Annotated in this window: 46 protein-coding genes (2 of these 46 running past the window's edge); 18 read left to right on the forward strand and 28 right to left on the reverse strand. The window is 55.6% G+C overall.

Features of this window, described 5'->3' with window-relative positions; genetic code table 11:
• A protein-coding gene (locus tag PYL13_RS19640; RefSeq protein ID WP_275643318.1) for a sensor histidine kinase crosses the window boundary here: on the forward strand, nt 1-1214 show its 3' portion. The gene continues 907 nt to the left of window position 1, outside the view; 1214 of the gene's 2121 nt are visible here — the last part of the coding sequence; the start codon falls outside the window, past its left edge; it ends in the stop codon at nt 1212-1214.
• 55 nt (nt 1215-1269) lie between these two features.
• On the opposite strand, the gene PYL13_RS19645 is transcribed toward PYL13_RS19640, so the two are convergent.
• The 7 genes from PYL13_RS19645 to PYL13_RS19675 form a co-directional block, all read right to left on the reverse strand.
• Nucleotides 1270-1995, reverse strand: coding sequence for an SDR family oxidoreductase (locus PYL13_RS19645; protein WP_275643319.1), 726 nt, complete (start codon nt 1993-1995; stop codon nt 1270-1272).
• Between the two features lie 32 nt (nt 1996-2027).
• The gene (locus PYL13_RS19650) at nt 2028-3662 is read right to left on the reverse strand and encodes an FGGY-family carbohydrate kinase (RefSeq protein WP_275643320.1); all 1635 of its coding nucleotides are present in this window, start codon (nt 3660-3662) and stop codon (nt 2028-2030) included.
• 78 nt (nt 3663-3740) lie between these two features.
• On the reverse strand, nt 3741-4472 hold the full coding sequence (locus PYL13_RS19655) for an SDR family oxidoreductase (protein ID WP_275643321.1): 732 nt from the start codon (nt 4470-4472) through the stop codon (nt 3741-3743).
• Nucleotides 4473-4511: 39 nt separating this feature from the next.
• Nucleotides 4512-5498, reverse strand: a complete 987-nt coding sequence (locus PYL13_RS19660; protein ID WP_192489866.1) for an ABC transporter permease — start codon at nt 5496-5498, stop codon at nt 4512-4514.
• Complete coding sequence (locus PYL13_RS19665; RefSeq protein ID WP_259148671.1) at nt 5488-6990, reverse strand: sugar ABC transporter ATP-binding protein; 1503 nt, start codon at nt 6988-6990, stop codon at nt 5488-5490. Before PYL13_RS19665 ends, PYL13_RS19660 begins: the two co-directional genes overlap by 11 nt.
• A gap of 67 nt (nt 6991-7057) precedes the next feature.
• The gene (locus PYL13_RS19670; protein WP_192489868.1) at nt 7058-7969 is read right to left on the reverse strand and encodes an ABC transporter substrate-binding protein; all 912 of its coding nucleotides are present in this window, start codon (nt 7967-7969) and stop codon (nt 7058-7060) included.
• 105 nt (nt 7970-8074) lie between these two features.
• Nucleotides 8075-8959, reverse strand: a complete 885-nt coding sequence (locus PYL13_RS19675; RefSeq protein ID WP_192489869.1) for an AraC family transcriptional regulator — start codon at nt 8957-8959, stop codon at nt 8075-8077.
• A 410-nt stretch (nt 8960-9369) separates the two neighbouring features.
• Here PYL13_RS19675 and PYL13_RS19680 point away from each other — a divergent pair, with 410 nt between their 5' ends.
• The gene (locus PYL13_RS19680; protein ID WP_275643322.1) at nt 9370-9666 is read left to right on the forward strand and encodes a PRC-barrel domain-containing protein; all 297 of its coding nucleotides are present in this window, start codon (nt 9370-9372) and stop codon (nt 9664-9666) included.
• A gap of 187 nt (nt 9667-9853) precedes the next feature.
• On the forward strand, nt 9854-10462 hold the full coding sequence (locus PYL13_RS19685) for a J domain-containing protein (RefSeq protein WP_275643323.1): 609 nt from the start codon (nt 9854-9856) through the stop codon (nt 10460-10462).
• Nucleotides 10463-10557: 95 nt separating this feature from the next.
• On the opposite strand, the gene PYL13_RS19690 is transcribed toward PYL13_RS19685, so the two are convergent.
• From PYL13_RS19690 to PYL13_RS19715, 6 genes are all read right to left on the reverse strand, one after another.
• The gene (locus tag PYL13_RS19690) at nt 10558-11412 is read right to left on the reverse strand and encodes an amidohydrolase family protein (RefSeq protein WP_275643324.1); all 855 of its coding nucleotides are present in this window, start codon (nt 11410-11412) and stop codon (nt 10558-10560) included.
• Nucleotides 11413-12405, reverse strand: coding sequence for an aldo/keto reductase (locus PYL13_RS19695; RefSeq protein ID WP_275643325.1), 993 nt, complete (start codon nt 12403-12405; stop codon nt 11413-11415). It abuts the gene before it with no gap.
• Entirely contained in the window at nt 12402-13601 is a 1200-nt protein-coding gene (gene uxuA, locus PYL13_RS19700; RefSeq protein WP_275643326.1) for a mannonate dehydratase, read from the reverse strand. Before uxuA ends, PYL13_RS19695 begins: the two co-directional genes overlap by 4 nt.
• A gap of 11 nt (nt 13602-13612) precedes the next feature.
• Complete coding sequence (locus PYL13_RS19705) at nt 13613-15079, reverse strand: mannitol dehydrogenase family protein (RefSeq protein ID WP_275643327.1); 1467 nt, start codon at nt 15077-15079, stop codon at nt 13613-13615.
• A gap of 78 nt (nt 15080-15157) precedes the next feature.
• Nucleotides 15158-15886 (reverse strand): SDR family NAD(P)-dependent oxidoreductase, encoded by a 729-nt coding sequence (locus tag PYL13_RS19710; protein WP_275643328.1) that lies wholly within the window; start codon nt 15884-15886, stop codon nt 15158-15160.
• Nucleotides 15887-15911: 25 nt separating this feature from the next.
• Entirely contained in the window at nt 15912-16673 is a 762-nt protein-coding gene (locus PYL13_RS19715; protein ID WP_275643329.1) for a GntR family transcriptional regulator, read from the reverse strand.
• Nucleotides 16674-16835: 162 nt separating this feature from the next.
• Between PYL13_RS19715 and PYL13_RS19720 the strand changes: the two genes are divergently transcribed.
• The 5 genes from PYL13_RS19720 to PYL13_RS19740 all read left to right on the forward strand — a co-directional run bounded on the left by PYL13_RS19720 (nt 16836) and on the right by PYL13_RS19740 (nt 23237).
• Complete coding sequence (locus PYL13_RS19720) at nt 16836-17879, forward strand: sugar ABC transporter substrate-binding protein (RefSeq protein ID WP_441296678.1); 1044 nt, start codon at nt 16836-16838, stop codon at nt 17877-17879.
• 132 nt (nt 17880-18011) lie between these two features.
• Nucleotides 18012-19052: an ABC transporter permease gene (locus tag PYL13_RS19725; RefSeq protein ID WP_275643331.1), complete on the forward strand. Its 1041-nt coding sequence runs from the start codon at nt 18012-18014 to the stop codon at nt 19050-19052.
• 10 nt (nt 19053-19062) lie between these two features.
• Nucleotides 19063-20031: an ABC transporter permease gene (locus tag PYL13_RS19730; protein WP_275643332.1), complete on the forward strand. Its 969-nt coding sequence runs from the start codon at nt 19063-19065 to the stop codon at nt 20029-20031.
• A 2-nt stretch (nt 20032-20033) separates the two neighbouring features.
• Nucleotides 20034-21572 (forward strand): sugar ABC transporter ATP-binding protein, encoded by a 1539-nt coding sequence (locus PYL13_RS19735; RefSeq protein WP_368077701.1) that lies wholly within the window; start codon nt 20034-20036, stop codon nt 21570-21572.
• A gap of 348 nt (nt 21573-21920) precedes the next feature.
• Nucleotides 21921-23237, forward strand: coding sequence for a solute carrier family 23 protein (locus PYL13_RS19740; protein ID WP_275643334.1), 1317 nt, complete (start codon nt 21921-21923; stop codon nt 23235-23237).
• Nucleotides 23238-23465: 228 nt separating this feature from the next.
• On the opposite strand, the gene PYL13_RS19745 is transcribed toward PYL13_RS19740, so the two are convergent.
• Nucleotides 23466-25088: an ABC-F family ATP-binding cassette domain-containing protein gene (locus PYL13_RS19745; protein WP_275643335.1), complete on the reverse strand. Its 1623-nt coding sequence runs from the start codon at nt 25086-25088 to the stop codon at nt 23466-23468.
• A gap of 253 nt (nt 25089-25341) precedes the next feature.
• On the opposite strand from PYL13_RS19745, the gene PYL13_RS19750 reads away from it, so the two are divergent.
• Nucleotides 25342-26388 carry an alpha/beta hydrolase family protein gene (locus tag PYL13_RS19750; RefSeq protein WP_275643336.1) on the forward strand — a complete coding sequence of 349 codons (1047 nt, stop codon included), beginning with the start codon at nt 25342-25344 and terminating at the stop codon, nt 26386-26388.
• A gap of 25 nt (nt 26389-26413) precedes the next feature.
• Here the strand turns inward: PYL13_RS19750 and PYL13_RS19755 are convergent, their stop codons facing one another.
• From PYL13_RS19755 to PYL13_RS19780, 6 genes are all read right to left on the reverse strand, one after another.
• Complete coding sequence (locus PYL13_RS19755) at nt 26414-29587, reverse strand: Mur ligase family protein (protein WP_275643337.1); 3174 nt, start codon at nt 29585-29587, stop codon at nt 26414-26416.
• The gene (locus tag PYL13_RS19760) at nt 29577-30779 is read right to left on the reverse strand and encodes an HlyD family efflux transporter periplasmic adaptor subunit (protein WP_275643338.1); all 1203 of its coding nucleotides are present in this window, start codon (nt 30777-30779) and stop codon (nt 29577-29579) included. Before PYL13_RS19760 ends, PYL13_RS19755 begins: the two co-directional genes overlap by 11 nt.
• On the reverse strand, nt 30780-33032 hold the full coding sequence (locus PYL13_RS19765; RefSeq protein ID WP_275643339.1) for a type I secretion system permease/ATPase: 2253 nt from the start codon (nt 33030-33032) through the stop codon (nt 30780-30782).
• A gap of 58 nt (nt 33033-33090) precedes the next feature.
• A complete protein-coding gene (locus PYL13_RS19770; protein ID WP_303299124.1) occupies nt 33091-36462 on the reverse strand; it encodes a BapA/Bap/LapF family large adhesin in 3372 nt (1123 codons plus the stop codon).
• 574 nt (nt 36463-37036) lie between these two features.
• Nucleotides 37037-38476 (reverse strand): TolC family outer membrane protein, encoded by a 1440-nt coding sequence (locus PYL13_RS19775; protein WP_275642061.1) that lies wholly within the window; start codon nt 38474-38476, stop codon nt 37037-37039.
• 241 nt (nt 38477-38717) lie between these two features.
• Nucleotides 38718-39749 carry a D-alanyl-D-alanine carboxypeptidase family protein gene (locus tag PYL13_RS19780; RefSeq protein WP_275642062.1) on the reverse strand — a complete coding sequence of 344 codons (1032 nt, stop codon included), beginning with the start codon at nt 39747-39749 and terminating at the stop codon, nt 38718-38720.
• 295 nt (nt 39750-40044) lie between these two features.
• Here PYL13_RS19780 and PYL13_RS19785 point away from each other — a divergent pair, with 295 nt between their 5' ends.
• From PYL13_RS19785 to PYL13_RS19800, 4 genes are all read left to right on the forward strand, one after another.
• Nucleotides 40045-42216 (forward strand): right-handed parallel beta-helix repeat-containing protein, encoded by a 2172-nt coding sequence (locus PYL13_RS19785; protein WP_275642063.1) that lies wholly within the window; start codon nt 40045-40047, stop codon nt 42214-42216.
• 275 nt (nt 42217-42491) lie between these two features.
• Nucleotides 42492-42689, forward strand: a complete 198-nt coding sequence (locus tag PYL13_RS19790; RefSeq protein ID WP_250985111.1) for a hypothetical protein — start codon at nt 42492-42494, stop codon at nt 42687-42689.
• A complete protein-coding gene (locus PYL13_RS19795) occupies nt 42686-44263 on the forward strand; it encodes a TerC family protein (protein ID WP_275642064.1) in 1578 nt (525 codons plus the stop codon). The genes PYL13_RS19790 and PYL13_RS19795 overlap by 4 nt, the downstream gene beginning before the upstream one ends.
• A gap of 112 nt (nt 44264-44375) precedes the next feature.
• Entirely contained in the window at nt 44376-45008 is a 633-nt protein-coding gene (locus PYL13_RS19800) for a hypothetical protein (protein WP_275642065.1), read from the forward strand.
• A 37-nt stretch (nt 45009-45045) separates the two neighbouring features.
• Here PYL13_RS19800 and purU read toward each other — a convergent pair whose 3' ends face one another.
• From purU to PYL13_RS19825, 5 genes are all read right to left on the reverse strand, one after another.
• Nucleotides 45046-45927 (reverse strand): formyltetrahydrofolate deformylase, encoded by an 882-nt coding sequence (purU, locus tag PYL13_RS19805; RefSeq protein ID WP_259147347.1) that lies wholly within the window; start codon nt 45925-45927, stop codon nt 45046-45048.
• 81 nt (nt 45928-46008) lie between these two features.
• On the reverse strand, nt 46009-46563 hold the full coding sequence (soxG, locus tag PYL13_RS19810) for a sarcosine oxidase subunit gamma family protein (RefSeq protein WP_275642066.1): 555 nt from the start codon (nt 46561-46563) through the stop codon (nt 46009-46011).
• Nucleotides 46564-46576: 13 nt separating this feature from the next.
• Nucleotides 46577-49567 carry a sarcosine oxidase subunit alpha gene (locus PYL13_RS19815; RefSeq protein WP_275642067.1) on the reverse strand — a complete coding sequence of 997 codons (2991 nt, stop codon included), beginning with the start codon at nt 49565-49567 and terminating at the stop codon, nt 46577-46579.
• Nucleotides 49564-49896, reverse strand: coding sequence for a sarcosine oxidase subunit delta (locus tag PYL13_RS19820; RefSeq protein ID WP_250985105.1), 333 nt, complete (start codon nt 49894-49896; stop codon nt 49564-49566). Before PYL13_RS19820 ends, PYL13_RS19815 begins: the two co-directional genes overlap by 4 nt.
• A 12-nt stretch (nt 49897-49908) precedes the next feature.
• Nucleotides 49909-51162 carry a sarcosine oxidase subunit beta family protein gene (locus tag PYL13_RS19825; protein ID WP_275642068.1) on the reverse strand — a complete coding sequence of 418 codons (1254 nt, stop codon included), beginning with the start codon at nt 51160-51162 and terminating at the stop codon, nt 49909-49911.
• Nucleotides 51163-51247: 85 nt separating this feature from the next.
• Between PYL13_RS19825 and PYL13_RS19830 the strand changes: the two genes are divergently transcribed.
• Nucleotides 51248-52294: a GlxA family transcriptional regulator gene (locus PYL13_RS19830; protein WP_275642069.1), complete on the forward strand. Its 1047-nt coding sequence runs from the start codon at nt 51248-51250 to the stop codon at nt 52292-52294.
• Between the two features lie 92 nt (nt 52295-52386).
• Here PYL13_RS19830 and PYL13_RS19835 read toward each other — a convergent pair whose 3' ends face one another.
• On the reverse strand, nt 52387-52614 hold the full coding sequence (locus PYL13_RS19835) for a hypothetical protein (RefSeq protein ID WP_250985102.1): 228 nt from the start codon (nt 52612-52614) through the stop codon (nt 52387-52389).
• A gap of 430 nt (nt 52615-53044) precedes the next feature.
• Here PYL13_RS19835 and PYL13_RS19840 point away from each other — a divergent pair, with 430 nt between their 5' ends.
• Entirely contained in the window at nt 53045-53776 is a 732-nt protein-coding gene (locus PYL13_RS19840; protein WP_275642070.1) for a prolyl oligopeptidase family serine peptidase, read from the forward strand.
• Nucleotides 53777-54008: 232 nt separating this feature from the next.
• Nucleotides 54009-54890: a DMT family transporter gene (locus PYL13_RS19845; RefSeq protein ID WP_275642071.1), complete on the forward strand. Its 882-nt coding sequence runs from the start codon at nt 54009-54011 to the stop codon at nt 54888-54890.
• A gap of 67 nt (nt 54891-54957) precedes the next feature.
• Here PYL13_RS19845 and PYL13_RS19850 read toward each other — a convergent pair whose 3' ends face one another.
• Together PYL13_RS19850 and PYL13_RS19855 are read right to left on the reverse strand one after the other, a co-directional pair.
• Entirely contained in the window at nt 54958-55962 is a 1005-nt protein-coding gene (locus PYL13_RS19850; protein ID WP_192488926.1) for an inorganic phosphate transporter, read from the reverse strand.
• Nucleotides 55962-56606: a DUF47 domain-containing protein gene (locus PYL13_RS19855; RefSeq protein WP_192488927.1), complete on the reverse strand. Its 645-nt coding sequence runs from the start codon at nt 56604-56606 to the stop codon at nt 55962-55964. Before PYL13_RS19855 ends, PYL13_RS19850 begins: the two co-directional genes overlap by 1 nt.
• 108 nt (nt 56607-56714) lie before the next feature.
• On the opposite strand from PYL13_RS19855, the gene PYL13_RS19860 reads away from it, so the two are divergent.
• Both PYL13_RS19860 and PYL13_RS19865 read left to right on the forward strand, forming a co-directional pair.
• Nucleotides 56715-57230, forward strand: coding sequence for an NUDIX hydrolase (locus PYL13_RS19860; RefSeq protein ID WP_192488928.1), 516 nt, complete (start codon nt 56715-56717; stop codon nt 57228-57230).
• 186 nt (nt 57231-57416) lie between these two features.
• Nucleotides 57417-57671, forward strand: the 5' portion of a protein-coding gene (locus PYL13_RS19865) for a methyl-accepting chemotaxis protein (protein WP_275642072.1). 2010 nt of this gene lie beyond the right edge of the window; only the first 255 of its 2265 coding nucleotides appear in the window; its start codon is at nt 57417-57419; the stop codon falls past the right edge of the window.

A 57671-nucleotide genomic window follows, 5' to 3' on the forward strand; every position in this document is an offset into this window, starting at 1 on the left:
GCATCGTCACGCTGTCGAATGGCATGAACGCGCTGGCCAAGGGTGATAAGGATGTTGGCCCGCCATCCTATCGCGGGCCGGAAACGGAACTGATTCAGCTGCTCGACGCATTTCGCGCGTTTCATGACAGCGTTGATCGTGTTTCACGGCTGCGCCGCACGGCAGAGGCTGCGGCCCGCACCATCCGCTCAACCTTCCGCAACATGAATGAAGGCATCGCGCTGTTTGACCCGAGCGGCCGGCCGATTACCATGAACCGCCGGATTATCGAGCTTGTTGGTCGCTCAGGTTCGTCACGTAAATTGCCATTGCGACGTTTTGTGGAGCCCATTCCGGAAATCGATCCGTCCTTGTTGCCATCAGATAGTGACCGCGGCGCCTTGATAGACCGCATCTTCATCCGGCATCGCGTTGACGGGCAGGTCATTGAAATCTCACTCTCACGCCAGCCAGACGGCGGGATCGTCATGCTGGCGCGTGATGTTACCGCTCTGGACCGTCAGGAAGCAGAAGCTGCAAAGGCCCAGCGACTGGATGGCATCATGCGCATGACCCATCAGGTCAGCCACGAAGTTGGAAACATGATCGGCATCATAACGGGCAGTCTCGGCTTGCTGGAGCGCGAGGCCGGTTTCAATGACCGTCAGAAACGCCATATCACCCGTATTCGCAAAGCAGCCGACCGCGGGCGCTCACTTGCCTCGAGCATGCTAACGGTCGGCAGCCAGCAACCGATCCACGCGCAGCACATCGACGTCGCCAGCTTGCTGCGTGGCATGGCGGATATTCTGGAGATTGCTGTTGGATCGAAATGCCATATTACACTTCATCTCAACGAGGAATTGCCAACCATTCCGCTTGACCCTGCCCTTCTTGAGCAGTCGATCCTCAATCTTTGCCTGAATGCCGCCGCCGCAATGCCCAAGGGTGGCCTGATCTCCATCGGCGCAGCATCGGAAAAAGATGTACTGATCATTGATGTAACCGACGAAGGCATCGGAATGACACCCGAAGCCGTCGACAAGGCTTTTGAACCCTATTTCACAACCCGTGAAGAACATGGTGGAGCGGGCCTTGGCTTGGCAATGGTTTATGGTTTCGTTCGCCAAAGTGGCGGAGAGGCCCATATCCACTCAACCCTTGGACAGGGAACGTCGATCAAATTGATTTTCCCACTTACACCCTCTCAAACCTTGCACAACAGCCAAGCCTGAAGTCGTAGAGGCTATAGCTGCGACCAGCGCCACGCCTCAACGATTGAGCAGTCCCTCAAACGGCGAGAAAACCGCCATCGACATTGATAACGGCGCCGTTGACCATGGCCGTATCGGGTGAAAGCAGCGTGGCGATGGTGCGGGCAACGTCATCGGCCTCGGCAAAACGGCCGATCGGATGACGCACCATCATAGGTGCAGACTTTTCCGGATCGCTCCAGGCAGCCATTGCAAGTTCTGTCAGAGTGATGGTTGGCGCAACGGAATTGACCCTTATGCCATAAGGGCCAAACTCCTTGGCCAGCACCCGTGTTGCACCTTCAAGACCGGCCTTGGAGGCTGCGTAACACAAGTGTTCGTTAAAACCGCGATGTCCGGCAATCGAGGTTATGTTGACGATCGCACCGCCACCGCCAACGGCACGGCGGGCACGGCCAAACTCCTGACTGGTGATCAGGGCCGCCCTCAAATTGATGCCCATCACCGCCTCATAGCCCGCTTCGGTCATGTCAAAGCTTGTCTCGAGAACATTGATACCGGCACTGTTGATCAGGAAGTCAGCAGTGCCGGCCTCCGCCATAGCCTTGCGCGTTGCAGCAGGGTCAGCCAGATCAACCGTAATCGAACGACCACCAATCTCGTCACGCAGACTGTCGAGATCCGACGTGGTGCGGCTAAGGGCGATGACTTCGGCACCGCGTTCAGCCATGACACGGGCGCAAGCCCGACCGATGCCTTTGCCTGCGCCTGTGATGATGACCGATGTCCCTGAAAACTGCATGCTGGTTCCTCCCTGATATATGTGCCTGCAACTTAGCCAGAGGCTGCGGGAAACAATGGCTCAATGTCTTTTCGCACCTCACGGGCGAGTGTCTGTATTCTCAGAAATGCCTGGTAACGCGCCTCGTGCAGCGCCCGCGCCGCATCACGCACCGGCTCACTACGCCCTGCCACAGTGGACATGGCGGGCATTGCGGCCTGCAAATCGGGGTAGAGTTTGGCGGCAACAGCCGCCAACATAGCTGCGCCCAGCAAAACCGGCTCCGAGCAGGCCGTGACCTCAACGGGAACTCCCGTTGCGTCAGCGAGAATCTGCCGGGTTAGCGGATGTGTTCCCGCTCCGCCGGAAACAGAGATCGTGGAAACGGAGACGCCGTTTTCGGCCTGCGTTTCGATGATCTGGCGCAGTCCATAACCAAGCCCGCAAAGCCCGGCGACGTACAGTGCGGCAAGATTGTCCGCACCGCTTTCCATGCCAAGCCCCATCACAACGGCGCGTGCATATGGATCGGCAAAAGGTGCGCGATTGCCGAGGAATTCTGGGACTACCTGCAACTGTCCGGCAAGATTTACCGCATCTGACGGTCTGTCGACGCCAGCCAGCACCCGCGCCGCAAGCCATGGCGCCAAGCTGGTACCATCCTGTTTTGCCTCCTGCGACGCCTTGCCCGCGTAGGGATGCAGGCTCAATAACTGATCGATGGCCGCACCGGCGGCCGACTGACCACCTTCATTCAGCCACATGCCGGGCACCATGGCGGAAAAATACGGGCCCCAGACACCCGGCACAAATGTCGGCTCGGCAGTCGTTGTCATGGTGCAGGACGATGTGCCAAACACGTAACCAAGGCAGGATGATGCATCCTGCAAGCCACCTTTTGCCGCCACAGTCCCAACGCCACCGGCATGGGCGTCAATTAATCCTGCCCCGACAGCAATGCCAGCGCGCAGTCCCATCGCATCAGCCGCTTCCTGGTTCAGGCCGTTGCCCAATGGCGTTCCCGGGTGCACGACACTTTGACCAATCCGGCGAAAACCGTCATCAGGAAGGTCATCCAGCCCTATCGTACGGAAATAGGTCTCGTCCCACCTGTCCTCATGCGCCAGATAGGTCCATTTGCAGGTCACGGTGCAGGAAGATCGCTCCAATGCACCGGTCGATTTCCAGGTCAGAAAATCCGTCAGGTCAAAGAAGTGCTTGGCACTGGAATACACCTCAGGCAGATGTTCCTTCAGCCAAAGCAGTTTCGGCGTCTGCATTTCCGGAGAGATAACACCGCCGACATAAGACAGAACCATATGTCCTGTGGCATTGATCCGCCGTGCCTGTTCAAGCGCGCGATGATCCATCCACACGATGATATCGCGTTCAGGATGCGCAGGATCGCCCACTCCGTTGGATGCGCCCTGCACCACCAGTGAGCAGGTAGCATCAAATCCGATCCCGGCCACGGCCGAGGGATCGATCGCCGCCGATGTGACGGCATCACGAACAGCCGTACACACCGCATCCCAAATCTGGGCGCTCGACTGCTCGACATGCCCATCATCATTGCGAAAGATAAGGATGTCATGTTTGGCGGAGGCCAAAAGCGTGCCAACCGCATCAAACACGCCAGCGCGTGCCGAACCTGTGCCAACATCGACACCGATAAAGTAACTGCTCATACGATCCTATCCCTCGCCGGAGTGAAACAGCAAGCCGTGCTGTTCAAAGCACGGCTCGGCAAACTAGTCCGACCAGACTCAAACCCGGTCAAAGTTGGTCGGCAAGACCAACATATCGCGGATCGTGACGTTGCGGTTGCGGGTAAGCATGTATTCCACAGCATCTGCAACTTCGCTCGCTTCAATGATGCTGCAGGATTCCTTGGCCTTGCGCAGGTTTTCTTCCGGCCAGTCAGCAAGCAGGGCCGAGAGAACGGGCCCGGGGGAAACCTGGGCCACACGAATGCCATGCGGAATGAGCTGGCGGCGCATGGTCTGAACGAAGCAGGTCACAGCCCATTTCGAACCGGCATAGACCGGTTCCCAATAGGTCGGGAAATGGCCGGCAATCGAGCTGGTGACAATGATGTCACCGGTTTTGCGCGCACTCATATGCGGTACAACTGCATGCACATTCTTCATCACGGCATTGACATTGAGGTTGAGCATGCGGTCGATTTCGTCGGCTGAGGTCTCTGTCAGGTCGCCACCGATGTAGGTTCCGGCATTGCAATAGAGAATGTCGATATGATCGACCTTCTCGAGAATTTCGGGAACCATCGCAGCGCAACTGTCGGCATCCAGCAAGTTGGTGACCTGAGGAATGGCATTTTTACCAAGCTTGGCGACCAGGTCGTTGAGCGCTTTTTCGTTCCAGTCGACCATGACGACCGTGCAGCCATTGGCCAGAAGCTTCTCGGTCGTTGCCAGACCGATGCCGGAAGCGGCGCCTGTTATAACCGCGATTTTGCCTTCCAGTGATTGAGCCATATTATTCTCCTAACGTTATGAAAAGCTGTTGAGATTTCGTCAGCGCCATTCGCGGGCGATGTAGATAGCGAGCAGGATGATGAAGCCACGGATGATGTCCTGCAGATAGGGGTTGATACCCATCAGATTGAGGCCGTTGTTGAGGATGCCGAGCAGGACAGCACCAATCAGCGTACCGAGGATGAAACCCCGGCCACCGGCAATTGCAGTGCCGCCGAGCACCACGGCCGCAATGGCATCGAGCTCGAAACCAACGCCGGCATTGGGCTGGCCCGACATCAGGCGCCCGGTCAGAATGATGGCTGCAAGTCCCGCCGTGAGGCCGGAAATCGAGTAAACCGCAATTTTGATGCGACCAATCTTGACGCCCGACAGTCGTGCTGCCGTTTCATTGCCACCAATGGCATAGACATGGCGACCAAATGCAGTCCGCTCCAGCAGCAGCCACGCCAATGCGTAGATGATGACCATGGCGATGACAGGAACCGGAATAATACCAACACGACCGACGCCGAACCAGGAAATCCACGATGGCAGGCCCGAGATCGGGTAGCCGCCGGAATAGATAAGCCCAGCTCCACGGGCGATACCCATGGTGGCGAGAGTGACGATGATGGCCGGCATGCGGCCCCATGCCACCAGAATTCCGTTGAAAAGGCCAAGCCCGATGGCAATAGCGACGCCGGACAGCAGTCCGGCCCAGCCTGGCATGCCGAAATGTACCATCAGCCCCGCCGCCATGGTGCCGGCAAGCGCCATCAGTGCTCCGACCGACAGGTCGATACCGCCGGTTAAGATGACGAATGTCATGCCAACCGCCAGAATGGCGACGATCGATACCTGTCTCAAGACATTGAGAATGTTGGAAACGGAAAAGAAGTTATCTGAGGCGAAACCCATCAGGATCGAAACGACGATCAAGCCAGCCAGTGGCAAGGCCAAAGGCGACTGTATGATGGTCTTCCAGATCGGCGTGGCAGAGGCCTCCGCCTGAGCGCCTGTAAGAGCGTCCGCGTCATGCGACATGTTGTGTCCTCCCGGTTGTTGCATGGGTCATGATCTGCTCAGAGGTGATCGCATCGCCTTCAAGCGTTGCGACAATCCCGCCTGAGCGGAAAACACAGACCCGGTCGGACATGCCGATCACTTCAGGCAGTTCCGACGAAATCATGATGATGGAATAGCCACGGGCGGTGAATTCGCGCATGAGCTGGTAAATTTCGGTTTTGGCGCCAACATCAATGCCGCGGGTCGGCTCGTCAAAAATCAACACCTTCATGTTGTGGTTGATCCAGCGGGCGATCACCACTTTCTGCTGGTTGCCACCGGACAGTGTATCGACGCGCGCATGCGGGCTTGACGCCTTCACACGCACCCGCTGCATGGCAGTGCGAGTATCGGCAAGTTCACGCGAGCGGTTGATGAAGAAGTGGCCGATCAGGTATTTGCCGTAATTGTTCAGCGAGACATTGTGCATGATCGGGAAACTGGTGATCAGCCCCTGCTCCTTGCGACTTTCAGGAAGCAGACCGATACCCGCCTCCAGTGCCTGGGACGGATCGGCAAACCGTATCTCGACACCGTTGATCAACAGTTTGCAGCGCGCGGCCCGATAGGCACCAAGCATCGCCAGAACTGTTTCGGTACGACCCGAACCTACCAGACCGGCAAAACCGAGGATTTCTCCTGCCTTGAGGTGAAAACTGGAAACCGGTCCGCTTCTGGTGAGCTTGACCTCTTCCACCTCAAGAACAGTCTTGGCATCGGCAGGAATGACAGGTTTTGGCGGGAAGCTGTTTTCGATCCGGCGACCAACCATCATTTCGACCAGCTGTGCCTGATTGACGTCGCTGACAGCACAGGAGGCCACAAATTCACCGTCCCGCAACACAGTGATGCGGTCGCAAATCTCGAAAATTTCTTCGAGATGGTGCGAAATGAAGATGATCGCGACACCCTGTTTTCGAAGGCTGCGCATGACGTGAAACAGATGTTCGACTTCGGCCGGCGTCAGCGTCGCTGTTGGTTCGTCGAGCACAAGAATACGGGCGTCGAGTGCCAGTGCCTTGGCAATCTCTACAAACTGCTGTTCGGCAACCGACAAATTGCGGATTGGCACATTCAATGGAATGGAGATACCGAGTTGTTTCATGATTTCGGCGGCGCGCTTGCGCATCGCCGATCGTTTCATGAAACCAAGCCCGTTGCTGAGCTCGCGCGCCAGAAACATGTTTTCGACCGCGTTCAAATAAGGAACGAGCGAAAACTCCTGAAAAACCACACCGATACCGGCATCGATCGCTTCATTATAATCACTGAAATGGCGAACCTCGCCGTTGATGCGGATTTCGCCTTCACTGGGTTTCACAATCCCACACAGGATTTTCATCAGTGTCGATTTACCAGCACCGTTTTCACCCAGTAGCGCGTGAACTTCACCCGCCTGCACGGTGAGATCCACCCCATGCAGAACCTCGATCCTGCCAAAGCTTTTTTTGATGCCGTTCAGCTGTAGCATCTGTTCCTCCCGTGTTTGATTGGAAAAGTCGCCCCCACTGTTTCCGGCGAGGGCGCTCGGGAGGCGCTTACCAACTGAAGTCGGCAGCGTTTTCTTTGGTGACTGGACGGACGTCGATTGGCACTTCCTTCGGCACGACGCGCGCCCCCCACTTCTGTGCCAGCGCCATGGCAAGGCCTACGCGGATCTGGTCACGCGGAAACTGTGCGGTGGTCTGGATGAATGGCGTACCTTCGGCAATCGCCTTGACGGCTTCCGGTGCACCATCAACCGAGGTCAGCTTGACGTCGCGGCCCGAGCCCTGGATGGCGGCAAGAGCGCCCATGGCACCACCGTCATTGACCGAGAAGATACCCTTGAGGTTTGGACGTGCCTGCAACATGTTTTCGACAACGCCGAGTGCAATCGAGCGATCCTGACGACCGTTCTGCGTATCGACCAGCTTGATGTCCTTGAATTCGGCAAGCGCTTCCTTGCAACCTTCCACGCGCTGCAGGATAGGAATGACCGGAATGCCGTCGAGAATTGCGACTTCTCCTTCGCCGTTCAGCGCCTTGCCGAGAGCCTGGCACGACTGGTAACCGGCATCCTTGTTCTTGGAACCAACGAATGTATCAACCGGGCCGTTGGCATTGGCATCAACGGCAACAACAATCACATTCTGTGCCTTGGCTGCATTGACGGCGGCCTCCACGCCGGCCGAGTCTGTCGGGTTGAGAAGCAGAATGTCGATCTTCTGCTGCAACATGTCTTCAACGTCGGAAATCTGCTTGGCAACGTCATGGGCGGCATCTGTCACGATAACCTGCGCACCGAGGGATTTCGCTGCCTCGTCCAGCGCTTCCTTCATCGAGACGAAATAAGGGTTGTTCATTTCCTGAAATGTCATGCCGATCTTCAACTTGGCGTCCTGCGCCAAGGCAGGCACCGCGGTCAGCGCGACGGTGGCGATCGACAATGCTGTCAAAGCTCTTTTCATGTCAGTTTTTCCTCCCTTTGAACGGCAGGCAAAGCCCGGCCGTTTCCGGAAAGCACCATGCTTTCCGAATTCTATTGTCCCGGTACGGGATATGGATCGTGGCGCTTATCCGGCGGCTTTAAATGCTCCGTTGGCTTTAAAGGTCGCGCGGAATTGCGAAGGCGACATTCCCTTCAGGTTCTGGAAATGCCGGTTGAAATTCGAAATATTGGAAAAGCCGATCTCGTAGCAGATTTGGGCAATCTTGACTTCGGGACGCGTCAACAGTGTCAGACAGGCCAGATCGACACGCAGCTGGTTCTTGTAACGAACTAGAGTTGTTCCGGTATGGCGTTTGAAAGCCCGTGAAAAGGAACTGGCGGTGTGCCCAACCATGTCAGCGAGATCGCGCTCATCAATATCGTCGGTCAGATGTTCACGCAGGTGCGCGATGGCCCTGTTAATGCCGCTTTCATTGATATTCGACAGGTCCAGTTCATAGCTCAGACTGGCCAGCACTTCCGGTTCGGGCGCATTTGCCAGGACATCAAGGATTTCCCAAAACAGTGCCAACCGCATGATGCCGCGTGTCTCGATCAATTTCTCGATCAAAGGGCGCACCTTGTCACTCGTGACGTTGTCGAACAGCAGGCCGCGATGGCTGCGCTCTAGAAGCGGTGCAATGGCTTCCATCTCCGCCATGCCGGCAACACTGTCGTCGACAAATTTCTGCGGGAACTGAAGAACCAGCGAGCGGGCAGGCACGATTTCGTCAGGCTCGATATCGGAAATCCAGTTTTGAGGCAGATTCGGGCCGGTCATGATCAACTGACCAGGTTCAAAGCGACCAATGTGGTCACCGATGTAAAAACGACCTGAGGTCGCAACAACCAGATGAATTTCATATTCAGGGTGATAGTGCCAGCGAACCGTGCGAAACGGATAGCCGTGTCTCCACGCGGCGAAGCTTTCGCCTTTGCGGATATGGACCAGTTCCAGATCGGGTTGCACAGCGTTTCCTCCCCCCGAGCGCACAATGTCTGCGGCAAAATCTGCAAACCTCCAATTTGCAAATTTCGACATTAACAAGACCATAACCCCTGAAATTCAAGGCATCTACATCATGGCGAAAATTAAACCGATACTTTTTTGACAGCAGTTTTGCCGTGAGCGTTGATGATGAGAGCCGAATGTACAAGGACGGAGACGACACGCTGTCGTCTTCGTCGCACGTTTTTTATCCGCAGGATTTGCCTGAAACAGACCGACAGTTCCGGTTAATTTTTCCATCAAACGGTCATGGTGCAACAGACATTATAACGGTTATCGTAACCTTTACTGTCTGCGGCTACGCGAAAACTTTTGGAACCGATGGCCCGCATGGACGTTTTTCTAACTCCAAACAAGAGGAGAAAACGACCATGGATCACACTAATCACGTTCGTCTTACGACCACTGAACTCACGCCAGCAGTTCTGGAAGGCGCGACCGTTTACGGTGCTGACGATCACAAGGTTGGCAAGGTCGACCACATTCACGGTGCAGGCGCAGGCGGTAAGGCCATCATCGATGTCGGCGGCTTCCTCGGCATCGGTGCAAAACCTGTTGCGGTTCCGCTCAGCGATCTGGATTTCATGCGTGACGAGGACGGTGACATTCACGCCGTGACGGCATGGACAAAAGATCAGCTCAAGGACATGCCTGAGCATCACCACTAAATACCAGTTCGAAGCCCGGCCACCGCGCCGGGCTTTTTACATTTGTTGCTGTTCTATAAGCGGATATTCCAGATCGGCACATGGTGCATGGGACAATTTGCAACGGTTCACATGATTTTAACAAAATAGATGGATGTCACGCGCTGTTTTCTTGATCAGTTGATCCCAGTCAACTTATAAGGCGCTCATGACATCTGATTCAAAAATTTTCGTCGGCTTAAGGTCAACCAAAAAAACCAAGGCTGCATCAAGCAAGCCGCTTGGCCCGAAGTGCCAATGGGACGGCTGCGAAAACGAAGGCGCGCACCGTGCCCCCGTTGGCAGGGACGGCGAAGGACTCTACCTGTTGTTCTGTCCGAAGCATACCAAGGAATATAACAGCGGATATAACTTCGCAGTTGAACTGTCCGACCCCGTCGTCGCGCGGTACCAGAAGGAAGCAGCGACAGGCCGTCGCCGCACCTATGGCACACCCGTCAACAAACCGTCGGAAGCTCCGCTGCCGTCATCCGCCCGTTCCGGCTCTGCCAAAACCATCAATGCCCGCAAGGATGCGGAACAGCGTCAGCGTGAAAAAGCTCAACTTAAGCAGCGCAAGTTGAAGGTGCTGGAAGCAAAGGCTTTCGAAACGCTTGGACTGTCAGAGGATGCAACACCTGAAGAAATCAGGCTTCGCTACAAACAAAAACTGAAAATGCATCATCCCGATGCCAATCAGGGTAACCGCAACTCGGAAGACGATCTGCGTGCAGCCATCGACGCACACAAGATCCTCAAGCTCAACGGTTTCTGTTGACGCTATAGGCAATGGGGCACGCAAGCCGTTGCTCGCGCACCCCATGTTACGACAGTCCAAAGCCTCTGGGACGCGGCATCAGATGTCGTTATTGATCAGCGCTTGCCCAAATAAACTTGTTTCGCGTTGAGCGTGCCGATCAATTGCCGCTCGTCGGCCGACAGGCCTGACAACAGTTCTGTTGTGATGTTGACCCAGTTGGCCAAACCGCCACCGACATCAATGACCGGCCAATCACCACCCCACACCATACGGCTCGGGCCAAACAGTTCGAGGACAGTGTCACTGTAAGGTTTGACATCATCGATCTTCGAACCGGACGGATGGCAATATGTCGGCAAACCGGAAAGCTTCACCCAGAAGTTCGGCAATTCAGAAAGCTTGATCATCTCCTGACGCCAGGCTGCGAAGTCACCGCTAGCAATATCCGGCCTGCCGCAATGATCGAGGATGAACACGGTATCGGGATCAGCACGAACCAGATCGTAGGCGATCGATAGCTGCCGTCCATCGAAACAGAGATCGACGGGATACCCGGCCTTGCCAATCTTGCGAACATTGCGCCGATAGGTTTCGCTGCGGCTGAGATCATCCGGCATGACCTGAAGAATACGACGGAAACCCACCACGTTGAGGTCACCGCATTCTTCCAGCCAGGCATCAAAACCATCATCGGTTTCAGGACGGCAACTGGCGATCACACCCAGCATTTTGGGATAACCCGATCCGACCAGTCTTGACACCAGCCGCGCCTCGCTCTGGTAATCAACGTCATCCACGCCACTTTCCATGAAGATGGTGGCGGTGATGTTGCAGCCTGCAGCTTGCTCAGCGTAGACATTCTGGTCAAAAGTGCCGGACGCAATGGCCGGGACCTCTTCAGTCCATGCGTAACCGAGATCGCCACGCAGGATAAGATGCTGATGTGTATCGATCAGCTCTGTTGCCATTTACCCCTCCGTACCGATCGTATGCTCTTCAAATTGCGCCCAAGCCGTCTCTGCGATGGTCTGGTCGAAAAGTTCAACATTACGCAGGAGGCTGGAAGGTTTTGCCGTGCCAATCAGTACGCTCACCACCAGCGAATTGCGCAGCGGAAAATGCAAGGCGGCGGCAGCAAGCGTCGTACCGGCCGACTGCGCAACCACTTCCATAGCCTGCACTTTTTCCATCACATCGGGCGATGCCTCGACGTAATTGAAGGTAGCGCCCGGCCGGGCACCGGTCGCAAGAATGCCAGAGTTGAAAACGCCACCGATCACAAGACGCGTCCCGGTTTCCTCGCAACGCGCCAGCAACTCGGCTTCTGCAGAACGGTCAAGCAGAGTGTAACGACCAGCAAGCAAGATGACATCCAGCGGCACCCGCGCAAGAAGGTTGAGGCAGGCTGGCACCTCGTTCACGCCAAGGCCAATGGCCTTGGTTGCGCCGCTTGCCTTGAGTTCCTCAAGCGCCCGTGCACCACCTTCGACAAAATCTGCAAAATGGCGATCATAATCCGCACCGAGCGTGGTCGCTTCGAGATCGTGGATGTAAAGAATATCAATGCCATTCAACCCGAGACGGGCAAGGCTGTCCTGATAGGACCGCATGATACCGTCATAGGTATAGTCATGGACCTGCGCGAACGGCAAAGGACGGACAAACCCGTGATCGGGAATGTCCTCCTCTGCGACGGGCTTCAGCAACCGGCCGACCTTGCTCGACAGGACATAGGACCCCTTGGGTTTGTCGCGTAAAAAGTCGCCCAGCCGACGCTCCGAAAGGCCGTGTCCGTAATGCGGGGCCGTATCGAAATAACGAATACCGGCCTCCCACGCCGTTTCCAGCGTGGCCATGGCATCTTCACGCGATACTTCGCGGTAGAGGTTGCCGATACCGGCGGCTCCGAACGAAAATGTACTGAGTTCAAGGCCTGTGTTTCCAAGTGGCCGCCCGATCATGCCGCCGCCCCCTCTTTGTCGAGTTGGCGCTCAATTGCGCGGATCGCGCCACGAAGCTCACCCAGGCCCTTAACGCGGCCGATATAGGAGTAACCGGGGTTGGTCTTCTTATCGATATCGTCACCGAGCAGATGCCCGTGGTCTGGGCGCAGTGGAATTGCGCGGCGGGTATCACCGGCTGCCGCGCGACGGCGTTCCTCACGCAACAACGCCTCGACAACACCCACCATATCGGTACCACCATCCAGATGGTCGTCTTCAAAGAACGAACCATCCGCCTCGACGGTAACATTGCGCAGATGCGCAAAGTTGATACGCGGTGCAAATTCCGTCGCCATGGCAACCAGGTCATTATCAGGACGTGAACCGTAAGACCCGGTGCACAGTGTGATACCGTTGTAAGGGCTGTCGAGGGCAGACAGGATGCTGCGAACATCTTGCGGCGTCGATACAACACGCGGCAGACCGAAAAGCGAGAATGGCGGGTCATCCGGGTGAATGCCGAGATAAACACCATGTTCCTCTGCAACAGGCACCACTTCTTTTAGGAAGGCCAGCAAGTTGCTCTGCATTGTAACGGCATCGATACCGCCGAAGGATTCCAAGAGCGTATTGATGGATTGCCGCGTCTGCACAAGTGCACCGCCCGGCAGGCCGGCGATGATATTGCGCTCCAGCAGCAGTTTTTCATCATCACTCATCGCTTTTGCCCGCTGTTCGGCACGTGCAACGACGTTGGCATCATAGCTTTCAGCAGCATTGGGACGCTTGAGGATGAATACGTCATAGGCAACGAAATCAGTCATCTCGAAACGCAGGGCCAGTCCAGTGCCACGTTCGGTGCGCCAGCGAAGGTCGGTACGTGTCCAGTCAACCACAGGCATGAAGTTGTAGCAAACGGTGGGGATACCGGCACGACCGAGATTGGCTAGGGTTTCTTTCCAGCGGGCGATCGCCTTGGACGCATCTGCGTCACCGCGTTTTACGCATTGCTCCATCGGAATGGATTCGCAAACGCTCCACTCAAGACCGGCCGCCTCGATCATCTCCTTGCGTTTGATGATTTCTTCAAGCGGCCAGGATGTACCATCGGGAATCTCGTGAAGCGCCGTCACCACGCCGGTAGCACCGGTTTGGCGGACATGTTCGAGCGTGATCGGATCGTTCGGGCCGTACCATCGCCAAGTTTCCTGCATGAATTCCTCCCTTAGATAATGTCGTCAATGGCGCAAAGAGCGCCTTGTGTGTTGATGGCCTTGCAGGCGGAAGCCAATGCTTCGGCAAAACCGGGCTTGTTGCGCCATTCCGGTGTGAAAACTCGATCGAAACCCAAGAACCGCTCGACCACCTGTTCGGCAGACAATGCGCGTTGGTCGACGGCTGGCCATTCGTTGAATGCCGGATCGTTGATGATGATCGGCGCATCCTGTTCATCGCGTGCGGCGCAGGAGCAGATCCACAACGCAGCGGCCATCAGCACCGCACCATGCGGTCTGCCCTGATCCATTAGTTCAGCAAGTGGCGACAATATGCGTTGCGGCACCTTCTGCGAGGCATCGGACGCAATCTGCACCGCCTTGTGCCGCAGCGAAGGATTGGCAAAACGCTGACGCAGACCACTGACATAGGTCGCACCATTAAGATGCGATGGCAGTGTTGGGTCTATTTCGCTCCAGTACCGGTCGATGAACCGGCGCACGCGCGGATCTGCGTAGACATCGGCAACCGTTTCGAGTCCGGTGATTTGGCCGATGGCGGCAATCGCTGTATGAGCCCCGTTGAGCATCCGGAGCTTCATGTGCTCGTAGGGTTCGACATCGTCGACAAATTCTACGCCTGAGGCTTCTAGCTCGGGGCGACCATGCGGAAAATGATCCTCGATGACCCATCGGAAATAGGGCTCTGCAACAACTGGCCAGGCGTCGTCCACGCCGAGCGCCTGGTTTACTGCAGCACGATCCTGATCCGTGGTCGCTGGCACAATGCGGTCTACCATCACGCAGGGGCAGGATACATTCTGCGCTATGTAATCTGCGAGATCTGAATCGGTCAGACCCGCGAACTCCACCAACAGCGCTTTCAGCACCTTGCCATTAGATGGCAGGTTGTCACAGGAGACGAGTGTCAGTGGTACGGCCCCTTCGGCACGGCGACGTCTGAAGGCGGCGATCAGCACTCCATAGATCGAGCGCGGTGCCTTGGTAGCGTCTAGATCGTTCTGCACATCCGGATGGCTGCGCAGCAAGGTCCGCTCGGACAGATTGGCGAGATAGCCTTTCTCCGTCACGGTCAGGGTTACGATACGCACACGAGGATCGCTAAGCCGGTCGATCAGTTTTGAGGGATCTTCTGGTGACACCAGAATTTCGAGGATTGAGCCGATAATCCGGTAGGTCACGGTCTGCCCGTTGCGTTCGCAATAGGTATAGAGATTGTCCTGCGGTGCGAGCGCATCACGCGTGTCGGCACTGCGCATCGAAGCGGCGACAATGCCCCAATCCGTCTCACCACGTCCAAGGCAATCATCAACAAAGACCGCCTGATGTGCGCGGTGGAAAGCTCCAACACCGAGATGAACAATACCCGGTGTTACCTTCGACCGGTCATAGCCAGGAACCGAGATATCGGCTGGCAGGGTGGCAAGCGCTGTTCGTGAGAGACGGTTTCCCGGCACTGTAATTCCAATCTACAATAACAAGATTATGTCCTGACGGCGCGAGTGCAGGCCCGCTTTAGCAGCGGACACGCCTGCTCAGCCGAACTGCAAACCGCCGTTCATATCGATCACCACCCCGGTCATGAAACCGGACAGAGGTGATGCGAGGAACCGCACGGCATGGGCAACCTCTTCAGGTTCACACAGGCGTCCAACCGGGATCTGCGCAAGCTGACGATTGCGATCTTCTTCCGACAATTGTTCCATGATCATGGGCGAAACGACGTAAGCTGGCGCAATGGCATTGGAGGTAATGCCAGCAGAGGCCAACTCGCGGGCCGTGGAATAGGTCAGACCGACAAGTGCCGCCTTGGACACCGCATAACCCGTTCCCGCAGTAAGACCACCGGATTTCCAGGCATATGACGAGATGTTGATGACGCGTCCCCAACCATTTTCTTTCATCGCGGGAATGGTTGCCTGCGTCAGCAGAAGGGCAGCATCCAGATTGATGGCCATCAACCGATGCCATTCCTCCAGCGTGGTACCCGCAAGTTTGTTTGGCGAAAGTATGCCGGCATTGTTGACGAGAACATCCACGCGACCATGGCGCTCAAGCACACCCTTCATCGCATGCTGAATGGCGGCAGGGTCCGAGAGGTCAACGATAACAGGCTCACAAATCGGGCCCAATTGTTCGATTGCAGCGGCATCACGATCGACCGCAAGCACATGGGCTCCCGCCGCAGCCAGCGCTTTTACGATAGCGCGGCCAATACCACCTCCCGCACCGGTCACCAGTGCGATCCTGCCCTTCAACTCCATTGAAACTCCCCTCCACTTGCCGTTATCAAACGGCCAGATTTTTTCTTTGCTGCTCAGACATCCGTCCGAAAATGACGAAAATCATATCAAGATGCGTGACAAGCGCCTGCTCGGCGGCAGCACCATCGCCACGATCAAGTGCGTCCACAATTGCCAGATGTTCAGCGATAACATCCGGCAGACGCTCGGCCGTCTGCCACAGGCGATGGAAACGCGTCAGCGTAACCTTGGCACTCAGCACGGCCTGCCAAACCCCCTCGCGACCGGCAAAGGTGCCCAGAAGGTGGTGAAACTCCTCATCGGCGCGGAAAAATCCATCACCGTCACCTGCGGCGATAAATTGCTCTTGCTCACGGATCAACTGACGCATCGCGCGGCTCATTTCCGACGTCCATAACGGCAGAACTTCGCGCAGCAGCGCAATTTCCAGCGAGCGCCGGACAAAATGGCTGTCCTGAAGACCAGCTAGCCGGATCGGCGCCACGAAGCTGCCGACCTGCGGATAAACATCCACCAGCCCTTCCTCGGACAATCTCTGGATAGCGGCGCGCACAGGTGTGCGAGAGATGGCAAACTGCCGACAAATCGAGTTTTCGCTGATTGGACTGCCAGGCGCAAGGCGGACTTCGATGATGGCGCGACGCAACGCAGCATGAACCTGATCCGAGGCGGAACGTTGACGATCCAGAACCAGCTCAAGCCCTTCCAGACCGGCAGATCCCAGGGTTACGCTCTGCACGGAGCCTTGATCAACCATCTGCGGCAACTCGGTCAAAGTGCGCTTCATCTCACCTCATCCTGAAAAACGAAGGCCGCAAAGATTCCATTTGCAGCTTGTATACAAGTATTATAGTGTCCAAGCCGTTCTTGCAAGTGGCTAGTTGGGAGCAGCCCCCGCATTTTGGGCGCTTAATCAGACACCTGACAGAGTTGAGGAGGTTTGAACACAATGAGGAGGAAACTCATGTTGAATGGATTGCGTAGCTTTGCGGCTGTGACTGCATTGGGAATGAGTGTCGGCCTAGCGGGTATCGCGCAGGCAAGCGACACGACTGTTGCACTGGTGCCGGGAGGCCCACACCCTTATTTCGCGGCCTGGGAACAGGGCGGCGCTGATGCTGTAAAAGAATTCGGCCTGCAGTCGGCTGACTACAAGGTGCCGCAGAAATGGGAACTCGCCCAGCAGAACCAGTTGCTCGAAAGCCTCCTTTCACAAGGATATAATGGCTTCGTGATCTTCCCGGGCGACCCGGTTGGATCCGTTTCGACAGCAGAAGAGCTGACATCCAACGATGCAACAGTGATCGCGGCTGGCGGCTGCTTTAAAGATCCATCATCTGCAGCCTTCTGCCTGGGTACCGACACCGGTAACTCGGCCTATATCGGCACCAAGGAACTGGCCCGCATCCTGGGGCCAGGCAAAAAGCGCATCCTGCACCTCACCGGCTTCCTGGTTGACCCAAATACGCAGCTGCGTATCGACGCAGTGAAGAAGGCTGCGGAAGAAACCGGCAATGAAGTCGTGCAGGTTATTGCCGACATTGACGCGCCGGAACCGGCTGAAGAAAAGATCAATGCTTACCTCGCAGCGCATGCCAGCGAAGTAGACGGCGTTATCGCAACTGCCTGGGTACCATCAGTCGTTGCCGCCAATGCGCTGCGCAAAATCGGCGACAAGCGCATCAAGATGGTTGGTATCGACCATGACCAGGTTGTGCTTCAGGCCATCAAAGACGGCTTCGTCGACGGCACCATGCTGCAGAACCCGTATGGTCAGGCTTATGTCGGCTCCTACGCCGTCAACAAGCTACGCTCGGGTTGCACGGTCAAAGCAGACGCGCCATTCAAGACCAACGCACTGACCAGCAAATTCATCGATTCCGGCACCGCCTTCATCGATGCCAGCCAGGTTGATAGCTATGTCAATTCGATGCGTGACGAAACCAAGAAGCTGCTCGAAAGCTTCGACGCCACCTATCTGAGCTGCAACTAAGACTTTTGAGTTCGAAGGGGGAAGAGGCTTTTCGAAGCCTCTTCCTTGCGTCGACGGAGCGTCGTCTGATCTGCCCCGTCCGGCATAGGCGTTTGCGCCTTGTCCCCACGACCGGAATTCGAAGGAACACCCATGTCATCACAACAAATTCCAGCACCCTCAGAAGTCGGCACAAGCCGTCCAGCCTTCGGCACGGGAACGTCCCGCACCAGTATTTTTGTCTCCAACGAATTCGGGTTGATCTTGCTGATCGCCATCTTCGTCCTTGTTTTCAGCCTGACGACGAAGGGTTTCCTCAGCCCTTTCAATCTTTTCACGCTTGGTCGTAACACTGCTGTCAACATCATGATCGGTCTGTCCATGATGACGGTAATCGTCACCGGCGGATTGAGCCTCGCGGTTGGCGCCATCGGCGTTTGTGCCGCCATGTTTACCGGTTACGCCATCGAGATCCTGCAACTTCCATGGCCGCTGGCCATCGTGGGCGGTATTGGTCTGGGTGCGGCGCTTGGTTTCGTCAATGGTTTCACCGTTGTTCGCACCGGCTTGCACAGCTTCATCATTACCCTGGCCACCATGAGCATATTCTTCGGTGTCATGGTGTTCCTGACCAGAGCGGAGGCCTATCGCAATCTGCCGCCCGAATTTGCCGCCTTCGGCAAAATGAAATTTTTCACCTACTTCTCGCCACTGCTGCTGATAACCATCACCGTCGCCATTGCGCTGACCTGGCTTTATCACCGCAGTGTTCTCGGCCGTGAAATGTTGGCCGCAGGTGCGCGCCCGGAAGCTGCAGAGCTGTCCGGCGTTCGTGTTGGTCGCATCACCGTTCTGTGCCACATGCTGTCGGGGTCCCTCGCCGCAATCGCCGCATTGATGCTCATTGCCCGCAATGGTGCCGCCATTCCATCGATGGCTGGCCAGTTGGGGCAAGACTGGTTGCTGCCAGCCTTCCTTGGCCCTGTGCTGGGTGGCGCACTGTTGAACGGCGGCAAGGCACCTGTTTTAGGGACTTGCCTGGGTGCCGCCCTCGTCACGTTGTTGACCGGTGGCCTTCTACTGCTTCAGATCGGTGATTTCTGGGTACAGACCTTCCTTGGTCTTCTCCTTCTCGTCGCAGTGTTCATGGACAAGGCGCGTCGCAGCTACCTTGCCTATCATAACCTTGCCTGAGGTACGATCGATGACAAATTTCAAACTTTCCCGCCTCGCCAGGGCAGACTGGTTCGGACCGCTGCTTGCAACGGTGATTGCGATTATCGTGATCCGTAGCTTCAGCCCGAACTTCCTGTCATCCTTCAACATTCAGACACTGCTGCTGGCCATTTCCATCAATGCCTTGATCGGTTTTTCGCAGATGATCATCATCGCCATCGGACAGATGAACCTGTCAGTAGGTGCAATTGGCGGTCTTGCGGCAATCTCCTTTGCCGGACTGATGGAAATATGGGGGCTTCCAGCTCCGATTGCAGCCGTTCTCGCGCTTGGGATCGGCGTCCTCTGCGGCATGCTCAACGGTGTATTGATCAGCATCACCGGCATATCCGCCTTCGTGATCACGCTTGCGACACTATCCATTTATAAGGGCATCAACCTCGGCATTACCCGTGCCCAGCCGTTTTACGGCATTCCTGACAGCGTCAAGGAACTTGGTTCCATGACACTGTTCGGCGCAATCCCCATGCTGGCACTGCCAACTGTCATCGTCGCCATCGGCCTTTGGTATCTGCTTAATCGTCTGCCAATCGGTCGTTTCATTCTGGCTGTCGGCGGTAACGAACACGCAGCGTCCCTGTCGGGCATTTCGGTCCGCACCGTCGTGGTCGTTGCACACTCGATCTCGGGTCTGCTTGCCGCCTGTGCCGGTATGTTGCTGGTCGCACGTCTGCAGATCGGCCAGCCGTCGATTGGTGATGACTGGCTTATCCTGTCCTTTGCCGCACCGGTGATTGGCGGTGCAGTTCTGGCGGGCGGTCATGTCAGCGTTGCCGCCACCTTCCTCGGTGTTGTCGTGGTTGCGCTGATCACTCAGGCATTGGTGCTGTTTTCAATCGACCCGTTCCTTGTTCAGGTCGTGTTAGGAGCACTCATTCTTGCGGCCGTTGGCGTCAACAAGCTGCGCGGCACGGCCCCCGTATCGAGAAAGGCATGACAATGACCGTCACTCCCGTATTCGAAGCTATCAATATCGAAAAACGTTTTCCGGGTGTGAAGGCGTTGGACGGCGTGTCCCTTTCCCTTATGCCGGGCTCGATACATGCCCTGCTTGGGGAAAATGGTGCTGGCAAATCGACACTGATCAAGGTGATCACCGGCGTTCATCGCCCAACATCTGGTCAGCTTCTCGTCAACGGACAGGATGCCCAGTTCTCCAGCACGCGCGACGCCGTGGCAAAGGGCATTGGCGTTGTTCACCAGGAACGCAATCTCATTCCGCGGTTTTCGATTGCCGAAAACATTCACCTCGAACAAACAACCCGTCACGCGCTCAAGCCAATTGATTATGCCGAACTAAACCGTTCGGCACGCAAATGGCTGGATGCACTGGAATTCGACATCGATCCGGCAACGCCGGTCATGGACCTGTCCGTTGCACAGATGCAACTTGTCGAAATTGCCAAGGCCCTGTCCTTACAAAGCCGCGTTCTCCTGCTGGATGAGCCGACAGCATCACTGACATCAAATGAAACCAAAACGCTGTTTACGGTTTTGCGCAGATTGCGGGACAATGGCGTCAGTCTGGTTTTCGTCAGTCACAAGCTGGAAGAAGTTTTGGAGATTTGCGACCGCGTTACCGTGCTGCGTGATGGCGTCAATGCCTGCCAGAGCCAGTCACTCGAAGGCCTCGGTCGTCAGGATCTCGTGCGTTTCATGATTGGCCGCAACGAAAGCGCTGGCGGCTGGCAAAAGCGCGATACGTCAACCAACCCGGTGGCCCTTGAGCTGAAAGACGTGTCGACAGCCATCGGTCATAGCAATGTCGACCTCACAGTCCGTAAAGGTGAAATTCTCGGCCTTTACGGCTTGATTGGAGCCGGACGCAGCGAACTCGCCAAATCGATCATGGGACGAATTCCGGTCACCAGCGGCGAAGTGCTGATCGATGGGCAGGTTGCCCGTATCTCTTCGGTCGGCGATGCTATCCACCGATATGGTTTGGGCTACGTCAGCGAAGACCGCAAGACGGAAGGCCTGCTGTTGCCGCATTCGGTCCTCGCCAATGCTGGCATTGTCGTCTGGAAACGTTTGTCCGGCCTGTTTGGAAGCCTGTCCGACGCAAAGATCCGCAAGGCCGTTGTCCCATTCCTCGAAAGGCTGGAAGTCAAAACACCAAGCCTAGCACAAACGGTTGGCAACCTGTCCGGTGGCAACCAGCAGAAGATCAGTGTCGCCAAATGGCTGGCCGCCGGCATCAAGGTCCTGATCATTGATGAGCCCTCCGTCGGCATCGACATCAAGACCAAAGCCTATCTGCACGATTTGTTGCGTGAACTTGCCAATAATGGCACCGCCGTCATTGTCATCACCAGTGACATGCCGGAAATGGTCGCGCTGGCAGACCGGATTGTGGTGATGGATAATTACAAGGTGCAAGGCGCAATCGAAAACGACGGCGTTTATGAACGCATGAGTGAAGCGATCATGAACCTCATCCACAAGGTCAAACCAGAACAGGTCAGCGCCACAGCCTGACAGCTTGCCCCCAAGTATCGTCGTTTAAAACGGCTGATATCAACACCTACCTTGCCGACACCGGCCAGGTAGCCTGCCCGAACGGCAACTTTGTATACCTTGCTGGCGTGTGCGAAAGACGCGGCGCCCAGCTTCCTGCATATTATACTTCGGCGTTGTGGGTAATTTATCCAAGGCGATGACAGTCGCGCCCAATATCATTATCAAGAACATCCGGTGCGGGTGCGTCGAATCGACGCCAGCACCGTCACATATCGGGACAATGGTAATTTTACTTCACGCCTGCGACTTGCTGCGGATGATCTGCGCGCGGTTGCACGGCGCGCATCAAACAGAGCGGGGCGAGCAATGAACGAGACTGGCGGGTATTTTCCACGTTGGCGACTGAAGACGGAAGGGCGCATTCTGCCCGATGAGAGGCTGCCGACCGGGCAAACAGTTGTGCTTGGTTTTCAGCATGTTGTGGCCATGTTTGGTTCCACTGTCCTGGCACCTATTATCATGGGGTTCGATCCAAACGTATCGATCCTGTTTTCTGGCATTTCAACGCTGATTTTCTTCATTGCCGTGGGTGGTCGGGTACCGAGCTATCTCGGTTCCTCCTTCGCATTCATCGGCCCGGTACTGGTTGCAACTGGCGCAGCTGCCGGAGCGGTTAACCCGGACATTTCGCTGGCCCTTGGCGGCATCATTGCCGCAGGCGCACTTTATACCCTGATCGGCCTGCTGGTAATGTTTGTTGGCCATCGCTGGATCGAGCGGCTGATGCCGCCAGTTCTGACGGGTGCTATTGTGGCTGCCATCGGACTGGTTCTCGCGCCGATTGCCGTATCAAACGCCTCTGGTTCCGGTCCCGCAAGCCCCGATGGCGACCAGCTTTCCCGCTGGATTGCCATTACGACCTTTGTTGCCGTCGGTGTCGTCGCGGTTTATGCGCCCGGCATGGCGCGCCGCCTACCAATCCTCATCGGTGGTGCGGTGGCCTATCTCGCCTATATGGTGGTCACCAACGGGTTCGGCCTTGGCGCACCGGTTGATTTTTCCGGCGTTGCGGCTGCCGCATGGTTCGGCTGGCCTCATTTCACCGCACCATCCTTCTCGGCCTCGGCAATCACTCTGATTGCCCCTGTCGTGATCATTCTGGTTGCGGAAAACCTCGGACATATCAAGGCAATCGGCGCAATGACTGATCGCGATCTTGACCCCTACCTTGGTCGCGCATTTATCGGTGACGGTATTGCCACGATGTTTTCCGGCGCCTTTGGCGGCACCGGCATGACCACCTATGCTGAGAACATGGGCGTCATGGCGGTAACCCGGATCTTCTCGACACTGGTTTTCCTGGTTGCTGCGGCAGTTGCCATCATACTTGGCTTTTCCCCGAAATTCGGCGCGCTGATCCAGACCATTCCAGGTCCAGTGATCGGTGGTCTCTCGATTGTTGTTTTCGGTCTGATTGCCGCGACTGCGGGCCGTATCTGGGTGGAAAACAAGGTCGATTTTTCCGAACCACGCAACCTGATCACTGTTGGTGTCGCACTGGTTCTCGGCGCAGGCAATTTCAAGCTACAGGTCGCAGGCTTCACGCTTGATGGTATCGGGACTGCAACGATCGGTGCAATTGCACTCTACCACCTGCTTGGAATGACAAGCCGCCGCGCCTGATCACTCCATCTGCAATCCCCTCCCGCTTCGCCGCATGGCTGGCGGGAGGGAAACATGCCTGATGACAACGAGAAACGACATCATCAAAGTTTGAGCATGCACACCTAAATTGCAGTCAAAGAGCTGGCTTCAAAAGCGAGTGCCTTGCTGCTCCTTGGTAGAGGCAATGGCGACCATTGCAGGAGAAAAGCGGTTGTGACAGCGACGTTCCAAGATCATCCTGAATAATCAACTGCTCAGGCCCGGTGCCTCATGGCCGGTACGTTCGACATATTCCGTATAGCCGCCGCCGTATTGATGAATACCATCGGCGGTGAGTTCCAGCACCCGGTTCGACAGGGCAGCAAGAAAACGGCGATCGTGCGAAACAAACAGCATGGTACCTTCGTAGGCAGCCAGTGCCTTGATCAGCATTTCCTTGGTATCAAGATCAAGGTGGTTGGTCGGTTCGTCGAGAACCAGGAAGTTTGGAGGATCAAACAGCATGGCCGCCATGACAAGGCGAGCTTTCTCACCGCCCGAAAGAATACGGCAGCGCTTTTCCACATCATCGCCAGAGAAACCAAAACAGCCGCAAAGTGCCCGCAGTGGAGCCTGTCCGGCCTTTGGAAACTTCTGTTCCAACCACTGCAGAATGGTCAGTTCACCCTCCAGCAAATCCATAGAGTGCTGCGCGAAATAACCAAGTTTGACGCTAGCCCCCAAATTCACCGCGCCCTGATCCGGCTCGGTCGATCCGGTCACCAGCTTCAGCAGCGTGGATTTACCAGCACCATTGACGCCCATGATGCACCACCGCTCCTTGCGGCGGATCATGAAGTCCAGCCCTTCGTAGATAGTACGGCTGCCATAGGCCTTGTGAACACCCTTCAGGTTCACAACATCATCGCCCGAGCGCGGCGCGGGAAGGAAGTCAAACGCCACCGATTGGCGGCGACGTGGTGGTTCCACGCGGTCGATCTTGTCCAGCTTCTTCACGCGGCTTTGTACCTGCGAAGCATGTGACGCACGCGCCTTGAAGCGTTCGATAAACTTGATTTCCTTGGCGAGCATCGCCTGCTGGCGCTCAAACTGGGCCTGCTGCTGTTTTTCGTTCTGCTCGCGCTGGCCTTCATAAAACGTGTAGTCGCCAGAATAGGTATTCAGCGAACCCGCATCGATTTCGATGATCTTGTTGACGATACGGTTCATGAACTCGCGGTCGTGCGAGGTCATCAAAAGCGCACCCTCATAGGTCTTCAAGAAGGATTCCAGCCAGATCAGGCTTTCGATATCAAGATGGTTCGAAGGTTCGTCCAGCAGCATGACATCAGGGCGCATCAGGAGAATACGGGCCAGTGCCACGCGCATCTTCCAGCCACCGGACAATTTGCCGACGTCGCCATCCATCATTTCCTGCGAAAAGCTGAGGCCCGCCAAAACTTCACGGGCGCGGCCTTCCAGGGCATATCCGTCCAGCTCTTCGTAACGTGCCTGAACTTCACCGTAGCGCTCGATAATCGCATCCATCTCATCCATGCGATCAGGATCGGACATCGCCGCTTCAAGTTCGCGCAGTTCGGCTGCAATGACGCTGACCGGGCCAGCACCCTCCATAACTTCGGCAACCACGGACCGGCCTGCCATTTCACCGACATCCTGATCGAAGTAACCGACTGTCATGCCTTTTTCGACAGCGACCTGGCCTTCATCCGGCTGTTCCTCACCGGTAATCATACGAAACAGCGTCGTTTTGCCTGCTCCGTTCGGGCCAACAAGACCAATCTTCTCGCCGCGATTGAGCGCAGCAGATGCTTCGATATAGAGGATACGATGGCTGGCGGACTTGCTGATATTTTCGATGCGGATCATGAAACGGAATGGCCTTCTGAATTGTGCGCACCCCTATGGCATGGACGCGGCAGAAACACCACACCCGCAGCTGTGAAAGGATTTTGACAGCTCCTGTCTAACCGTGACCGCGATGCTAACGGCGCCGTTACCACCACGTTAAGCTTCATGCACAAACAGGCTTGCAAGAGACGGGCGGCATCTGGTGTGATGGCGAAGGAACTCACTCGATTGTCATCAGCATAGCGAATGAAGTCATGAGCGGAGTACGTCATTGAACACCCAACAACCAAGACTCACTTGGTGGATCATTCGCTGGGCTCTGCTGGCACTGGCTATTCCCGGGGCATCGCATTCTGCGCTGGCGGATGCACCACGTCTGGGACCGTTTGAATTACCCAAACCGCGACAGCTGACCGTTTTTAACGACCAGCAAAGCTTTGACCCGACCGAGGCGCTCAACGGCTCCTTCACAACCGGAAAAGCTTGCAGCGATGTTCCCTACGGTCTTTGGGTTGAGGTCGATGGCCAAGGGGATTGCATTCGTTATTATCCGCATGCGCTGGCGGATGGCGAGAACCAGAAGGTGCTGGTTTATTTCGGCGGCGACGTGATGTTGCGGAGTGCCAAGGGGGTTCGGTTCATAACAAAATCCTATATGCGGCAATCACCGGAGACCATTGCTACCGACATGGCGGCATGGGCACAAAAAGCCGGGCATCCGGTGATCTTTATGGCGAGGCCTGGCATTTATGGCTCGTCCGGTGATCACAACAATCGTCGTCAACCGCGTGAAATTGCCCTGATGGGACGTGCGTTGGACCTGATCAAACAACGCCACCGGGTATCATCCTTCATTTTAAACGGTCATTCCGCCGGGGGGCAGATCGTGGCGGGCCTTCTCAACAAACGGGATGATGTTTCGTCTGTCGTTATCACATCGGGTCTGGTGTCAGTGAAGCAGGTTTCTGATTTCTGGGAACGGCGCCGCAAACTGCCCGGGAAGCTTCTCTATGATGCATCCGGCTTTTACGATCCCATTGAGGAGATCGACAAAATCACGACAGAACCACGGCCTGATATTTATATCATATCGGACCCGGAAGATCGGGTCGTGCCGTTTTTCAGCCAGCTTTATTACGTCAGACGTTTGCGAGCAGCTGGTTTAGAACCGCACCATATCTACGCTCAGGCCACGGATCGTCAGCGCCATCTACTCGGCCAGCACGGCCGTCTTGCAGCCGCGCTGCTGGCTCAGGGGCAATCGCAGGTCGATATTCGCCGCGCCGTAAACGAGATGGATCTGGAACAGTTCAAGTAGCGGTCAATTTCCACGACCTGCGAAGTCAGGCAGCGGCGCTGCCGTCAGCGCTTTTCTTCAGCCAGGCAACCAGCTCATGCATGCCCGCACTATGCGAGCCCTTGACCAGCACGACGTCTCCGTCTTGCAGTTTTTCCCGCAAAATGTCCTTGAGAACCTGCCGCGAGTGCACATAGGCGCCTTTAAGTTCCGGGGACAGTTCGTCCCAGAACTCACTGTAGAGATCACCGGCAACATAGACCTGATTGATCGAGCTCTCTCGCAGCGATACCGCAAGTTCGGTATGATAGCTTGCAGCACCGGGACCCAGCTCTGCCATTTCGCCCAACACGGCAACCCGGCGGCGCCCATCACCGTGATCGTTCAAACGATCCAGCGCCGCGCGCATCGAGCCGGGATTGGCATTATAGGCATCGTCAATCACCGTCAGACGGCGACCGTCGAGTGACAGGCAAATCTCTTCGCCACGACCAGGCAGTGCCGCAAAGCTTTCAAGCTGCGCGATGGCCGGTTGCAGCGGATGGCCGAGCGACGCCACTGCGGCCAGCACGGCGAGACTGTTTAAGGCCATATGCTGGCCAACCGCACCGACACGATAGCTGATCTCACGCCCCTCAATACGGGCATGGGTCAGACCATCGGCGGCGTTATAGCGGGTCAGTTGAAATGCGCAGTCGTCAGTGGTCCCGTAGGTCATGATATCGAGCCCGCGTTTGCGCGCAGCATCATGCACCGTATCCCATTCCAGCATATCCCGGTTGAGCACGGCGACGTCGCCGGGATACATGCCAAGAAAAATCCCGCTTTTTGTTCTGGCAATATCGGCGACCGTGCTATTCCGACCCAAATGCGCCGGCAGAACGTTGGTGAAAATGGCGACCCGCGGCCGCGCCATGCGGGCGCTTACCGCCATTTTGCCAACCGCCAGTTCCAGAACCACATGTGGCGTGTTCCAGGCCATGGAGGCCAGATTCCAGCCAACGCCGGCAGGCAGATTGGCATTGTGATGACTTTTGCCAACATTGCCCCAGGCCGAGAGTGCATGTGCAAGCATGGCAACGACAGTTGTCTTGCCAGCACTGCCGGTTACACCAAGCACATTGCCTGTCATCTGACGGCGCGCATAATCGCCCATATCAAGGATGGCACGCGTACCATCCTCCACATGCAGGACCGTACCCGGATAAATCTGCGTCAGTGTAGCATCCGTCGTAATAAGGCCCGCCGGGGACGGTAGGCCATGAAGATTGGAAACGGCGACGCCCGTCTCCCCATCTGCGCTGCGGACCAGAACAAGTGCACCCGCTTGCATCGCTGGCGCGAAGATACAAAGTCCATTGGCCGTCCAGCCCTCAGGCGGTTGACGAAGCCACCGGCCGCCAGTTGCGGCCTCGACATGAGCAGCTGTCCACTGCCCATCGGGAAGCGGGACCTTGGACGCTTCCAGAATGGGTAAAGAGCGACGTTTGGCTGCTGCAGATTGGCGAACCAGTTCACGAAAAGCTGCCCGTTCCCGCAGGTAGCTGCGATAGGCGACAAAGCCAGAGAGGTAATGCTCCACATCATCAATCCGCACCCGGAAAGCGTGATGACGGATGAAGAACGAGCCCGAAATGCGGTCGGGATTGCCGTAATACATCGCCATTTCTGGCCAGAAATGCCCATTGAGCAGGTGCTGCGCCCGTTTTTCGAGCGCCCGCTCGAAATGCACCAAATCGATATCGCCAAGCAACCGCTGCAACTGTGGCTCCGCCGCGATCCGTGACAAGGTCTGTCGCGCCGCCATCATCAATTCCAGCAGTGTCGGAAAGGTGGTGATGCGGTTTTCAACAAAGCCGAGATAACCGGCAATGTTGCGGATGGCGAAACGAAAATACCGCTCCTCCGGCTTATAACGGGTCAATTCATTGACGCAGTAACCAAGCCAATGATCGTGATGTTTCCAGTGCTCCTTGGCTATGAAGTGTTCAAAAGCCTTCTCCACCGTCGCCAGCCACACCGTGTCTCCGGTCAAAGCATAAAGACGCATCAATCCGAAAGCCGCCTCACCGTCATAATAGATGGTGCGATACCGCTGCTTGATGCTCAAATCCGGGAAATTCAACACATGGACAAATGCACCGGTCTTGGCGTTCTGCATGTGGCGGATGCCAAGCGCCAGCCCCTCCGCCAATTCCAGCCAGTCATGATTGCCCATGACTGTCATGTATTTCACAAATGCCAATATCGCGACGGCGTTGCCGCCCAGCTTGATCTCGCCGTCGGCCTCAACGAGAAAGGCAGCGTCAGACCCATCGGGAAGGACAGCAGGTTTTATCAACATCTGAGCCAGATATGTCAGAGCATGGTCGATCGCATCCTTGAGCTTTGGGTCACGCGTCACTTCCCAAGCCTCTATCATCGCATAGGTCGTGCTGGCGTGGCGCAGCGCATTGTAAGCGTCAATCCGCCGATCAAAGCAGGCGTGATATCCATAAACAAAGGAACCATCTGGCTTGACCTGTCCGGCTAGATAGGTCGATGAATCGCGGATCAGCGACAGTGCTATGCCGCCATCAATCTTTTCAATCCTACGTCGTCCTGCCTCAAGGCCGGTTCCGTCCAACTGGTGCAGCCTGTCGGCTTCGTCGCAAAAGATACCCTTCGTCTGGAAAAGATAGACAGACTGGTCATCCGCAAAACGCAGTTCGGGGAGCACGTGATACCGTGTACGGGCATAGAGACTGAAATTTTTCTCATTGAGCACAGCATGGTCAATGGTGTTGCCACCATAAAGCATCGCGTTCGCGTTCAATTCCTGTTCCGTGAACGCAAATCGCAAATCCGTATCAAGTGCGATGCCAAAGCGAAAATAGTTGCGCTTTACCTGATCAAGCAACGCTTTCAATCGTGACCAGGTTGTTGCCTCCGCAACATCAACCCAGTCCACACGAAGCCAGCGCCCCTTGATGCCGTTCGCCTTCATGACGGTCAAAAGCTGCTCAATGCCTTTTTGCCATGCCGATTCCAGCGATGGCCCGGAGGCATTGATCACGCGCGCCTTTTTGTCACCATCCGAAACGGAAAAAAACAGAGTTACAGCCGGGAACGGTCTTTTCAGCGGGTGAATTCGGCCGCGCAAATACGACCTGACGCTGGAAAGCCGCTCTGTCATATCCTGCGGCGTTATCGGCAATACCGCCTCTATATCAACGTTCACGCAGCGCCTCCCGAGCCTTGTTGAAAGGTTTGATAAGATATTCCAGCACGGTCTTTGCCCCGGTATGAATGTCGACAGTTGCGACCATACCCGGCACGATCGGAAGTTCCCGGCCGTCGGCATTCACAAGCGCATCTTTTTCGGTCTTGATGAAGACGCGGTAATAATAAATCGTGCGATCAACCTCGTCTTGGATCGTGTCGGGCGAAATGGTGGTTACCTGCCCGTCGAGACTGCCGTAAATCGCGTAATCATACGCGCTGACCTTAACGCTCGCACGTTGACCTGGGTGGATGTAGGCAATGTCACGTGGCGAAATACGGGCTTCAACAAGAAGCTCGTCCCCCAGCGGAATGATATCCATCAGCTTGCCGTTAGGCGGTATCACACCACCAATCGTCGACACCTCGATATTCTTGACGATACCCCGTACTGGAGAACGACGGGTCAGGCGGGAAAGACTGTCGGTCCGACCGGTCACGACAGGTGAGAGCGAATTCACCTCGCCATTCATCTTGGCCAGTTCCTCCCGTGCGCGCACAAGATATTCTGATCTGACTTCGACCTTCTTGAGCTCCAGTTCAACGATCTGCCTGCGCAGACGGATAACTTCCACGTTGCTTGCCGCCCCAACGACCCGCAGCTCCTCGTTAAGCTTCAGCTCACTGCGCACCAGTTCAAGCGATTCTTCCACCCAATGCAGGGACTGCTCGAGCGACTGGCTACGCGCATTGTAAAGTTCGGTCTCGGCGGCAATCAGTGAAGGATAAGCGTCCAATGCCGGTGAAAATGCAAGTGCCGTGCCGTTGACTTCGGCATCAAGCCGCGCGGAAGCTGCCAGTGCGGCACGATATTTTGCGGCGGTTTCTTCAACATCCGATTCACTTCTGGTGGGGTCGAGCTGGGCAAGAATCTGCCCAGGTTCAACCACCTGGTCCTCCCGCACAAGCAGCTTTGCGAGAATGCCGCCCTCCAGCGACTGGATGACCTGCTCGCGGCTGGTAGGAACCACGCGGCCGTCACCGCTGGAAACCTCGTCCAGCGTTGCGAAATAGGCCCAGACCAACATGGCGATCAGCAGGAGAACAAAAATCTGTACCACCCGGGTCGAACGGCTCAGTTTTCGTCCGTCATCGTCACCGAAAGCCCATCCACCCTGACCGGAAAAATCACGATCGCCGATTGTCGCCATTCATGCCTCCTTGACGGTCTTGAGTGGAAAACCTGCGACTGCGTTGCTACCAGCGCTACCGGTAGTCTTGGCGCTAATGTCCTTCGGCGGAACCACCTTGGTTACGCCGCGCAAAGTGTTGAGAACCTCCTCCTTGCTGCCATCGAGTGCAACCTGACCGCCCTCAACCACCACAATGCGCTGGACCAGATCAAGGACCCGCATGCGATGGGTGGCAACGACCACTGTCCGTCCTGCACTCCAGGTCTGGAAGCGTGCGATGAACTGACGTTCCGTCGCCTCATCCATTGCAGCCGTTGGTTCATCGAGGAGCACGACAGCGGGATCGCGAATGAGCAGGCGCGCCAGCAGCAAAGCCTGCTTTTGACCACCGGAAAGACCCCGGCCACCTTCAAGGATGGGATGATCAAGCCCGCGCGGCAGCTTCCGTACGAAGTCGTCGGCACCTGTCATTGCCAACACCTCAAGCAAAGCAGTTTCAGGTGCATGCAGGGCACCCAAAGTCACATTTTCACGGATAGTACCGTGAAATAACCTGGTATCCTGCGTCAGAAGGCCGACATGGCGGCGGACATCGGATGGATCGATTTGCGACAGTGCCAGATCGTCCAGCAAGATTTCTCCGGCAGCTGGTTCGATCATGGCGGACATCGCCATCAGAAGTGTGGATTTTCCTGCACCGTTTTTGCCCAGCACCGCGACTTTCTCGCCAGCGGCAATGGCAAGGTCACCAATGACAAGCGCCGGCTTTCCGGCTCCAGCACCATAATGGAAAACAGCACCCTTGATCCGGTAAGCCCCGCGCAGATTTGGCGCGCTGACGCGTGTTTCGGTCGCCGGATGGTCAGAGGGCATTTGCAGGATGGCGTCGATGCTTTTGAGGCCGACCCGTGCCTGCTGAAATCTGCCAAGGATTTGAGTTAGTTGCGCCATTGGCGCCATCATGCGTGAGCCGAGAATGGAGCAGGCAACCAAAGAGCCGGTCGTCATGTCACCCTCCATTACGATCGGTGCACCGACAAAAACCACGGCGGCAAATGTTCCTGTCTGGATAGAATGGCTCCACGCGGCGAGACCGTTGGTGATGGAACGCAAACGAAGCTGACCTTCAGCCGAAACTGCATTGTAATGGTTCCAGCGCTGCTGGAAATGATCTTCGGCCTGCAGGGTTTTGATATCTTCGATGCCCTGCACCGCCTCGACCAGCATGGCATTGCGCAACGAGGATTCACGCATGGCTTCATTGGCTGCCGCCCGCAGTTTGCCCTGGACAAGAAGGCCCGGCAGCAACAGGAGAACCAGGGCTGTTATCGGAATGAATACCAGTGGTCCGCCGATCATCCAGAAAATGAACAGGAACAGGAAAAAGAACGGCAGGTCAGCGACCGCGGCCACCGTCGTCGAGGTCAGAAGTTCACGCACCTGTTCCAGATCACGCAACTGGGCGATGAATGTGCCTGTCGATGTCGGACGAGCCTGGTTCTTCACACGAAGAGCATGACCGAAAACAAGATCCGATATGCGCATGTCAGTCCGTTTGCCGACAATATCGATAATGCGGGTGCGCAGCCGCCGCATTATGAAATCAAACAGGGCGGCAAGAAGCACGCCGATAAACAGCACATAAAGCGTGTTGAATGACTTTGATGGCACCACCCGGTCATAAACCTGCATGGAAAACATCACGCCTCCCAATGCCAAGACATTGGCAACCAGAGACGCCAGCATGACATGGCTGTAGGCGCCTAAGTCCTTGAAGGCAATGGTGCGGAACCAGTGTTCGCGATGCGGGGCAATGTAACTATCGACCCGTTCATCCACTGTGCCGCGTTGCGGGCGTGCCACAACGGCAAAATCACTATGCGACAGAACGATGTCGAGAGGCAGGGTCGTGGCGCAACCACCATCGCCGCTAAAGACAACGGAAACCTCCTGGCTGGCAGAAAGTGCCGTGACAACACCGACTGCACCATCCGCAAATTGCAGGATCGTCGGCAGTCGCCAGCTTGTCAGCAGGTTGGAGGTCGGTGCTGCCCGTTTGATGCGCAGCCCCATTTTGCCTGCCATCCGGGTCAGGCATTCTTCTGTCCCGTTATTATGCAGCGTCTCGATAAGCTGTTTGGCCGCACCGGGAGAAAAAGGCACGCCATAATGGCGTGCCACATATTGGAAAGCTTCATTCCAGCCCGCGATATCGAGGCCGGGTGCGTTGGTGTCCGGGGGGGATTCCGTTTGTCCATCGGAAAGAGACATCAATGCTCCTCTTGCGCGGCAGGTGGACTGTTGGTGCCAACCTGCCGCTTCAGTTCTTTCAGACTACGTGCGAGTTATGAGAGTTCCAGTCGTCTTCGGTGGCGAGATGCCCGAGGGGATCAACGGGCAAATCTACCGGATCCGGAGTATCGATCATGTCCACACGCTCTTCGACGGTGGTCAGGTCAGCATCCGAATCATCCGGAGCAGACAGCGCATCCAGTCCCTCGAGAGGAATAGTCAGGTCATCGCCAGTATCATCGATGAGCTGTGACAGATCGTCATGACTGTCCGTGGGTGCATGTGAGGAAGAACCGTCGTCATGGGTTGCATCGATTTGGTCGAGCCCGCCAATATCGTCTGCAACAAACATCATCATTGTCTGGACTGGAACACCAGCGCCAGATGGCTCGACGGTGACAACCAGAGATGATTGTTCCACAGGCCCTGTAGGATGCACCAACTGATATTCAAACGTATCCGTCTGAACATCGGTGAAGTGCGTCAGGGTCGGGTCCGGCACATAACTATAACTCCCGTCAGAGTTTACGGTAAGCGTGCCGTAATCTCCCACTATGTTCATAGCGCCGGTCACTTTGACATAACTCGTTCCGTCAAAAATCTGGAATGACGTGAAGGCCGAGCCCAAATCGTCATTGGTCAGCAGGTTACCCGTATCGCCAGTCGCACTCCCGATTTCGAACTGATCGGTATAGGTGACATCGACATTTGTCGTAAGGGAGGTCTGAACACCGACACCAACCCCTGACAACGTTGCATGAACTCGATAGTTTCCAGCAGTAAAATCGACTGTCGAAAGATCGATTGTGGCAATAGGTCCAAGCAATCCAACAAGGATGCTGAAGGGTGCGCTCTGCACATTCTGCCAGTTTCCTGGGCTTACCTCCCTTTGGAGAGCAATTTCGCCGTTGGATAGTGCCGCAGCGATTACCGAAAGAACAATGGTGCCGGAAACATCCATGCTGTCGGTGACGACAAATGCTTGACTGTTATATGTTGTTGTTGGCTGGAGAAGGCTGATTAGCACGTCTTCACTATCATCGAAGAATGCATCGTTTGTGACATTTTCCCAGACAACAGATGCACTTGCATCGTCGCCAGTGGCGGAGAATTCAAACGTTGCTGCCTGGCTCGGATCGGCTCCATCCCAGGCCAGAGTTACACTATCGCTGCCAATCTGGACATTCAGTGTCGCAGTGCCTGTTTTTCCATCTGCATCGACCAGCGTGTACTCGAACGTGTCGACTTTACCTATCCCCGCACCGCTGGCGGTTGGGGTATAGGTGAACGCGCCGTTCGGCAGAATGGTCAATTGACCAAAGTCGCCCTGAATTGTCGTTCCGCCCGGATCAATCGTTGTACCATCAACACTTTGCACCGTTGTGCCAGCAGGAACATCGTCATTGCTCATGACATTGCCGATTGCGGCAACGGGTTCATACCCAGCAATGTCGGTAAAATCATTATCCGTTGCAGTGAGGTTCAATGTGCCGCCGACACCAATACCGATCAAAGTACCGTCGTCATACCCCATAAAAGCGCGATATTCGCCGGGTTCAAGTCCGGTCACGGTTCCGCTGGTTCCTCCCAGAAGAGCCAGCGACAATGGGGTGGATTGCCCTTGGCCATTGATGCCAGTCCATTGCTGAGTTGCCGGATCCCATTTTTGCAAAACGAGATTGTAGTTCCCGATCACCCCGACATTGGCAAGTCCACTCACGTCGTACTGCAAATCTTGGGTGTGGCCTGCATCAACCTCGAACTCGATTGCATTTGCGATAACCTGCAGGTCGATATTGAGCAGGTTGACGATAGCAACATAACTCGCGTTACCCAGTGGCACATCTTCCGTCACTGTTGGCAGAATTGTCACGCTGGCTGATGCCACGTCATTGGTAGGCTCGAGATCTGCGTCAGCGTCAGCATCAGCATCAGCGTCGGCATCGGCATCAGCGTCAGCATCGGCATCAGCGTCAGCATCGGCATCAGCGTCAGCGTCGGCATCAGCGTCAGCGTCGGCATCAGCGTCAGCGTCGGCATCAGCATCGGCATCAGCATCGGCGTCAGCGTCGGCATCGGCGTCAGCGTCGGCATCGGCGTCAGCATCGGCATCGGCGTCAGCATCGGCGTCAGCGTCGGCATCGGCGTCAGCGTCGGCATCGGCATCGGCATCGGCATCGGCATCGGCATCGGCATCAGCGTCAGCATCGGCATCAGCGTCAGCATCGGCATCAGCGTCAGCATCGGCATCAGCGTCAGCATCGGCATCAGCATCGGCATCAGCGTCAGCATCGGCATCAGCGTCAGCATCGGCATCAGCGTCAGCATCGGCATCAGCGTCAGCATCGGCATCGGCGTCAGCATCGGCGTCAGCGTCGGCATCGGCGTCGGCATCGGCGTCAGCGTCGGCATCGGCGTCAGCGTCGGCATCGGCATCGGCATCAGCGTCAGCATCAGCATCGGCATCGGCATCGGCATCGGCATCGGCATCAGCGTCAGCATCGGCATCGGCATCAGCATCGGCATCGGCATCGGCATCGGCATCAGCGTCAGCATCAGCGTCAGCATCGGCATCAGCGTCAGCATCGGCATCAGCGTCAGCATCGGCATCAGCGTCAGCATCGGCATCAGCGTCAGCATCGGCATCAGCATCGGCATCAGCGTCAGCATCGGCATCAGCGTCAGCATCGGCATCAGCGTCAGCATCGGCATCAGCGTCAGCATCGGCATCAGCGTCAGCATCGGCATCAGCGTCAGCATCGGCATCAGCGTCAGCATCGGCATCAGCGTCAGCATCGGCATCAGCGTCAGCATCGGCATCAGCGTCAGCATCGGCATCAGCGTCAGCATCGGCATCAGCGTCAGCATCGGCATCAGCGTCAGCATCGGCATCAGCGTCAGCATCGGCATCAGCGTCAGCATCGGCATCAGCGTCAGCATCGGCATCAGCGTCAGCATCGGCATCAGCGTCAGCATCGGCGTCACTGTCGTCTCCAGAGGATCCGCCACCAAGAGCGAGAGCCGCTCCGCCGGCCAGCAGGCCGAGTGCCGCCAGACCAAGAATAGAACCATCGCCTGTTGTGGCACCGACCAGCTGGTCTACACCTTCAATTTGCGAGAACTGGAAATCTGCCAAGCCATCGCCATGTTCGCCAAGCCAGAGATTTCCGTTTTCGTCTTCCAGCACCAGCTGGCTGTGTTCGCCGTCAACCTCATGATAGAAGTTGCCTATCCGGATCGTCTCACCTGATCGCATGCGCATCAGCAGATCGTCGCCATCACGAACGAAATTGGCAACGTCATTGGGCGACGCATTAATCTGCACGATACTGGGTCTATCTACATTCAGGTCATAGAGTGACACCGATCGAGAACTTCCCTCTGACTTATCTGTGACTATCGCAACCATGAAATTGTTCTCCTGCAACGCGGCAACAAGCGGTGACAGAAATTCACTGCCACTCGGAACACCAAGCAACTTTCAAGAAACCGGATTTTTGCGAACGGCGAACCGCCGCGAGGTGTAGAGCTGAACCATCAGCTCTGATTTTTGGCCTTAAGGAAATTTACCTCTGAAGGGCCTCTCCCATTCTCATAATTGCATAGAAGCTGGGCGTTGCAAGAAAAACAACCAGCAATAGTATTAGTTAAGTCTACTTTAGTTAATTCTTCGAAAACAAACGGCAATTTCCCAGAACAAAAAGCAGGGAATTAATGTGCGGCGCTCAGAACCACCTGTGCCGTTACGGAGGTGGTCTCAAGTAAAAAATCTGCTTTATTTTTGTTCTCTAGCGATCATTCGTACCGCTTGTAGACAGTACCGTTCCGATTTGTGCCACGCCAGCGGGCGGTAAAATCTCAATTAGAAGAACCGGCAAAGGTTCAGGAACCTACTCACACAACATGAAAAGACTGGAATATTTTCAATAAAATGACAAAAATCAATTATTTATCGGCCTCAAGATGGTTGTGTTGGCAACCACCTACAATGGCACGCCTTGAACGGTTTGACCTTCAAGCGCAAAAGCCTTGCGTATTTGTCCCGCACTGAACGTACAGTCAATATTCAACCGATGCAGATCATATTTAATATTGCTGATGTCAAACCTCGCCGCATGCAACTCCTGATCAGCATTGAGCAAATCCAGCAGGCTTCTGGTGCCTAGTTCAATATATTGCGTCTGGTAGAGATCGCGGGTCTGCCGCATGGTGGTTTGGCGGACGGAAAGAGAGCGATACAGGCTTTCCTTGCTCGAAATCTGGCTGCTGGCCTCCGTGAGGTTCCGCAAGATATCGACCCGTGCGCGTGCTTCTGCCGCCTGCGATGCACCAAGCGCCTGCGTTGCCATGTTACGCCGGGCACTTGTTGCGCCGCCATTGTAGAGGCTGCCGGTTACCCGCAAGCCAACGCTATAGTCCGGTTTGTGAGAACCAATATCCGTGGGATCGACACCGATGCCTGCATCAAGCGACAGGGTTGGAAGCCCTTCGGCCCTGGCAAGATCAACCTGCGCTGCGGCAGCCTTGCGGTCCGCATCTGCCTGCATCACTGCCGGTACCTGCGACCAGTCCAGATTTGTCGAGCCACAGGCTTTCGCCAGCCAGGCTGGCATCGCGTCAGAAACATCAATCCGTCCGGCAATACCGCTCAGATTCGAAAGCACCGCTTGCCAGCGGGCCAGTTCCCCCTCAATCTCAAGCAATGTGGCCTCAGCAGCCTGGACACGTGCCTCCGCCTGAAGCAGGTCGGAACGGGTGCTTGCACCCTTGTCCGTCCGGGAACTGACCAATCCCAGAATTGCTTTGGTATCCTTGATCTGGTCACGCGCCACAAGGCGCAGAGCACGATTGCGCTGAATTTCAATCACCGCATATGACGTCTCGCGTGCGAGGTCATCGACTGCCATCAAAACCTGCGACTTGCGGCCAGAAATACCGGCAGTGGCAATCTTCACCTTGTTGTCGACCTTGCCAAAATCATACAGCATTTGCGAGACATTGAGGTTAAGGTCCGGGCTGTAACGATCCGATCGATTGGTATTGTAGGCCGAATCCACACCCCAGCTGACATTAGGCAGATAGCCTGAACGCGCTTCGTTGACGGACTCTGTTTGTTGGCGCAGGCGGCCCACCGTCTCCGTGACTGCGGGGTGCCAATCAACGGCTTTTCGTACCGCCGTTTCAAGCGACAAAGGCCCCTTGTGTTCGGCCTTTTCAAAATTCACCGGCTTGATTGAGCCGGTTATCGGACCAGTGACACCCGGCAGATCATCACCCTGCGATGCGCGCGCCTGAGCACCGGCATCTCCCGTAACTGCTGTGTTGACCTGTTGTTTCTGGATACGGGAGCCGTTTGCGCAACCGGTCGCCGAGACACCAACGGCAATAGTGCAAAGAAGGGCGGGAAGCCAGTGAGACTGCATACAACGTTCCACCTTCAAACGAGAAGAATGAGCAACTTGCCAGTACGCAGAACAAAGAAATGGCCTGTGATACGCCGATACAATCCGGCTTTATAAGCCAAAGCTAAATGAGCATGGTTAATGGTTAGTTAATTGAAATTCGTGCACCGCAGCAATGCAGGGTAGAGCCAACGGTGACCTTGACAGGCTTAAGCTGCTACAATCGGTCTGCCACGGTGCCAGACCGAGCTTCATGTCATCATTAAAGATTGGCCGGACGCGGTGTCGGTACTGGTACATTCACCACATTTTCGCTCGCCCATGTCCGGATAGCGTGCGGACGACCTGGCATTTCACTCTCTAGATAGCTGGCATGGCCCGGCAGTCCCATCGGGTACAAAGCCTCACGGCTGTTCTCATAGGCAACGCTCTGGTTTGTGCAAAGGCGAACACGCATATCCTCAGGCGCGACATCAGGTCGGTTACGGATATCATCCACACGGCCTGCATTTGCAGTAAGACGTCCGTCAAAGGCCTGCGTCAGATACTGCGCTGAACGCTCATTGCGTTCGCGTTCAGTGGTTGCACCGAGAACAACCACCATCACCTGTTTGCCGTTACGCTCGGTAAGCCCGACGTAGTTTCTGCCAGAGGCACACAGGAAACCGGTCTTCATGCCAACCGTGCCGCTGAAGCGGGTCAGCAACAAATTATTGGACTTAATTTCCTTACCATCGATGGTGACCGCCGTTGCTTCAAAGAAATGGCGATACTGCGGAAACAGCCTGTCTATTTCCATTCCAAGGATCGCAAGATCACGGGCCGTGGAATAATTCTGTCGGCTGAACAGACCGTTTGGGCTGGCAAAATGCGTGCCGGTCATACCAAGCGAAGCCGCCCTTTCATTCATGCGCGCAACGAATGCTTGCTCGCTGGCAGCCACGGTTTCCGCAAGGGCAACGGCCACATCGTTGGCGGACGCTGTGATTGTCGCGTAAAGGGCATCTTCAAGCGTCATAGTACGCCCAAAGGTCAGCCCCGATTCCAGAAACGCCTGCTTCGTTGCATTGCGCGTCATCACGACTGGCGTCGTCAGGGTCACTGTATTTGCACGAAGAGCCTCGAAAGTCAGCAGGGCCGTCATCAACTTGGTTGTGGAAGCAGGATACCATGGCACGCCTGCATCTTCCTGATAAAGCACGCCGCGACTTGCAACATCAACAACAAGAACAGGCGTTGCATTTGCCGCTGAACTCGCCAGGAAAGAAGCGCTGAGCAACACGCTTGTCAGCATTTTTCCTGTGAGACGCTTTAGCGTCGTCCCCAGGTTTGCGATTGAACCGCGTTTTGGACAAGAAGAATGAGAGCGCTCTAAGAATGACATGCGGCATATGCTTTGGTTTGTGAACAGTCCCTTGGGTATAGGGCGGATCGGGCATGTTTGTCGATGCTGTCTTGCAATAAGCTCTGTTCAATAGCCGCATATGTGAACAGTACATATGTCGCGAATTACTTTTGTTGACTCAAATTATCATGTATTATAGAGCCATCTCCTGAAGCCGTTACCGGCTTTTTGCATGGGGGAATTTATGACATTTTTGGGAGTTTTAACCGCGCCGGTGGTGGCAGCGGCAGTCTTTGCTGTGCCTGCGAATGCCCAGCAACTGAAGGCTTTCACTGAATTTGAAGGACGCTGGCAAAGTCAGGAGTCCGCGGCAAACCTTGGGCTGATGTTGCCGTTTATGCTGGACAACAGCACTGCACTATTTTTCGATATCGGGGCCGCCATCCAGCAAGGTGATGTGCAAAAAGGCTCATTCGGCGGCGGCTATCGATTTTCGGCGGGCAGTTGGGTCGGTGGCCTTTATGGTTATTACGATTATCTCAACAGCGGACTGGACAACAGTTTCCACCAGATGTCCTTCGGTGTCGAGGCAATCGGCCAGATTTATGAAACAAGGGCCAACATCTACCTGCCGATTGGTGCGGGCAAGTCCGTCGATGGCGCAGGCGCCGGGGTGATTGATGGTGGAACCTTGAAATTCCGCGAAGGCATGGAAAGAGCAAGACCAGGCATCGATACCGAAATCGGCATCAAGGTTCCCGGAATATCGTCCACTGGCAACGCGGAACTCAAGCTGTTTGCCGGTAGCTACTGGTATGGCGGCAAGAAGATGGACGACATGTTCGGCGCAAAATTGCGAGCAGAGCTGGCCTTTGCAAATCTTCCGGTGTTACCCGCAGGATCGACTGCGCATATCGCGCTGACAGGAACCTATGATAATGAGGACCGATTTGACGGCGCCCTGATGGCACGTCTCAGAATACCGTTCGGTGTTACGGAAACAGAAAACGCTGAGCCCTTTGATCCGTGGACGCAACGCGTCGAGCGTAATTCTGCAATTCGCACACATGTTGGGGCAACAGGCGATCTCGAAGATGCTATTATCGACCTGAATGGCCAGATGGCTGGAAAGGTTGTCTCTATTTCATCGGCAAGCGGCAACACATCGGCCATAAATGCGCGTATCGCATCGGCGGGCACTAGCGCCGTGATCCTGGTCGATGGCAGCATCGGGCTCGACCAATCCTTATCACTGGCAAGCGGACAGACGCTGCTTGGTGGCGGTGGCAATCTGGCACTGCGCGGTGCCTCAAGCGGCGCCAAGGGAAGTTATGTTAACCAGAATGCTGCTGGCGTATTGACGGGTTATGACCCGTCGCAAGACGTCATCACCATGGCGTCGAACAGTGTTGTATCGTCGCTTTCGATCTCTGGCGGATTGGCGGGTATCGGCAGTAACGGTACATCCAACCTGTTCATCGACAGCGTTGATGTAACCAACACCGCACATGACGGCATTCGATTGACGCAGGTGGATGGAGCAACCATCCAGAATAGCCGTATCCACGATCTGTTCATTTGCGAAAACAATACTGCGTGTGAATTTGCCGTCGGAAATCAGAATGTCGCGCCTTATGCAGCTATCAGCGCGCACGGCACCCGAAACCTCACGGTCAAGGACACGACAATCGACAGCGTAACATACGGTATCTTTGCAGGCAGTGCGATCGATGACAGTGGATGGCCACCCGTGGTCACGGATCTGGCCAGCAACATCAGCCTCGACAATGTGACGATTTCCCGCTCCCGTCGTGAAGGTATTCTTCTCGTTGCTGCAGACACAGTCAGCATGAATGAGGTTACGATCGATAACTCGCAGCAAGGCCGCGACATGGACCTGGTTGTTCTGCAGGGGACTTCGAATGTGACGATAACGGACATGACACTGAAGGGAGGCGTCAACGGTCTGATGTTGATTTCCGCCAGTACGTTGCCTGATGAAGCAAAGACAACCAATGTGCGTGTGAACGGACTGTCGATCGAAGACACCAACAATGCCGGGATATTCTTCAATCCTGTGACCGACATCAGTCTCAGCAATGTCACCATCAAGAATGCCGGTACTTATGGCATGTTCCTGTATGGCGATGAATGGGGTTTCCTGGGCGGCCCCATCAAAGACATCAGTTTCGACAATGTCGTCATCGATGACGCGACGCTGGCAGGGCTTTATTTTATGGGGCCAAGTGAAAACCTCACAGGTAACATTCGCGTTATCAACACGCCACGCGATTGCAAATCCGACGCGTCGTGGATGGGCGGCCTGAGCGGCTCGATTTCGCAGGATCCGGGCTCAGTGCTGCTGCTTAACGGCACGGCGATCGACAGCACGAATTTCAATGGACGTTGCGGTTAAACCAAGGAAATCGGCTGAAAAACATCGAGGGTCGGGATATCCGGCCCTCGAACCAGCGGTTTTCAACAGCAATTCCGTTGCTCTGATCAAAACAGGCCCTGGTGCCAATCAGCGTCTTTTTCCCCGGCATAGTTCGGTGCCTTGTCATCACTCTCACCGGTCAAAACGCAGCCACAAGTTTTATGCCTACCCGGCGGGAACGCCAAAAATTGCAAATTGGCTCTAGCTTTGGAGCGTGGTCTTGTTATACCTCTCTGCCCCAGAGGAAACCGAAAATGCCAGACGAAGCCGAAGACGGCGACAGTACTGACGGATACCGAATGACCGCGACCCGCTTCGACGCGGCGTCGCTTTTTCATGAAATCAAAGCTTTTACATCAACCGCGCCGGCAACGGGGCGGCTTTACGCGTTTCCTAATTTCAACAACAGAAGGATTGGCCTCACCCTGACGGGCGGTCTCTACAATATATGATTTTCGAATGGATGTCCGACCCGGCCGCTTGGGCGGGTCTTGCCACCCTTATCGTTCTCGAAATTGTTCTCGGTATCGACAATCTTGTCTTCATTGCCATTCTGGCGGACAAGCTCCCGGAACACCAACGCGAAAAGGCCCGCCTGATTGGCCTTAGTCTGGCGCTGGTCATGCGCCTCATCCTGCTCGCTTCGATCGCGTGGATCGTTACCCTGACAGCACCATTATTTACCGTTGCAGGCATGGAGATATCCGGTCGTGACCTGATCCTTATTCTTGGTGGCGTCTTCCTGTTGTTCAAGGGAACGATGGAACTGCACGAACGGCTAGAAGGACATACCGAACACAAGGAAGGCAAGATCCACCACGCCATTTTCTGGCAGGTTCTTGTCCAGATCGTTGTACTTGACGCAGTCTTCTCGCTCGACAGCGTCATCACCGCCGTTGGCATGGTGAAAGAACTGTCGGTCATGATGATCGGTGTTATCGTGGCAATGGCCGTGATGATGATGGCATCCAAGCCGCTGATGGCATTTGTGTCCAAACATCCAACCGTCGTCATCCTTTGCCTTGGCTTCCTGATGATGATCGGTTTCTCGCTGGTCGTTGAAGGTCTCGGATTCCATATTCCGAAGGGTTATCTCTATGCCGCTATCGGCTTCTCTATCCTGATCGAAGCTTTCAACCAGGTCGGTCGCCGCAATCGCGAGCGGTTCATGAGCACGGGTGACCTGAGAGAGCGTACGGCCAATGCGGTTCTGTCGCTACTTGGCAGCCGCAAGAGCGAGACGTCGCTTGGCGAAGCAGGCGACGTGATTGCCGACCGGGCAACGGAGAACGAACTCTTCACCCCGGTCGAGCATGACATGATCGAAAGTGTGCTGGCGCTCGCCGACCGTCCGGCAAAATCCATCATGACCCCACGCCGTGATGTCGAGTGGCTTGATATTGACGACAGCGAAGACGAGCTGAGAAAGCAGATCATCGAGACGGGCCATTCCCGTTTCCCGATCGGTCGTGGCAGCCTGGATGACTTCCTCGGCGTCGCGTTCGCGAAGGACTTGCTCCGCGACCTCCTGGAAACCGGTAAGATCGATTTCGATCGCTCCCTGCGCCAGCCTCTTGTCGTGCATGAAAGCGTCAGCGCCCTGCGCCTTCTGGAGCAGCTTCGCCAGTCCCGTCTTCAGGTCGCTATTGTCCTCGATGAATATGGTTCGATGGAAGGCATGGTCACACCGACCGATTTGCTGGAAGCCATTGCCGGCGAGTTCCTGGATGATGACGAGCCGTTCACTCTCGAGCGCGAGGCAGATGATGCCCTGCTGGTCGATGGTCGTACCGACATCCGTCACGTGTCAAAGATCGTTGATGCCGATCTGGTGGATGATGCCAACCGTTACTCCACGTTGGCGGGCCTCATCCTGTGGCGTCTTGGCCACCTTCCGCGTCAGGGTGAAACGGTCGTATTTAACGGTCTAGTCTTCGAAGTGGTGGCGCTTGATGGCCGCAACATCAACAAGGTGAGAATTAAAAAACACCTCACAGAGTTGGAAATGACCTCTCTCGAGGCGTGAGTTCGGTCCGTCACTGACAATACATGCCCCGGCAGTCGCCCGCGCGACTGCCGGGGCGCAAACGACTTGTAGGCGTTGACTTTGCAGGGTCCGACCTCCATCTTTAACTGACATGCCGAAGAAAAAGCTGACAGACGATGATGGCCCTGAGCTGGTCAAAACGTGGGAATTGCCAACCTCGGCAACGCTCGGATCGGCTGTACGCGCCAAAGGCATTCTCCAGGAAGTTCAGGCACGGCTTCCGATGACCATTCGCAAGTCGATCGACCTTGAGGTCGGCATACTCACGCTCGCATTACCGGAAACGTCGAGAACAACTTTTCGTGCCGCATCAGCAACGGTTTCCGAAGTGCTCGCCAATATTGCCAGCCTGCCGGTAATACCCCGTGAAATCGAAGACATCCTGACCATCTCGACAACGGAACGCCATAGGTGGCTGAATGATGGCCGATTGCCCAGTGCCGGAACGCGCACGGTGAAACTGCGAGGACGTGCGAAAAAGATCACCTTCCATGTCTTCGAGCCGAAGGTTGTCGAAGATCTGCTGGACCGTGGAACGGTCGATGAATGGCGTGAAGAAGATGCCGCCGCCAAGCTGGAAAACAGACGGCGAGCAGCCTATCAGGCCAAACTCACACGCTCGTTGAAAAAGGCCAGCAAGGACAAAACAAAAGCAAAACCCAAATCCGATGAGACCAATCTGTCAGGATGGGAAGATTTCGACCGCGACGGATTTTTACGCTAGATTTTTGAGCGGCAAGTAGTGAGATGGCTTGCTAGCACTATCCCATACGTTCAGAAACATATTCGCCCGGCGATGCTGGAAATACCACGGTCTTGTTTCCATTCAGGAAGACCCGGTGATGAATATGGGCATGTATGGCGCGGGCCAGCACTTGGCTCTCCACGTCACGGCCAAGACTGACATAGTCCATCGCACTTTGTGCATGGGTTACGCGCGTGGTGTCCTGCTCAATGATCGGCCCTTCATCGAGATCTGCGGTGACGTAATGCGCCGTCGCACCAATCAGCCGCACACCTCGCTCATAGGCCTGTTTGTAAGGGTTGGCCCCTTTGAAGGATGGCAGGAAAGAGTGGTGAATATTGATGATCCGGCCAGACATTTCCTGACACAGTTGGTCCGACAGAACCTGCATGTAGCGAGCCAGCACAACAAGTTCCGCATTGGTATCATGGACAACCTGCAGGATCGCCGCTTCGGCCTCGGGCTTGGTCTCCGGCGTGACGCGGATGTGGTAAAAAGGAATGTCATCATTTACCACCTGCTTTTGATAGTCGAGATGATTGGAAATCACCGCAACGATCTCCACCGGCAGCGCCCCTATTCGAGAACGGTACAGAAGATCATTCAGGCAATGGCCAAAGCGCGACACCATGATCACCACCTTGGCTTTGCGGGACTGGTCGTGGAACTCGTATCCCATGTCAAAATCTTTTGCGATGGATGCAAAGCCCTCAGCCAGGGCGTCCCGGTCCGTGCCCTTCTCCGAAACAAAACTTAACCGCATGAAAAAGCGGTCATTTTCCTGATCGGTGAATTGTGAACTGTCGTTGATGTTGCATCCGCAGTCGGCCAGATAACCGGACACGGCGGCAACGATACCGCTTCGTGCGGGGCACGAGACTTTCATGATGTATGCCATTCTACCCTGCTCTCCTGCTCAACCCTATCACCAGGGTAAAATCCGCTTTCACAGTGTTCTATTTCGCTGCTGCACGATATTTTAGACGATTTCTGCAGCAAGTTCCTTGCAGCCGGTTTCGAGCAGATGGCCAAGATGCGGCGCAAAACTGTTCCAGATATCCATGCGGAACCGATCTGCCGCATCACGCCGCAGCACCACGGTTACACCGTCGAAATTTGTCCGACGCGCCTCCCCAACAGGAATGGTATCGATGTCGCGGGCGCAGCCAAGCGTCAGCAGTTCGGCGGCCTGTGGCCCCTCGATCACCACTGTCACTTCGCGGCCGGAGATATCGACAAGACTATGCGGATGAGCCGCATAGATGTTTGCACAGGCAGCAACCAGACCCGCAACGTCATCCACCGGGCAATGGATCGTCCACTCATCCGGACCGAGGTGAACCACCTCGACTGCGCCTGAGGAAACACGCGCACCGATCCTGTTTGGCAAAACAAGACCAAGAGTATTGTTCAGCGGTGACAGGTCACCACGCGCCCGCAGCGACAAGCGCCCATTGGCCGAGGAAAGGCCGACCCGCGCAGCCTTGCTTTCGGCCAGCGTACCTGAGGTGGGAAAAGAAACGCGCATATTCATGGTCATCTCCAGATCAGATCTTCAGGCGGGAGTTTTCGGGATCGACAAACACCATGCCGGTAATTTTTGCGGCAATGGTGCGGTCCGGCATCGGGATGTAGACCGTCTCACCGGCCCTCTCATGACCACCCTCCACCAGAGCCAGTGCAATTGGCTGGCCAACCGCGTCCGAGTGGTAAGCGGAGGTCACGTGACCCACCATTTTCATCGGGATCGGCTGGTTTGGATCAAAGACGATCTGGGCACCCTCTTCCAACTTCGAGCGGTCTTCGGTCAGAAGGCCGACAAGGTGTTTGCGCCCCTTGGCAGTGAGATCAGGGCGTGCAAGGCCACGTTTGCCAACGAAGTCAGGTTTGTTCTTGCCAACTGCCCAGCCCATCGCCGCGTCATAAGGCGTGACCGTGCCGTCGGTGTCCTGACCAACAATGATGTAACCCTTCTCGGCGCGCAGCACGTGCATGGTTTCCGTGCCGTAGGCGGTAATCCCATATTGCTGGCCGGCCTCCCAGAGGATGTCCCACAGCTTGCGACCAAGCGGCGCCGGAACATTGACCTCAAAACCGATCTCACCAGTAAAGCTGACCCGGAACAGTCGCGCCGGCATTCCGGCCACCGTGCACTCCACACAGGACATGTGCGGGAAAGCCTCTTCCGTCAGCTCGACACCCTCGACCAGCGGTGCAAGCAGCTTTGCCGCATTCGGACCGTTCAGGGCGATGGTCGACCACTGTTCGGTAGTGGAGGTCAGCCAGACATTAAGGTAAGGCCATTCGGTCTGGAGGTAATCCTCCATCATGTTCAGAACCCGCGCCGCGCCGCCGGTGGTGGTGGTCACGTGGAAACGATCCTCCGTCATGCGGCCAATCACACCGTCATCACGAATGAAACCATCGTCACCCAGCAACAAGCCGTAACGGCAACGACCTGGTGCCAGTTTGGTCCACGGATTGGTGTACATGCGGTTCATGAACTCGACGGCATCGGGGCCGACGACTTCGATCTTACCAAGTGTCGAGGCATCGAAAATACCGACGCTGTCGCGCACCGCACGGCATTCGCGGCCAACCGCAGCATCCATATCTTCGCCGGGCTTCGGGAAATACCAGACGCGGCGCCATTGGCCGACAGGCTCATAGGCGGCGCCGTGCTCTTCGGCCCAGCCATCAATCTGTGTCTTGCGTGTTACCTCAAAATGTCCGCCACGGTGATACCCTGCAAAGGCGCCAAAGGTCGTCGGCGTGTAAGGCGGACGGAATGTGGTCAGACCGACTTCCGGCTGGCGTTTCCCCAGGGCTTCGGCCGCAATATTCAGGCCGTTGATGTTGGACATCTTGCCTTGATCGGTCGCCATGCCATTGGTGGTGTAACGTTTGACATGTTCGATCGAGCGCATGCCTTCCCGAACCGCCAGTCGCAAGTCCTTGGCAGTCACGTCGTTCTGGTAGTCGACAAAGGCTTTTGCCTTGCCGGGATGACGGTTGCTTGGCAGTTCTGTATGCGAGACGCCTGTGCCTACCCGGTCATGATCCACCAGATAGCCGGAGGTACCACTTGTCTTGCCAAGCGCTTCTGCAACTTCACGGCCTCGTTCCGCACCGTCCTTCAGCGCAGCTTCAATGCCCCAAAGCCCCCGCCCTGCACCGGCAATCAAGCAATCTTCATTGGTTACAGCTGGCAGGAAAGTGGTGCGTTCATCATCCCAGGCTATCTTGCCTTGAGTGTGGGAAAAGAGATGCAAGGAAGGGGTCCATCCACCCGACATCAGCACCGCATCGCACGCGATAGACTGGCCGGCGCCCACAGTAGAACCATTGACCGGGTTCGCGCGAAGCGAACTGACACGCAGCCGTCCCGACGTCGCCGTCACCGTATGCGACATCAGGACCGGGATGCCGAGTGCCCGGGCTTCATTCACCAGTTCTGGCCGTACATCAGGCCGTGTATCGATGATTGCCTGAACGCGAGCACCAGCACCATGAAGATCAAAAGCGGCATACCACGCACTGTCATGGCTGGTGACCACCACTGGCCTGTTGCCGACCTTAACGCCGTAACGGTTGAGATAGGTCTGGGCAGAACCAGCCAGCATTACCCCCGGACGATCATTGCCATGAAACACCAATGGCTTTTCCAGCGCACCCTGCGCCAGCACCACCTGGCGCGCCCGTACCCGCCACAGGCGTTCACGCGGCACATCCTGCGGCAGGGTTTCAAGGTGGTCGGTCAGCTTTTCGCATAGACCGATCATGTTCTGGTGATAATAGGCAATGGCTGTTGTCCGGGTCATGACCCGGACGCCCAACTCCTTCAATGCCTTCAGCTCATTTGCTAACCAGTTCCATGCAGGTTGACCATTGATTTGTGCCTGCGGCTCAGACAGCAAGGTACCGCCAGCCTCGGCATTTTCATCGACGACAACGACTTTCAGACCATCAACGGCGGCAGCGCGCGCAGCAGCCAGACCGGCTGGACCGGCACCGATGATCAGCACATCGCAGTGAAGGTTGCGCGAGGCATAATGGTCGGGGTCTTCTTCAGCCGGGGAAACACCAAGTCCGGCCGCGGCCCGGATGAAAGGTTCATAGACCTTGTTCCAGAAGCTCTTCGGCCACATGAAGGTCTTGTAGTAGAAGCCGGCCGAAAACAGCATATAGGCCATGTCGTTGATGGCGCCGACGTCAAACTTCAGGCTTGGATATTTGTTTTGGGATGTGGTCTCCAGACCGTTCCAGATTTCCTGCACGGTGGCGCGGGTATTCGGCTCGAACCGTCCTGCACCCCGTCGTGTACCGATCAGCGCATTCGGCTCTTCCGATCCGGCAGCGACCGGACCACGTGGTCGGTGATATTTGAAGGAGCGGCCCATCAGGTGCACGCCATTGGCAAGCAGTGCTGACGCCACCGTGTCACCCTTGGCGCCGCGATAGGTCTTGCCGTCAAAGGTAAAGCTTACAGGGTTGCTTGTATCGACCCGGCCACGACCGGAAACGCGGTATGAGTTCATTTCGACACCTCGGAGCGGACTGGCGAGCCGACAGGAACACCCGGCAAAGAAGCAAGATCAGGGCGTGGCTCACCTGCACGGTAGGTGGTCAGGAAGCGGTCGCTGACCGTGTCGCGCACAGCATTGAAGAAGCGGCCACAGCCATGCAGATGCCGCCATCTTTCAAAATGCGGGCCTTTGGTGTTTTCACGGATGAACAGAAACTCTTCCCACTGCTCGTCCGTCTGTGACGAGGGATTAGCTGGGCGAATGACATGGGCCTGACCGGCATAGGTGAATTCAGCTTCCGGCAGTGTTTCCTGGCAATAGGGGCAATTGATCAGCAACATATCTTAAGCTCCTCAGTGAGCCACAGCCGCGGCAGCGGCCTCGTCGATCAGGCGACCCGAGCGGAAACGCTCCAGCGTGAAAGGTGCGTTGATCGGATGCGGTTCGTTTTTCGCAATGGTCCAAGCAAAGGTATGGGCAGCACCCGGGGTTGCCTTGAACCCGCCGGTGCCCCAGCCGCAATTGACGTAGAGACCGTCAACCGGTGTTTTGCCAAGAATGGCCGAGCGGTCCGGTGTCACATCGACAATGCCGCCCCATTTGCGCAACATCCGCATGCGATTGAAAATCGGGAAGATTTCCGTAATCGCTGCAATCGTGTGTTCGATCAGCGGCAAACCGCCCCGCTGCGAGTAGGATGTATACTGGTCGGTACCCGAACCGATCACCAGTTCACCCTTATCGGACTGGCTGATATAGGCGTGAACGGCATTCGACATCACGACGCAAGGGAAAATCGGCTTGATCGGCTCAGAGACCAGTGCCTGCAACGGATAACTTTCCAGCGGTAGGCGAACGCCTGCGGTTTCCATGACAACCGATGTATGGCCTGCGGCGGAAACGGCGACCTTCTTGGCCTTGATGAAACCTTTTGCGGTTTCAACGCCGGCAACGGAACCGTCAGCATTACGGCGAATGGCCGTAACCGGGCAATTCTGGATGATGTCGACACCACGCGCTGCTGCACCACGGGCATAACCCCAGGCGACCGCATCATGACGTGCCGTGCCTGCACGCTCCTGCAATGCACCACCGACGACAGGATAACGGGCATTGGGCGAAATGCTCAGCGGAGGGCAATATTCCTTGCATTCCTCGGCGCTCAGCCAGCGGTTATCGACGCCGTTGAGACGGTTGGAATGAATGTGACGCTTGAAGCTTTGCACATCATGCACCGTATGGGCCAGCATCAGAACACCGCGCCGCGAATACATGACGTTGTAGTTCAGTTCCTGACTGAGATTTTCCCACAGGTCGACGGCGTGGTCGTAAAGCCGCGCACTTTCATCATAGAGGTAATTTGAACGGATGATCGTGGTGTTGCGGCCGGTATTTCCACCGCCAAGCCAACCCTTGTCGATGACAGCGACATTGGTAATGCCGTGCTGACTCGCCAGATAATAGGCGGCCCCCAGACCATGACCGCCAGCGCCGACGATGATCACGTCATATTCGGCCTTTGGCTCGCTGTCGGGCCATTGCTCATCCCAGTTCTTGTGGCCGGTAAGGGCGTTCCGCAATAGGTTAAAGGCATTAAAGCGCGTCATGAGCGGGCCTGCTGGTTGGAACATCTCGTGATGGAAAATCTACGGAGATTTATTTGGACCAAGCTGGACAATTGCGTCCCTTTGCATGAATATTTGCGCCATGACCCTACAACGCCCCAAGAAACGTCTCAGCGTCGCCTTCCTGCTTGCCGACCGCTTTACGCTGTCGGCATTCGCAAATTTTGTGGATGTTTTGCGCTTGGCGGCCGATGAGGCAGACCGTTCCCGGCCTATATTGTGCGAATGGTCGGTGCTGTCGGCGACCATGGACAGCGTGCGGTCAAGTTGCGGCGTAAAGGTGCAGCCCGATACCCGTCTCACCCAGGCGAAAGACTATGATTATATCGTCGTCGTGGGCGGGTTGATTGGTGACCAAAGTGCGTTGGATCCGGAAACGCTGCGTTTTCTCCAGTCGCGAGCAACAACCGGCCTCCCTGTTGTTGGTTTGTGTACTGGTGTCTTTATCTTGCATGAGGCAGGTCTACTGGATGGTTATCGCTGCTGTGTAAGCTGGTTTCACCATCAGGATTTTCTGGACCGCTTCGATACCGAACAACTGGTTGCAGATCAGATCTTTGTGGTGGATCGCAGCCGCCTGACTTGTTCCGGCGGTCACAGTGCTGCGCATCTGGCAGCCTTTTTGGTCGAGCGGCATATCGGTCAGTCGGCGGCGATCAAAAGCCTCAACATCATGATGATCGACAACGCACTGAGCGGTGAAAAACCTCAACCTGGGCAACAAAGCTCAAGGCGGGCCAATGATCCGCTTGTCAAAAAGTCCATCCTTCGCATGCAGCAAAATATCGAGACCCCAAAGACAGTCGCGGAGATCGCCGAGGATCTGGGCGTTGGACGGCGTAGTCTGGAACGGCGGTTTTTGAGTGATCTGGGCGCTACGCCATCAAAGATTTATCTGGAAATTCGCGTTGAGAGAGCGCTCTCGTTGCTTCGCACCACAGAAGAAACCGTCACGCAAATTGCGTTGGCGAGTGGTTTTTGCGATGCCCCACACCTGACTAGGCTTTTGCGGGCCGAACGTGGAATGAGCCCAAGCGAATTTAGAAAAAGCCATCTGAGACAGGGCGCGCCGACCGGGGAGTTTGCTGTCAGCGTTTTGGTGCCGCAAACCTAACACTTACACATGTCCCAATAAGACAATTTCGATGTTCTGACTTGCGACACAACGTTTTACTCAGGACGGAAAAACCGCCTGAAATAGATGCTTTAGTGGCGGGCTGTCATATCATTGAGAGCCTTATGGCGGGCCATGGCATCCTGCAGATCTGGCACAGTTCTGTGGCCTTCCCGGAAAAGATTGATGCAAATCTCAGCTGCAATGCTGACATCCGGATCATCTTTTTTTAGCGCGTGATGGCTGCGCCACTCATGTAAAGCAGTATCAATAATTTTTAGTTCAATAGGTCCAAAGGTGGTTTCAAAAAAAGATGGCATTACGAATGTGACCTCCACGACGGAAAGCGATGTGGGAGTCAGGTTTGATAATTCAAGACAGCCGATGGCAAATGTATTCGCTCAAGTCCCAGCCAAATTATCAATAATGTCGGGAATAGTTGCGGCACGCCTGACAGTCGCTATCCGGTCAAAACGCCGGGGAAGTCCATGTCGAGAGCGTGCCGCGCGATGTGTAAAAGAAAACGGCTGAAGCCTTATCAGGTTCCCAAATTGGCGCCTTGGACGCAAAATAGTGAAGAGTGGGCAACAACGATAATATGTGTTTCGCGCCCTTATCTGCAACTTCGCTACGCTTTGAGACGTTGGTGCCTCAAACTGTCATCACCCTTCATTGGCCATGAAACTTGCTTTGTCAGACGTGGGGCATGACCATGACGAACCCCGAAACCGTTAAAGAGGAGATACACGGATGAAAAAGGGCTTTTTGTCTGCTGTTTTGTGCGCAGCACTGACAGCAAGCACGTTCGGAGCAGCACTGGCCGATCAGGTTGCCATGACATCAACGGCAACTGTCAAGAATGACCTCAATTATCTGATTTACACGCCGGAGGGTTATGAAACCTCAAGCGAAACATATCCTCTCGTTGTCTGGCTTCACGGCGGCGACCAAGGCGGCAGCGATATTGAAAAAGTCAAATCGAGCGGGCTTCCGAAGCTGATCGCAGATGGCAAGCAGTTTCCGTTTCTGGTTTTTTCACCTCAAAACCCGAGTGAGGAGCTGCTTTACCCTATCGAGAAAGTAAAATCAGCGCTTGATGAAGTTATTGCAAAACACCGTGTCGATCCATCCCGTATCTATGTTGTAGGGTATAGCCGTGGCGGCTTTGGAGCCTGGGCCTTGGCTGAGCAATATCCTGAAACCTTTGCTGCGTTTGCGCCGATAGCGGGCGGCGGCAATCGCCACTACCTCAACAGAACCAACGAAAAAGCGACATTCTGGGTCTTTCATGGCGCCAATGACGACGTGATCCCTTTGTCGGATTCCGTCATCCTGTATGAACGTCTCAAGACTTTGAAACGGGACGCCAAACTGACGGTGTTTGAAGGTGTCGATCACTCAGGCGTTGAGCTGGCTGCCCTGAACGATCCCGAACTATGGGACTGGCTTTTGAAACAACGGCTGCAAACCACCCCACAATAACCACTTTAAGCGCCCGGATCAGCCGTTGGTTGTCCGGGCGTTTCTGTGTCTGAATTGACGCCTGAAATCTGCACAAAATCAGCCTGCGTACCAACGGTATAGTATCAGGCAAAACCAAAACTCCTCTTCTTGCAGGGTGCCAACATTTGCCATCATAATTTTCAAGCAATGTCTTGTTTTCGGGTATAGAAGATATGCTTTCCACCACGAGAACAGGCTCAAGGCAGCAGAAATGAACAGTAAAGCATCGGGCTACGTCTACGTATTGCTCGCCGTTACGATATTCGCCGGTCAGGATGCTTTTTCGAAGCTGCTTGGAGAAAAATACCCGCCAATCATGGTGACCATGATCCGGTTCTGGGCATTCGCCGTTTTTGTGACAATTCTGGCGGCCGCTGCACCTGGTGGCCTGCGGGCATCGCTCACCACCAAACGGCCGTTTCTGCAGATCATTCGTGGTTTGCTGCTGGTTAGCGAAGTGGTTGTGGTTGTTATTGCCTTTACGACTGCAGGCCTCGCCATGAGCCAGGCAATCATGCAGTCCACTCCCCTCATCGTCACGGTTCTATCCATTCCGCTGCTTGGTGAGCAGGTTGGCTGGAAAAGAGGTTTGGCCGTTCTTGTCGGTCTGATCGGAGTTCTCGTTATCCTCAACCCTGTGAATGTCGATTTCGACGTTCGACTGCTTATTCCGCTCGGCGCCAGCCTGATGTACGCACTCTACAACGTCGCAACCCGTGCCGTCGGGCATCACGACAGCGCCACCACGAGCGTTTTTTATGCGGGCGTTGTGGGCGCGATCGCGGCCTCCATCATTGGTCCCTTCTACTGGACACCCATTGCGCCAAGCGACTGGCTGCCGATGGCCGCTCTCTGCATCTGCGGTGCGATAAGCCACTATTTCCTGATCAAGGCGTATTCACTGCTGACGGCGGTCGAGGTGCAGCCGCTGACTTATTTCCAGCTGGTGCTCAGCGTCGCAGTTGCAACCCTATTCTTTGGTGAAACCATCACATTGAACATGGTAATCGGCGCATTGATTGTGGTGGGCGCCGGCCTGTTCACGGTCTGGCGAGAATATCGCCGCTCCAAGGTCATCACGGAGATCATCTGAACCATCAGGTCAGATGAGCCGCTGACAAGAGGAAACTCCGGCTAACAATCAAGCCGGAGCCGTTATTTTATCCAAACAGCGAAACCAGCTTGAAGGTCGCGTAGGAAATCAGCGCCGCGGCCGGCATGGTAACAATCCAAGCAATGACGATATTGCCCGCCAATCCCCAGCGCACCGCCGACATACGACGGGCTGCACCAACACCGATAATCGCACCTGTGATCGTGTGAGTGGTCGAAACTGGAATGCCAAGCCACGTCGCTGCAAACAGTGTCAATGCGCCGCCGGTTTCGGCGCAGAAACCCTGCATTGGGTTAAGACGAGTGATCTTCGATCCCATAGTGTGAACGATGCGCCAGCCACCAAACAATGTGCCGAGCGCCATCGCCGACTGGCAGGTAATCACGACCCAAAATGGAACGTAAAACTCAGAGCCGAGATAACCTTGGCTGAACAATAGGACCGCGATGATACCCATGGTCTTTTGAGCATCGTTACCGCCATGACCAAGTGAATAAAGCGATGCCGAAATGAACTGCATGATGCGGAACGTACGATCAACCGCAAAGGGCGTCTGGCGCACGAAGATCCAGGAGACAGCCAGCACCAGAACCAGCGCGAGAAAGAAGCCGATTGCCGGTGACATAAAAATCGCGCCAGCGGTTTTCAGGAAGCCGCTCCAGACGATTGAGGAAACGCCGACCTTGGCAATGCCAGCACCGATCAAGCCACCGACCAGAGCGTGCGACGAGCTGGATGGAATGCCAAAAATCCAGGTAATGATGTTCCAGACGATCGCCCCGATCAATGCGGCGAAGATCACCGCAGGCGACACGATACCGGGGTCGATGATACCGGTTCCAAGTGTTTCAGCCACATGCAGGCCAAAGAACAGAAAGGCAATGAAGTTGAAAAATGCAGCCCAGGCTACCGCATATTGCGGGCGCAAAACGCGCGTCGAGACGATCGTTGCGATCGAATTGGCCGCGTCATGCAGCCCGTTGAGAAAGTCGAAAAACAGCGCGATGCCGATCAGGGCCGCCAAAAGCGGAAAAGCGAGTGTCGCGTCCATCAGACGTTCTCAATCACAATGCCGCTGACTTCATTGGCGACATCTTCGAACCTGTCGACAACCTTTTCCAGTTCGCCATAGATTTCGCTGCCAATCATGTAGGCCATCGCGTTGCCAGTCGCGCCGTGGCGCAGGAACAGGTCTTTCAGACCCTGATCGTGCAGGTCATCCGAACGACCTTCGACACGGGTAACGTCCTCGGCAATTGCGCTGAGTCGCTGGGCATTGGCGCCAACCTTGTCGAGAAGTGGAATGGCCGCTGCGACAAGATGTGCAGCCCGCACAATCTCTTCACCCATCTGGCGCATCAGCGGATCGAAGCTTCTCTGCTCAAACAGGCGGATGGTCTTTACCGTTTTGTGCATCATGTCGATCGCGTCATCCATCGACTGGATGAGATCCTTAATGTCACCACGGTCAAAGGGTGTGATGAAGCTGCGACGAACCGCAAGGAGAACGTCACGGGTGATATTGTCGGCGCGATCTTCAAGCTCAACGATACGTTCGCAATTAGCTTCAAGGTCTATGCCATTCAGAAGATTCCGCAAGGCTTCTGCAGCCTCCACGACCGTTCGCGCATGTTCATTGAACATATCGAAGAACTTGTCTTCGCGCGGCATCATTTTCCGGAAGATACTCATCATGACTTCTATTCCTTGCCTTCAGGCTGATCGCTGTTGCGCTGTCATAAAACTGTCATAAATGCAACTGGACGATTGAAGCTTGGCTAAAAATCAGCGATTTATCTTTGGATGAAAGCCCCAAAACCGGACCGTAAGAGGTCGCCTCCCAAATCAAGCAGTTTGCTGCAACAATTAGCATCGATGCCGGACAAGCTGTTCACTGGCGGGTTTCGAACGCAATATGGCGCGTTGTGTTTTCGGCGGTTAGCCGAGCAAGATGACATTCAGATCCTGCTGGTCACAACGAGAGGCACGGGGCGATGGGTCATTCCCAAGGGCTGGCCGATGAAAAAGAAAAAGCCCTATCAGGCTGCAGAAATCGAGGCCTGGGAAGAAGCGGGCATTCGTGGCCGTGCCAGAAAGAAACCGGTTGGTCGATACACATACCTCAAATGGCTGGATGACGGCGATGTCGCACCCTGCGTGGTTGAGGTTTTTCAAGTCGAGGCCACCGATGCCGTCGCCGACTTCAAGGAACGAGGGCAGCGCGAGGTCGCATGGTTTTCTCCCGACGAAGCCGCGCGCCGTGTTCGTGAAGTAGAGCTCAAGTCGCTGCTGGTCGAATTTCGGCCAAAAGGAAAGTAACAGTGAAAGTGCAGGCAGACGCGGCTGAAATCGAAACTTAGCTGACGAAGCAAAACACCCCCACACCTCCCCGAAATGCCAAGCGGCATCGAAAATAAATAGTAATAAATCATCACGATTTTTATTAAAAATTGAAGCTTTAGGCACATAGTCCCGAGGAGAGATATTTCGCGGAGGGGGACCGAAATGAATGCGAAAGCCGTAACAAAACCACTTTGGATCAAAATCACGGGCTACGGCTTTGCCGCTGTGCTTTTTGCCAGTGCTGCCATCGGTGGACTGGCCTGGTATCGTCAGGCGGATATGAATGACAAGGCGCTTGATAGCAAGGCAGCAAGTGATCTTCAGGTTATCCAGACCGATATGGCAGCCATTCAACGCTCTGCTTCGGCGATGGCTTTGGCCTTTGCGGGTGAACCTGATATTGCAGGCCTGGTTCAG

Origin of the sequence: Agrobacterium sp. Azo12 (genome assembly GCF_029193765.2) — a bacterium.
GTDB lineage: Bacteria > Pseudomonadota > Alphaproteobacteria > Rhizobiales > Rhizobiaceae > Agrobacterium.

Bases quoted from the DNA above. Each gene is read 5' to 3' on its own strand.
- PYL13_RS19850 (WP_192488926.1), bottom strand. From the start codon at position 55,962: ATGGACGCGACACTCGCTTTTCCGCTTTTGGCGGCCCTGATCGGCATC.
- PYL13_RS19645 (WP_275643319.1), bottom strand. From the start codon at position 1,995: ATGCAGTTTTCAGGGACATCGGTCATCATCACAGGCGCAGGCAAAGGC.
- PYL13_RS19655 (WP_275643321.1), bottom strand. From the start codon at position 4,472: ATGGCTCAATCACTGGAAGGCAAAATCGCGGTTATAACAGGCGCCGCT.
- uxuA (WP_275643326.1), bottom strand. From the start codon at position 13,601: ATGCAGGAAACTTGGCGATGGTACGGCCCGAACGATCCGATCACGCTC.
- PYL13_RS19790 (WP_250985111.1), top strand. From the start codon at position 42,492: ATGCCAGACGAAGCCGAAGACGGCGACAGTACTGACGGATACCGAATG.
- PYL13_RS19785 (WP_275642063.1), top strand. From the start codon at position 40,045: ATGACATTTTTGGGAGTTTTAACCGCGCCGGTGGTGGCAGCGGCAGTC.
- PYL13_RS19855 (WP_192488927.1), bottom strand. From the start codon at position 56,606: ATGATGAGTATCTTCCGGAAAATGATGCCGCGCGAAGACAAGTTCTTC.
- PYL13_RS19830 (WP_275642069.1), top strand. From the start codon at position 51,248: ATGAATATTTGCGCCATGACCCTACAACGCCCCAAGAAACGTCTCAGC.
- PYL13_RS19845 (WP_275642071.1), top strand. From the start codon at position 54,009: ATGAACAGTAAAGCATCGGGCTACGTCTACGTATTGCTCGCCGTTACG.
- PYL13_RS19680 (WP_275643322.1), top strand. From the start codon at position 9,370: ATGGATCACACTAATCACGTTCGTCTTACGACCACTGAACTCACGCCA.
- PYL13_RS19660 (WP_192489866.1), bottom strand. From the start codon at position 5,498: ATGTCGCATGACGCGGACGCTCTTACAGGCGCTCAGGCGGAGGCCTCT.
- PYL13_RS19745 (WP_275643335.1), bottom strand. From the start codon at position 25,088: ATGATCCGCATCGAAAATATCAGCAAGTCCGCCAGCCATCGTATCCTC.
- PYL13_RS19860 (WP_192488928.1), top strand. From the start codon at position 56,715: ATGAAAGCCCCAAAACCGGACCGTAAGAGGTCGCCTCCCAAATCAAGC.
- PYL13_RS19835 (WP_250985102.1), bottom strand. From the start codon at position 52,614: ATGCCATCTTTTTTTGAAACCACCTTTGGACCTATTGAACTAAAAATT.
- PYL13_RS19740 (WP_275643334.1), top strand. From the start codon at position 21,921: ATGAACGAGACTGGCGGGTATTTTCCACGTTGGCGACTGAAGACGGAA.
- PYL13_RS19725 (WP_275643331.1), top strand. From the start codon at position 18,012: ATGTCATCACAACAAATTCCAGCACCCTCAGAAGTCGGCACAAGCCGT.
- PYL13_RS19665 (WP_259148671.1), bottom strand. From the start codon at position 6,990: ATGCTACAGCTGAACGGCATCAAAAAAAGCTTTGGCAGGATCGAGGTT.
- PYL13_RS19795 (WP_275642064.1), top strand. From the start codon at position 42,686: ATGATTTTCGAATGGATGTCCGACCCGGCCGCTTGGGCGGGTCTTGCC.
- PYL13_RS19815 (WP_275642067.1), bottom strand. From the start codon at position 49,567: ATGAACTCATACCGCGTTTCCGGTCGTGGCCGGGTCGATACAAGCAAC.
- PYL13_RS19840 (WP_275642070.1), top strand. From the start codon at position 53,045: ATGAAAAAGGGCTTTTTGTCTGCTGTTTTGTGCGCAGCACTGACAGCA.
- soxG (WP_275642066.1), bottom strand. From the start codon at position 46,563: ATGAATATGCGCGTTTCTTTTCCCACCTCAGGTACGCTGGCCGAAAGC.
- PYL13_RS19775 (WP_275642061.1), bottom strand. From the start codon at position 38,476: ATGCAGTCTCACTGGCTTCCCGCCCTTCTTTGCACTATTGCCGTTGGT.
- PYL13_RS19670 (WP_192489868.1), bottom strand. From the start codon at position 7,969: ATGAAAAGAGCTTTGACAGCATTGTCGATCGCCACCGTCGCGCTGACC.
- PYL13_RS19690 (WP_275643324.1), bottom strand. From the start codon at position 11,412: ATGGCAACAGAGCTGATCGATACACATCAGCATCTTATCCTGCGTGGC.
- PYL13_RS19715 (WP_275643329.1), bottom strand. From the start codon at position 16,673: ATGAAGCGCACTTTGACCGAGTTGCCGCAGATGGTTGATCAAGGCTCC.
- PYL13_RS19825 (WP_275642068.1), bottom strand. From the start codon at position 51,162: ATGACGCGCTTTAATGCCTTTAACCTATTGCGGAACGCCCTTACCGGC.
- PYL13_RS19650 (WP_275643320.1), bottom strand. From the start codon at position 3,662: ATGAGCAGTTACTTTATCGGTGTCGATGTTGGCACAGGTTCGGCACGC.
- PYL13_RS19730 (WP_275643332.1), top strand. From the start codon at position 19,063: ATGACAAATTTCAAACTTTCCCGCCTCGCCAGGGCAGACTGGTTCGGA.
- PYL13_RS19710 (WP_275643328.1), bottom strand. From the start codon at position 15,886: ATGGAGTTGAAGGGCAGGATCGCACTGGTGACCGGTGCGGGAGGTGGT.
- PYL13_RS19765 (WP_275643339.1), bottom strand. From the start codon at position 33,032: ATGTCTCTTTCCGATGGACAAACGGAATCCCCCCCGGACACCAACGCA.
- purU (WP_259147347.1), bottom strand. From the start codon at position 45,927: ATGGCATACATCATGAAAGTCTCGTGCCCCGCACGAAGCGGTATCGTT.
- PYL13_RS19760 (WP_275643338.1), bottom strand. From the start codon at position 30,779: ATGGCGACAATCGGCGATCGTGATTTTTCCGGTCAGGGTGGATGGGCT.
- PYL13_RS19820 (WP_250985105.1), bottom strand. From the start codon at position 49,896: ATGTTGCTGATCAATTGCCCCTATTGCCAGGAAACACTGCCGGAAGCT.
- PYL13_RS19735 (WP_368077701.1), top strand. From the start codon at position 20,034: ATGACCGTCACTCCCGTATTCGAAGCTATCAATATCGAAAAACGTTTT.
- PYL13_RS19770 (WP_303299124.1), bottom strand. From the start codon at position 36,462: ATGGTTGCGATAGTCACAGATAAGTCAGAGGGAAGTTCTCGATCGGTG.
- PYL13_RS19685 (WP_275643323.1), top strand. From the start codon at position 9,854: ATGACATCTGATTCAAAAATTTTCGTCGGCTTAAGGTCAACCAAAAAA.
- PYL13_RS19720 (WP_441296678.1), top strand. From the start codon at position 16,836: ATGAGGAGGAAACTCATGTTGAATGGATTGCGTAGCTTTGCGGCTGTG.
- PYL13_RS19780 (WP_275642062.1), bottom strand. From the start codon at position 39,749: ATGCTGACAAGCGTGTTGCTCAGCGCTTCTTTCCTGGCGAGTTCAGCG.
- PYL13_RS19695 (WP_275643325.1), bottom strand. From the start codon at position 12,405: ATGATCGGGCGGCCACTTGGAAACACAGGCCTTGAACTCAGTACATTT.
- PYL13_RS19800 (WP_275642065.1), top strand. From the start codon at position 44,376: ATGCCGAAGAAAAAGCTGACAGACGATGATGGCCCTGAGCTGGTCAAA.